The following is a 55,953-nucleotide window of genomic DNA, read 5'->3' as shown; positions in this document are numbered from 1 at the left end:
AGCCGCTCCACCTCGGCCCGCAGCCGCGTGAGAGCGGTGCGCGCGCCGTCGTCGTCGAAGAACGTCGCACCGTCGTCGAGGGGGGTGACGACCACTTGGGCGGTCATCCCCTCCTGGCCGGTGCCTGCCCGTTCGATCAGTTCCGCGGCCCGTCGGGAGTCCAGTCCCGGAGCGGTCATCGAGTCCGCGGTCCGCCCGCCGAAGGCGACAGCGGCGAGGACGGCGAGCGTGGCGGCGATCAGCCATGCCGCGATCACCCGCCAGGGATGGCGGGCGGCGCTTGCGCCAAGGCGCAACAGGGCTTTCGAGAGCATCGGGTCCTCCAACCACCTCGTCGGCCGTCCTTGTACGGCCGCCGATGCCGAGGCTCGTCGCCCCGGCGCTCCGCGGCATCGGCCCGAGGGCCGCGGATCCGTCGGCCCCGGGGCGGAGTGACGACCCGTCCTTTCGGCCGATGCGCGGCCCGCCGCGATCCCTAGGCTGAGAACCGTGCTCCGAGACGACCTGCGAACCCTGTGGACCGAACCCCGGCCGCCCGACGCGCCCGGCCGGGTGTGGCGGGACTGGCCGCTGCTCGCCGCGGGCCTTGCCGGTGTGGCGCTGGAGGCCACCCTGCGCGAGAACGTCGTGTGGCGGCCGGTGGCGGTGGTGTTCGCCGTATGGCTGTGCCTGCTGCCCCTGTGGCGCCGGACCCGCCCGCTGGCGATGGTGACGCTGGCGTTCGGCTCGGTGATCCTGCTTCAGGTGGCCTCGCTCGTCGCCGCACCGCGCGAGCCCGTCGGCCTCTACACCGGCGCGGTCGTGCTCGTGCTGGTGTACGCGCTGCCCCGGTGGGGATCGGGACGCGAGATCGTGCTGGGCGGCGCGGTGATCCTCGCGGCCGGCGCGCTGTGCTCCGTCACGGACGAGACCCCGGTCGTCGAAAATGTCGTGGGCTTCGCCTTCCTGCTGCTCCCCGGCGTGGTCGGGACTGCCGTGCGATTCTGGGTGACCGCTCGCGAGCGGCAGTTGGAGCAGGTGCGCTCCCGCGAGCGCGAGCAGCTCGCCCGGGAACTGCACGACACGGTGGCCCATCACGTGTCGGCCATGGTGATCATCGCCCAGGCGGGCCGGGTGCTCGCGGGCACCGACCCGTCCGCCGCCGTCGAGGCGCTGGAGGAGGTCGAGGAGGAAGGGGCGCGCACCCTGGAGGAAATGCGCGCCATGGTCGCCGCGCTGCGCGACCGCGGGGTCGGCGCCGAGCTGGCGCCCCCTGCCGGAGTCGCGGATCTGGAGCGCCTGGTGCGCACCCCGGGTGGTCGCCTCCGGGTCGACCTGGGGCTCGACGGCGAACTGGACGCGCTGCCCCCGGCCGTGGACGCGGCCGTCTACCGGATCGTGCAGGAGTCGGTGACCAACGCGCTGCGCCATGCGGTCGACGCGACCGAGCTCGTCGTCCGGGTCGCCGCGGAACGGCACACGGTACGGGTGAGCGTGCGCGACAACGGCCGGCGCACCGGCCGGGGCCGCGACGGATACGGACTTACCGGACTGCGCGAGCGTGCGACCCTGCTCGGCGGCATACTACGAGCCGGCCCGGGTACCGACCGGGGCTGGCATGTCGAAGCCGAACTGCCGAGAGCGAGGAGCGAGAGCGGTGTCCATTCGCGTCCTCGTCGCTGACGACCAGACGATCATCCGCACCGGGTTGCGGATCATGCTGAACGCCCAGCCCGGCATCGAGGTGGTCGGCGAGGCCGCCGATGGGCGGGAAGCCGTGCGTCTGGCCCGCGAACTACGCCCCGACGTCTGCCTGTTCGACATCCGCATGCCCGCACTCGACGGACTCGAGGCCACCCGACTGGTCGCCGGCCCGGGCGTCGCCGACCCGCTGGCCGTGGTCGTCATCACCACGTTCGACCTCGACGAGTACGTCTACGGCGCGCTGCGTGCCGGCGCCCGCGGATTCCTCCTCAAGGACACGGGACCGGACCTCCTGGCCCAGGCCGTACGGTCGGCGTCCGGCGGTGAGGCGCTCATCGCGCCCAGCGTCACCGTCCGCTTGCTCCAGGCATTCGCGGACCTGCCCGCCGGCCGGCCCGTGGCCCAGCCGGTCTCACCCGTCACCGCCCGCGAGGAGCAGGTGCTCCTCGCCGTCGCTCGCGGGCTGACCAACACCGAGATCGCCGATGCACTGCACATCAGCCTCAGCACGGTGAAGACGCATCTGGCCAGCCTGATGGCCAAACTCGGCGCCCGCAACCGTGTCGAGATCGCGATGTGGGCCTACGAAACGCGCCGTATCCTCCCCGGAACCTGAGCCGGGTGCCGGGTCATGCTCCATGAGTCCCCGCCCGACATCAGTGCACCGGTCGGCTCACGTCGGCTCCATGTGCCTCACCCGCCCCAGAGCGTGACGTACCAGGACGCCGGAACCGGGACGGTGAGACCCCCGATACGACGAGACTCCCGGCAGCTACCTCGCCAGTCTCCACCTGCACGCCTCGATGATCTGGATCAAAGACCCCACCAGGACCACCCGATGATCACGACTCGATACGCGCCCTACCGGGCGTTGCGCCGCCGCCGGCGTGCGCGCTCGAACTCGGCGACATCCGATATCCAGGGACCGTGCGGTCCGAGTGCGGTGCAGCCGCCGCGGACGAAGGCGTTCACCAGGTTCCGATAGCCGCTGAGCCCGTCGACCAGGCTGTACTCGACCCGGTACTCCGGATCCGACCCGCCCTTCCCCTCTCGCACGGTCGTGATGCGGGCGATGGAGTCCGCGTAGAAGTGGAGCTGGATCCCCTCACCCAACTCCTCGTCCTCGATGGTGAACACTTCGTTGTCCGCCGCGGAGCGATCGCCGACGAACTCCCAGAACTCCGCGGAAGCGCTGCGACGGCCGTCACTCAGCCACTTCTTCTCGGCGCCCTTGTCGTCGGTGAACGACAGGGCCGTCTTACGGGCGCCCCCACCGAGGCCGGCGCGGTCGTCGGCAGCCTCCGCGTCATCTTCCACGGGTGTGCTCCTGGAGCGGTCCGCGGTCTCCGAGCACATCAGGAAGCCCACCGTACGCACCGCGTCATCGACGAGTCCGGGGTGTGCGCGGCGGACGGCCGAGTCGACCGCCGTCGCCACCAGATTCCAGTCGCGCTTGTCCGTGGCGCGCCTTCCCCGTCGCGGATCGATGCCGATCCGCATCCCGGCACACGCCTGCTCCGCGGTGGCGATCACCCTCATCACCTCCGGTAGCAGCGCGGCGTCGACGGCATCGGGCATCCGCCTGGGAACCGTCGCGCCGTGCACGTACTGGCCCGTGTACCGCAGAATCGCAGCGTCGAGAGGGCCGAGGACCGCTCCGCGCTCGGCGCGACGGCGGTCCGCGTGATGCTCCTGGGCACGTCTTTCGTTCGGTGTCTCTGTCGCCGCGCGCATCGCCGCGCAGACCTGTCCGCGCTCGAGCAGGTCGATGTCGGCCCCGTGGGCGATGAGCCGGCTCCTGTCCCACCGGATGCGCCGGAAGAGCGCGTCGACGTCCGCGGGCGGAGAGAGGAGAACCGGGTCCAGGAGGGCGGCGGCAGCGTTCTCGTCGAGCCGGCCCGCGGTTCCGGCGGCGTCGCACAGCGGAAGGACCGCACTCCACAGCAGCAGGTGTCTGGGCAGATCCTCCCGGATCACCGCGAGATGGGCTTCCTTGACAGGGAAGGTGAACGTGCGAGGCTCGTGGTTGGCGTCGGCCCCGGCGCCGAGCATCAGCTTCAGCTCGCCGTCCTCGCTGATCACGTTCGGGATCCATCCGCTGCTGCGGGTGAACACGATGTCTCTCATGAGCTCAGGGCCTCTCCGGAACGGCACCCGCTGGACGTGGCCGCCTCGGGCGCGGGGCGACCACCACGGTGATGTCGCGACCCCACCCCGCACCTGTTCACGACCACCGTGCGCATTCCGCGGCAAGGCGTGCGTCGGTGCGCACCCAGACTTCGCCGCCGGCGGCCTCGGCCGGGGCATCGACTCGTTCGATCCCGAGGAACTCGATCAGGGCGAGCAGTTCGGCCCGTTCGGCTCGGTCGTCGTCGACATCATGCGAGTCGAAGAAGACGTAGTACTGGTCGCTCGGGTCCACGAAGCCCGAATCCGCCCAGATCCGAGCGACTTCCTCGATCGCCGCAGCTTCCGTCGTGAACGTCGCGGCGCGGGCAGTGCCGCGAGTCTCCGGTGACGCGTCGAGGTCAGCGAGGTCGGAGAACCACTGGCCGAAGTGGTCGAGGCCGGCATATCCGTTCTCGAAGAACAGCATCGCGCTCGGAAGGTAGCGATTGCCCCGGTCCACCCGGAGGTACTCCGACCGAGGTCGGTCCGCGCCCTTGACCCGGGCGATCACACCCTGGCCGGGCATGAGCACCAGACTCTGCCCCGCCGGCTCATCACCGATGGTGTAGGTACCGGAGTTCCGATCCCGGAAGAACGCGGAGAACGCCACGTAGGCTTCCTGAGGATCGCCCACGGAGACCTTCTGGTCGTTGCCGTCTCCGACGGCGAAGACGAACTGCTTGGGTCCGGAGTCGTACGGGCGGGCCATGGTCGTCCTTCGTTCATGTGGTGACTCCACCAGCCTAGGGGATGTCCGGTCGGTCACGGCCGTCGCATCCGGGGACTACATCCGGGCGACCCGATGCAACAACGTGTCGCCCGGCGTACCCCGCTCCGCCTGCCGTCACCGGTCCTCCCCGGGGGGCGTCCCGCTCGACATGTGCGGCACTCTGAGCCACGGATCATCCGTCGGCCCGCACCCGGTCTGACGGATCATCGGGGGGCTGTGGGCGGGTGCTGGGCGGCTGGAGGTCGTGGTGCCTCAACCGCGTCCGTATCTGGCTGCCATCGTGTGGAACACCTTCTTCGGTTCCCAGCGCCTCGCGTCGAGCATCCGGACGACGCCGTACGAGCCCAGGTCTTGCTCCCCGGGCCTGCTGTAGCCGGCGAAGGTGAACCACAGCGCGGCCACGCCTTCGTCCTCGAAGATGTCCAGCAGTTCGGTGAGGTAGCGCGCTTGCTCGTCTTCCTGGGGGATCGCGCCGTGCGGCACCTGCCACGCCATGCCGCCACGCTGTCCCGCGCCTTGGTAGGCGCAGGTTCCGAATTCGGTCGTCAGCGGAACGCAGGCGACTGGGTCCTGGAGACCTTCTTCGAGCGTCCGCTCTCACCGCTGTCCGCGGATCAGACGTGATCGCCTCGCGCCCCAGTACCCACTCTGCGGGGATCAAGCCGATAGAGCTCGTGATCTTCGACTGCGACGGGGTCCTGGTCGACACCGAACGCCTCGCCGTACGCCTGCAGATCGAGCTCGGAGCAGAGCTGGGCCGGCAGCTCACCTCTGACGAGGTGGTGAGGCGATTCATCGGGCGCTCCAAGGAGTCGATCATCGACCAGCTCACGGAGCGGCTCGGCGCGCAGACGGCCGGACTCTGGTGGAGCCGGCTCATCCGACGCCACCGGGATGCGGTGGATCTCGGCCTCGACCCGGTGGACGGCCTGCCCGAGGCGCTTGCCGCCCTCACCGTGCCGACCTGCGTCGCCTCCAGCGACTCGCACGAGAAGATGCGTCACACCCTGGGCCGCACCGGGCTCTACGACATGTTCGCCGGCCGGATCTTCAGCGCGAGCGAGGTGCCGCGCGGCAAGCCCGCGCCCGATCTCTTCCTGTACGCCGCCCACCGGATGGGGGTCGCCCCGGCGGCATGCGCGGTGGTCGAGGACAGCGGGCCCGGCGTCGCGGCCGCACGCGCGGCCGGGATGCGGGCCTTCGGCTATGCGGGAGGCCCGACACCTGCCGAGCGACTCGAAGGCCCGGCCACCGTCGTCTTCGACGATATGCGCGACCTGCCGGACCTGCTCGCCGCGCGGTGACGCCCGATCGGGTTCCCTGACCCCATGTCTCCAGTCCTTCTCGCGAACGGTCGGATACGCGGTCGGTTCATCGGGGCGACACCCAGGATCGCGCATGCCGCGCAGCCCACTCCAGTTCGTCGTGGACGGGGATCCCTGCGGACAGCGGTTCGGGCGCCGTGTCGGCGTGCATGCCCGGCTCCACGCCGAACTCCTTCCGTGGGCAGAAGCGGAGATCAGCCGCGGGCCGGGCCGCTTGGCCTCGACCAGCAGGTTGAGGCTGGGCAGGACCGCGTTCCGGTCGACGCTCGACAGCTACCGCTTCCGGACGGTGTAGGTCAGGTGCGCCACTCTGGGGGAGTGCTCCACGCGGACCTGCTCCAGGGCCACGCAGGCCGCGTCCACGCCCTCGAACAGGCGGATCCCGGAGCCGAACAGCACGGGTGAGAGCGCGATCGAGAACTCGTCGATCAGGCCGGCGTTCACGTACTCCAGGATCGTCGCGCCGCCGCCCGCGACGCGGACGTCGCGGTCACCGGCGGCCTCGCGGGCCAGGTCGAGCGCGGTCTCGATGCCGTCGTTGACGAAGTGGAAGGTGGTCCCGCCGGGCCGCTCCCAGGGGTCACGCTTCTCGTGCGTCACGACGAACACCGGCGTGTGGAACGGCGCCTCCTGCGGCCACATCTTCTCTCCGGCGTCGAACATGCGCTTACCCATCACGCTCGCGCCGGTGCGCTCGAACGTCTCCCGCACGATGTCGTTGTCGCGCCCTTCCTCGCCGCCCTCGCCGAGCTTCAGGTTCTCCCGGAAGAACCGCTGCGGGAAGATCCACTGCTGCAGTTCCATCCACTGCCGCCCCATCAACTCCTCGGAGGACTCGGGCGCGATGAACCCGTCCAACGACATCGACACGCTGAAGAACACTTTCCCGGCCATCAGTCCTCGCCTCCCTTCCGGACGATCTCCGTGACGTACGTCGCCAGGTTGCTCAGGGTCTGCCGGCCGCCCTCGATCGCGTGGTACTTCTCGACCGCCTCGTCGCGCAGCTCCTTGGTGGGGAACAGGGTGCGCATCTCGATCCGGGTCTCCGTGCCGTCGGGCGTGAACGTGATGACCGACTGGAAGGCGTTCGGGTCGGTGGGGGACTCACCGTGGAGCAACGCGATCCGCTCCGGCGGGGTGATCTCGGTCCAGGAGATCCACTCCTGGTAGTCCGTACCGTCCGGTCCGTGCATCACGAAGTCCCACTCCCCGCCGACGCGGAACGCGAAGGACCGCGTGCTCGTGGTGAACCCCTCCGGTCCCCACCACCGCGACAGGTGCCGCACTTCGGTGAACGCCTCGAACACCAGCTCCCGTGGGGCGCTGATGGCCCGGGAGATCACGATTTCGCGGTCGGTCGTCGCGGACTGCGCCGACGCCTTCCGTCCTGTCGATGCCATCGGTCACTCCTCCTGCTTTGCCTGCTTGAGGTCCTGCACGTACTCGTCCAGCCGGTCGAAGCTCTCGTTCCAGAACCGCTCGAACCCGCCGGTCCACTCGTGCACCGGTCGCAGCCCGCGGGCGTCAAGCCCGTACAGGCGCTGCTTGCCTGCCTTGCGGTCCCGCACCAGCCCGACCTCCCGGAGCACCCGCAGGTGTTTGGACGCCCCCGGCTGGGTCATCCCCAGCTCCTGGGCCAACTCGGTCACCGGCCGCTCACCTGTCCGCAGCAGCAGCAGGATCTCCCGGCGCTGCGGCTCGGCTATCGCGTTGAACACGTCCGACGTCGTCGCTGCTCGTGCCATGACAGCAATCATATGCCCATATCGGCATGCGTCAAAGTCGAGAGCAATCAGGCGGGTCTTTGCAGGTCCGGAGTGGGAGGACGCCGTCGCTCACGTCCGGGAGTTCGCCATACTCATGGACCGGCTGCACGGAGGCGATGATTGCCCGGCTGGATCGACAGAGCCGAGAACGCCGAACATCCGATGATTCGCGCCCTGGCCCGCAAACCTCCTCGAGGACCTGCACGACCTCGACGCCGCATCCAGGTCTGGCCCTTTCGACTCGGGCATCGTTGAAGGCCGTGGCGCCGCAGTACCGGCAGGTCGTGGACCAGCTCTGTTCTTTCGCCGGCGAGTGCGCCGAACTCTTCGCCAGAATGGAACCAGGCGCTGACCCTCCCGACCTGGCCGCTGCACGCCGACTACCTCGGACCCCTCGGTACAGTCTGGGCGATGACAGGAAACAAGGGCCGCTGGCCAAAGATCGACCAGGACGGTGGCATCGAGGACGTGACACTCCTCATCCTGGAATGGCTGGGTGAGCAGGGCGTGAACGCCATGATCAGAGTGGACGCCGAGAGAGCGGCCGACAACGCGCCGGCGTGGACGTTCGCTGCCAGTGGGGGTCCCTTGGCGCATGGCATGCGTGCTGATGGGACGAGTGTGCAGCAATGCATGTCCGCAGCCCTGTCCCAGCTCCGCGAGGCCGGGCTGTCGGTTCCCTTTTGATCTTCGCCTTCGCTCGCCTCGGGCTTCGCTCATGACGCTGGTCTCGGCGTCCCAGCGGTTCCTCCGAACGGGCTGAAGCCCACATCCCGAGGTGGATCGCAGCCCACCTTCTCTCGGCGGGTGCGTCGACCTGCGCAAGCTTGTCTTCGGCGCCGGCCAAGGTGACCCGGAGTCCTTCGACCCCACCGAGCCGGCCCTCGTGTTCGACTCCGGCGATGAGGGCGACGAGGTTGTCGCGGATCTCCTCCAACCGGCCGTGCCGGGTCCGGCCAGACGAGCGAGCAACGAATGCAAGCGTGTTCAGGAACGCAAGGGCTTGAAAAGCCACGAACGTAGGTGCCGATGGAGGACCTTGCTTCCTCGAAGTCCGGGAGGAAGGCGTCCACTCCTCCTTGCTGAGGGCTCGATACTCATCGCCGGGCAAGATGGCCCTGCGGCGGGTTGTGAAGTCGCGATGGACCTCGATGCCCTCGGCAGGGTAGATCCCCAACGGGAGTCGGGTATTGGAACTGTGCGAATGCCTCAGCCGTGGCGGACCCATGAGGCGAACTCGTCGGCGAGACCGGGCGGGTTGGCGGCATCGGTCTGCCGGGCGATCGCCTCGTAGTACTCCAGTTCGTGGACGATCACCGGCACGGTCCGGCCGACAGATCTTTCGACGACACCGGTCGTATGGAGGGTTCGGGCGAGCCGTAGAACACCCACGCATCATCGCCGCATCACTTCCGTTATGCCCGAGCGAGCCGCGACCCATCGGCGAGGGCCTGGACCGCCCAGTCCTACGAAGTCGTTGCCCGGCCTCACTTCTGATGTGGGCGTGCCATGTGACGACAGAGCCTGGAGGTTGCTGTGAGGAGCGACGTGAGGGCAGCCGGGACCCGCGTACGGCGCTCCCGCCATCCCGGAGCCGGAACGCACCGCCGGCGGTATGTCGGTGACCTTGGCGGCGGCCGTGGGGGCTCGGCTCATGCCCGTGGGCCCTATCCCGTCTTGCAGGGGGCGGGCGTCGGCGCAGCGGGGGCGGAGCGGGCCGTTCTGCGCTGGTAGAGATGTTGTTTCCGTCGGTCGCGGACATCGCGGTGCTGTCGGTCGACGTGAACAACGAGAGGTTGCTGAAGAAGGTCGGCAGAGTCCTCAAACCGGTGAACCGTACTCGTGCCCCAGCGACCACGAGCAGGGCACGAAACCCAGACACGTCGTGGGGTGAGACGACGCGCGGAACGGAGTTCAGGGGCCGACGTATTCGAACACGCCGCCGTACGGGTGCCGCAGTACCGCACGGCGGCCGTTCGGGGTGGGGTGGATGGGCATCACGATTTCGGCTCCTCCCGCCTCCGCCTCCTCTACTGCGGCGTCCAGGTCGGCGACGGTGAGCGTCGCCGTCACGCCCGCGACGCGCTGCACCGCCTCATCAGGCCCGGCAAAGAGGAGGAAGGGGCCGACGCTGGCCAGGGTGATCCCGGCGAAGGTGAACCGCGATGCGCTGCTTCCAGTCAACTTCTCGTAGAAGGGCACTGCCGCATCCAGATCCTCCACACGCTGTCGCACGATCGCTGAATCCATGGCCATGATCAACACCTTCACATCTTCATGCGCGCCGGCGAAGGTCGTAGACCCGCAAACCGCGGAGCGCCAGTCACGTTCGAGACGCCGTTCGACGCCGAACCTTGAACGACATGCCCACCGTCCAGGACCAGGCTGTCCGGCAGCTACTGCTCAGATGGCCGCGACGAGGTCGGGGAACCGGCCCTGGATCAGCGATCCACGCCGGGTCTACATCAGGATCGGCCGCCTGGTCCGGCCGGGGTTCAGATCAGGGCGCGGTGCCCGTCGTACTTCCCCCACGCACGGTTGGACGGTTCGCGTCTGCGGCCCTCGCGGCTACGCGTCCGTGGCGCCCCGTGCCGCCGCAGCATCGAGGGAGTCGATGTCCTCCATGAAGCTCAGCATCCGGGCGTTCACCAGGTCGGGGTGGTCGATCTGCGGGCCGTGGCCGGTCGCGGCGACGATCTCGGCGCGGGCGCCGGGGAGTAGGCGCGGTACGCGTTCCAGCTGCCGCTTGGGACGTACGAGCAGGCTGCGCTTGCCCATGATCAGGTAGAACGGCGTCCGGATGGAGCCCAGTTCCGCGTCCGACAGCGGCAGCGGGGCGGGGCGGCGGATCCGAAAGGCCTTCACACTGGCCTGGATCATCGCGCGGAGCTCAGGGACGACGATCACCGGCTGCTCCAGCCACTTGGCGAGGCGGGGGCGCCACGCCTTGGGGGCGTAGGTGGCGAAGAGGCTGGCGAAGATCCATACGAAGAAGCGCAGACCGACCTTCTCCAGACCGCCCGGGTCTAGGGCGGTGACCGAGGCGAGCCGCCCAGGCCGAAGGTGGGCCTGGTTGATGACCAGCCAGCCGCCGTACGACGAGCCGACGAGGTGGACCTTGTCGAGCCCCAGCGCATCGAGGGCCTCGTCCATCCACTGCGCCGCGCGCTCGGGCTGCCACATCGGTTCGCACTGGACGCTCCGGCCAGGGTCGCCGGGAGTGTCGAGGGCGTAGACGGGACGCTCGGCACTGAGGGCACGGGTGTTGGGGTACCACTGGGCGGAGCAGCCTCCCGAGCCGTGTATCAGGACCACCGGCGTGCGTGACGTGGCCGCCGGGTCGGCGGGGTCGTACCGGTAGACGTGCGTGGTGCCGAAGCTCGTCCGGACGTCCGTCTCGGAGCGGGCGGGCGCGCCCTTCGCGTAGAGGACGTCGCAGGTGGCGAAGTAGTGGTCGCGCAGCTCGTCGCTCACGTAGCGGCCGATGTCGCGGCGTACTCGGGTCGTGTTCTCGGGCACAGGGCACCTCCAGGAAGATCAGGTCTTCGTGATACGAACGTACCATATTGTTGGTACGGCGGTACCATGAAAATGTTCGGACCGAGCCGGACTGCGAGCCCATGAACCACCCCACCCACGGCCGGAGACAGCACTGATGCCAAAACGCGTGGACCACGAGGAACGGCGCACCCAGATCGCCGAAGCGCTCATCCAAGTCGCCGGGCGGCGAGGGCTGCACGCCGTCGGCATGCGCGACGTGGCCGCCGAGGCCGGCGTATCCCTCCGGCTGGTGCAGTACTACTTCGAGACCAAAGAGAAGCTGCTCTTCTACGGACTCCAGCACTTGACCGACCGCTTCACCGCCCGCGTGGGCGCCCGACTGGCCGCCGCCGGTCCGGATCCGGGCCAGCGTGTGACGATCGAGGCGCTGCTGCTGGCCTCCCTGCCGACCGACCAGGAGAGCCGGACCTTCCACCTCCTGTACAGCTCCTACTCGATCCTTTCCGTGACCGACGGAGCACTCGCCGCCCAGCCCTTCATCGACAACCCCGACGCGGCCGAGAACGCCCTCACCGGCCTGATCGAAGGAGCCCAGGCGGCCGGCCTGGCCGATCCCGGCGCCGACGCACGCACCGAGGCCATCAGCCTGCTCGCCATGACCGCGACCATGGGCACCAGCATCCTGGTGGGCCAACGGTCACCAGAGTCAGCCATCGCCGTACTCCGCCACCATCTCGACCGCATCTTCACCGCCGGCGGCCACACCACCCCGGACGGCGGACAACGGACCAGGTCCACGTCATGATCGGAACTGCGGCAGGTGCCCTGTGGGTGTGGTCACGGAGGGTGGGTCGGTGCCCGGCAGGGTGGCCGCCTGGCGCCGTGGCTGTCATGAGGGTTGAAGTACCGGGAAGAGTCGACGAGTTCGTCCGGGACGATGAAAGCCCTCGGCCCCGAGAATGAGCAACGGTATTGGCACGGCAGCAGGAGCGTCCAGGAACGGGCCGCCCAACTCACTCACGCTCCTGGGTGGCGAGAACGGGCCTTGAGCTGGATCGACGAGTACCGCAACTCGCACGGGCACGGTCCAAGCCGGCGGACGTTCTGGCACACGCCTTCCCTGTGGCCGGCCGAGGCCACGCTGTCCGTGAAGCAAGTGGTGATGTGTCAGCGCAGCAAGGCGGAACATCTCGACACGGGGCCCGCATTCCGTTCGGCCTGTCCCGACGGGAGATCTCGCGCTGGGGTGCGAACACCGTCAGTTGCCTGCACGCTGAGAGCGGAGCCCGCCCGGGAGCCCTTCGCACGTCGACCGGGCGGGCCGTACATGCCTCAGGTCTGGGGGGTGTCTGACAATCCCAGGCCACCGGCCGCGGAGGCTGTTCCGGGAGCGCCCGCTCAGGCAAACCCGCCGGTACCGCCACAGAACCGTCACCAGCCCTGTTCGCCACGACGCAACAGGAGCACCACCCGGAAGGGCTGCTTCCACCTTCTGCGTACGATGCGGGCGGTCAGCTTCGCACCTATGGATGGAAAGGCTCCGTGCCACCATGTCCGGCCCCCAGAGCCATGAGTCCTCGCCTCCCCCTTCCTCCGCACCCGGCTCCTGGTGGCAGACGGGCGCGGCACGGGTGGGAGCCATTGCCGCCGTCCCCCTGCTGGGGCTGGTGAACGACCGGCTCGGCGGGGTGGCGCTCCTCGTCGCGCTGATCCTCTTGTGGTGGCGCAACCCCTGGCCCAGGTCGGGCAGGGTCGTCGCCTCGGTCGCGGCGATGGCCCTCTTCGGGGCGGTGCTCCCCGAGCAGCCCGCCGATACCCCGGCCCAGGCGGCGAACGCCGGGGCCGCGAAGCCGCCCACGCGCCCGAGCCGCTTCCCCGCCGCCTCGCGGGCGACGCCGGAGGCCACGATGCCCACGGTGCCCGACTTCACGGGCGACTCCCTTGATGTGGCCTTCCCGAAGTCGCGGAGGAAGGGCTTCACAGTCATCTACCACGACGCCTCGGACCAGAAGCGGGAGGTGACGGCGCGTTCGCTGTGGAAGGTCTGCTTCCAGGTGCCTGGCGGATCGTCCGGGGAGCCGATCGTGGACTTCGGTGTCGTACGCCGGGAGGAACCGTGCCCCGAGGCGGAGGGCAAGACGGTGCCGTGGAAGAAGATGCCCGACGTCCTGGGGCTGACCTGGCGCGCCGCGGTGCCGAAGGTGACGGCTGCAGGCGTACCCGAGGACGATGTGCACGCTGAGGCCGCGTACCTCAACGACACGCTCCCTCGTGAGGGCGAGTACGACGACTGGCACGTGTGCCGCCAGGACCCGGCGAGCGGCGGCCCCCTCACCGACGAGGTGTATGTCGTGAGCCTCGCGCTCTCCTCGCCCGACCACGGCTGCCCTGCTTCGGACCGGGGCAGGGACGCCTACCTGCCGGACCGCGACGACGACGGCGACCCGGACCACCTCGACCCCTACCCCCGTGACCGGAACCGCACGAGGCTGTACCCGACCGGAATCCCCGGCGGTACGGGCGGCTCCGGCGACGGCTGGCACATCTGCCGCCACACACGCTGGTGCTGACGGTGCCTTGACGCGGCGGCATACCGGTCCGGCCCCTGCGTCCAGGCACGCAGTACCGCTTCGGCTTCTCGTCCAGGTCGCGGGTGCTCCACGACGGCGTCGACACCCCAGACGTCCCGGACGAGTGGAGCAGCCTCGCCCAGGGCGTTCCTTCCCGATCACGCGCTCTGCCCGAACGGCGAAGTGCACCCGTATATGATCATCACACTGCGCAGGGAGCTGCTTGCGACCTGCGCTTTTCTGACTTCTCTGGGGGAACATTGAAGATCAATCTGACGTCACGCAAGGCACGGAGACTCGTTGCCGGCCTGTCGATGGCCGCAGCCCTGACGGCCGCCCAGCTGGGATTCGCGGGCAGCGCCTCGGCCGCCGGCATCAGCGTGTGGTTCCGCAACGTCAAGACCGGACAGTGCCTCGACGCCGCGGGGACCGCTCCCGGCTCGTGGGTGATCCAGTACCGCTGTCACGAGGGTGCGAACCAGAACTGGTACTGGAGCAGCAACGCCAACGGCACGAAGGTCCTGAAGAACAGGGCGAGCGACCTGTGCCTGTCCATCGATGGTGCGAACGGCGGCTACGGCACGCCGCTCGTCATGTGGTACTGCGACAACAACTGGTCGCAGGACTGGGACTACTACCCCATGGGAACCGCTCCCTCCGGTGAGGGAATGGTCTACATCTACAACCCCCACGCCGAGGCACCCGAGAACAAGGTTCGCGTCGTCGACGCGCCCGGGGGAACCACCCAGCAGGGCGCCCGCATGGTCACCTGGCAGGAGAACGGCGGCTACAACCAGATGTGGACCGACCACTACCGGTAGACCCGGGGGCCACTGACCGGCCGCCATCACGGTCGGCCCCACGGCGCCCCTCGTTCTGGCCGCCGCGGTCGTGATCCTTCCGCATGAGGACCGGGGCCCCTCGGGAACATACGTCTTGGGCCCCGTGAACGCCACAGGGGCCCCATACGTGCCGTACGGGGCCCCCTGTGCACGTCACTTGCCGGCTACGAGGTCGGGTGGGCGTCGGGCCACCTCGAGAGCTTGAGCGCAGAGCCCAGGACATCCGGGCGATTCGTCGTCGGGGACGTGCCGCGTACGTCCTTCCCCACGACGATCCCCTAAGCCATGGTGTCGATCAGCGCGTACGCCTCCGACCCGAACGCCCCCGTCTTGTCGGCGTTCGCTGTCTCCGCAGCTCCCGCGCCGGCTCCATTACGGCCTGCATCTGTGCCCAGTACTTTCCGGCGCCCCGTCCACCTGCCCGCCACCTTCAGCCAGGAGGCGGAAGAGCGCTACCTCATGGGCGCCGGGGAGACGAGCAGCGAGACCGTAGCCCCACACATCGACTCGACCGCCCGCCTGGACCCCGAACTGGTCTGACCCCAGCCACACCCTCGATCGCCCTGCTGGCGGCCTGCCGGATGTGACAGCCCTGCGCTGTACGGGGTTCTGTGCGGCGGGCGGTGGGCCTGTCGGCAGCCGGCCGTCGCGAACCGCTGGACGGACGTCGTTGATTCTTCTTCGTTTATCGAGGAAATAGTTGACCGCGATCGAATATCGTCCCGGATGCCCGCCCGCCCCGCCCGGACGAAAATGGGATGGGACGGAGAAATCCTCTTGCTAAGGGAGGCAGGACAGTGGGTCTCAACACCGACCTGACCGAAGCTCAGAAGCGGGCGCTCAAGGAGAACGCGGACGACCTGGAGCAGTTTCAGCGTCAATTGGATGAGGTGCACAAAAGGGCCCGGTCCCGCCTGGAGAGCGCGGGGCTGGTGACCGGCCTGGACACCATCAACTGCCTGATCTGCGTCGCATGCGAGGGGTGGGAGAGCGGCGATGACGGTAAGTGCGCCAACTGCCCCCACGGACTCTTCTCGCACAACATCATCTAAGAGCTTCTTCCTGAAACTGGGCGGTCCCCTCTTGCCGATTCAAGGTCGGGCCGTGCCGGTGGCTGATGACAGGATCGACGGGTGCTGATCGAGGGATACGACGTAGGCCCGTTGGTGGCGGCGAGTCACTGCTGGCCCGCCCGGGCTCCTGGTCGAACTACCTTCTGTCGATGTGTAGCGCCGGGGGGTGCGCCGAGCGGCCGGTTCCGGAGTGGTTTTGGTGAGGATGACGCCGATGCCGATGCCCCGTCCGAGGTCCTCTTCGATCTGGGCCGCTTTGGTGTACGAGCAGGAAGATTTCCCGGACGGGGTGAAGGCGTTCTACGACGCGGGCAGGCTTGCATGTCGCGCTGGATGCCGTCGCCGGTCCAAAGGTCTTCCTGGCCGGCCTCCCGCTGGCAGGGAGCGATCCAGCGCGGGGCCACCAATTCCTCATGGACCACGCCGCAGAGCATGGGAACTGCGTGCTCTACACCCCTGACGAGTCGCCAGTCGAAACACCCTGCTGAGGCTGATCACCTCGCTGCCGGATCCGCCCACCGCTACTCCCCGCGTGCTCGGCGTCGACGAATACGCTCAGCGCAAGGGCCGGATCCTAACCGTACTCGTCGACGTCGAGACACCCCGGCCCGTGGACCTCCTGCCGGACCGGGAAGCGGACACCCTCGCGGCCTGGCTGTCCGAGCGACCCGGGATCGAGATCATCTGCCGGGACCGGGCCCACTTCTACGCCGAGGGCGCCACCCGCGGCGCCCCGCAAGCCCTCCAGGTCGCCGACCGGTGGCACCTCTGGCACAACCTCGGCGAAGCCGCCGAGAAGTGCGTCTACCGGCACCGTGCCGCCTGCCTGCGACCTGCACCTGCGTCACCGACCAGGTGTCGGAGTCGCCCGCGTCCTCGCCGTGGCCAACGGGCCACCGGTTCGCCGAACGCACTCGCGCCAAGCACGCCACCGTCCACGCCCTGCTGGCCGCCGGTCACAGCAAGCGGTCCATCGCCCGGCAGCTCGGCACGGGCCTCAACACCGTCCTCCGCTTCTCCCGCGCCACCGAGCCGGAGTAACTGTTCACCGGACAGTGGCAAAGCCGCCCCACCAAGCTCGACGCCTACAAGCCCCACCTCGACCAGCGATGGCAGGAAGGCTGCACCAACGCCTGGAAACTGTGGGAGGAGATCAGGGCACAGGGGCTACCCGGACGGCTACGGCAACGTCCGCCCCTACGTCAGCCGAACCTACGCGGCAAGGCCCAGCTGGTCGGCCTCCGCCCGCCAACCGCCCGCGCCGTCACCCGCTGGATCCTCACCCACCCCGACGCCCTGGCCGAGAGCGACCGGCTCCAGCTCAAGGCCGTGCTGGCCCACTGCCCTGAACTGGACGCACTTGCCGGGCACGTGCGCTCCTTCGCGCACATGCTCACCCAGCTGCATGGCCACCAACTGCCGGCATGGATCGAAGCGGCAACCGCCGCCGACCTGCCCAGCCTCCAGCGATTCGCCCGGAACCTGGAACGCGACATCGACGCCGTCACCGCAGGGCGCTCGCAGCCGTGGAACTCCGGAGTCGTCGAAGACCATGTCAACCGGATCAAGATGCTGAAGCGCCAGATGTTCGGCCGAGCAGGCTTCGAACTCCTCCGCAAGCGCGTCCTGCTCTACTCCTGAGCTTGCCGTTCAGCCTTCGGCGTCCGGCGAAGGTGGTTCGTTCTCGGCGGCGGGGGTGACTTGGGCGGTCCATGACCAAGGCTTCTGGGGCGGATCCCAGCTCACCTTCACGTCGGTGCCGTGGAAGTCGCGCGCGAGTTCCGTCACCATCACCCCTGCCGCGGCCCGCGCGTCTTGCGGGTCGGTATTGATCGGCACGTCCAGCCGCCCGCAGAGATTTCCGCTTTCGGTGAGGACGCTGGTGCGCCACCCCTCCGGCGTCGCAAACAGGAAGATCCCCTCCGGAACGCCCCAGGCGGGTCGCTTCCTCTTCTCCTTCTTGCGTCTCACCATGCCGCCTATCCAACATCGTCGAGTTCGTGGCGACGAGTCTGGGTGGAGGATCAACCGCCGCAGCACGGTTTGGTGCCGGCCTTGCGCGGCAAACTGAAGTCCTTCAGGACAGATCGTCGATGAGCCAGAAGCCCTCTGGAAACTCCTCCAGAAACTCACGGCGAGCGGGGTTGGTCTCGGCAGCTGCCATCTCCCCGAGCAGGGCGGTCAGCTCCTGCTGCTGATCACTCGACAGCGTGCTGACCACGTGCACGACACCCTCCGTCACCTTGACCGCGTCGTCCTGATCCATCTGCTCGTCTTCGCTGCCGTCGATGAACCACAGGACATCGACCAACGCCTCGGCCAAGGCGCGAGTCAGGGACGGATACGAAGACGTCACGATGGTCTCCCAGCAGATCAACGGCATAGTTCGGCCATCCCACCACACGCCACTAGCATCACTTTCCGTGGGCTTCCACGGAAGGTGGACCAGAGCCGCTTCTCACTGGTATCCCTGCACTCTCCGCGGACGAAAGATGCCGGAACCCATCAGTATGTGCTCTCACTTGAAACGGACGCAGCCTGGTGGTTTTGTTGACGAGTAGTGGCTCTGGCCCAACTTCTGTGTTGCGCTCTCGCCTCGCTCGCAGAAAGCGAGGCCTCACTGTCGGCCAGTCGAGTCATTTGCCAGGTCTTGCGTACACAGACGGCTGCCACAGCAAGCGTGGCGATCGCCAAGAAGACGATCAGGATGGGGCTCTTACACCTGCTCGCGGCTACGACCATGAAGGCGAAGACAGCCCAGTCCGGCCATGTCCGCCTTGTCAACGCACCAATGCGACTCACGATCCCTCCCGGCGCGACAGAAGACCACGCAGCGCAAGGCGTCACTCAACGTGTGCACATCACGGAAGCTGAGCGAGGGTGTGGAGGCTGGGGAGGTCGTCCTGTCGGACGGCGTCGAGCCAGACGGGCCCTTGTTTGCCTTGACGCTCCACGAGGTATCAGCCGCGCCGCCAGCAGCGGTTCGATGATCCGTTCGGTGCGCCGTCGGTCGGGTGCTATGAACACAGAGTGACTGTGCTTGTGTTCTCAGGCTGCGGAGGTGAGCTGGGCCTGCCTCTACTCCGACATGCGTTCCGCGTCGCCCGGAACCCAGGGAAAGGGGACGTCGGGCCATCTTGTGGCGGCCCAGGCGTCGAGGTCGACTGCGAGAACGGCGTCGATGAAGACCAGCGGCGGTCGGTAGCCGTGGGCGGTGACATAGTGCGTGATCAGGAACGGAGCGGGACAGGAGATGCCGGGCTCGCCTGGGATCCGTACCTCCCCGTTCCCTTCCGGAGCCTTTTCCGCAGGACACAGGTCGCACTCGTGTACCCCGAGGCAGACGTTCATCCGCTGGACCTCCTGGAGAGCCTTCAGCTTCTCCACGAACGCCGTGGGGACCGTCCATGTCGAGTGTGGCTTGCCGGCTTCCAGCCAGCCGACGTTCAGCAGGCGGGTGTACGTCCGGCGATACCAGAGACCGTAGAAGCCCGACTCCCTCGTACTCGCTGAGATCTTCGTAGAACACCCGCACATCATCGCCGCACTGCTTCGTTGACGCCCACGCGATTGCGCGGCCCGCCGGACACGGCCTAAGGGCTGTCCCGTAATCCCCGGCGGGCGCACGACGTCGGCTACGGCACCTCGCGGCGTTGTCGGATCGCCCGAATACGCCCAGTATGAGGACGACCCTCCGCCTGGCGATGCACCGCATCCGACGCCGTGCGCCGACCCACCGCGGATTACGGGACAGCCCTTAGGAGAAGGGGGCCTACACGGCTTCCTCGAATCCGTGCGGGACCCGCTGAACTCCTGGGTCACCACCGAGGACGATGCCACCGTTCTCTGCGAGGAGAACAATCTCCTCGGTCGAGAAGGCGCTGCCCCGGTAGGGCGGACATGCCGAGACGCTTCTCGAAGTGTCGTACGTTCGGCGCGAACGCCTTCGCGGCCTCCTCAACCGAGATCGTCAGCGACGTCTCGTCCCCGGTGACACGCGATGGCCGGAAGACCGCCATCTCGCCGTACATCCCGAGGAACTCCACGAACTCGTCGGTGACGGCCTCGAAACCCGCCTCCTGCTGGACCAGGGCGGGCCGCCTCGACGTCCACGGGACTGCACTCGACGCGCGGGGTACCGGTGAACGCCCTGCCGCAGGACTCCTTCCTCGTCCTGCTCTGCTCGTCATCCGGGTCGTGTACGGCTGCAGCCATCAACGGGGCGAACAGTTCCTCCGGCGGACTTGCGCGTCAAAGCAGGGGATTACGCACGGCACGAGCGAGGCGGCGGGCCTGGTCGTTCCGCTTCACCCGACGACTTCGATGCCCAGCGCCCGGCCGCCTCTGTCGCGCACGTCAAGAGTGAACGCGGTTCTATGCCGCTCTGTTCGTCTTCGGGCACGGCAATATTCTGGACTGGCCTCGCCGGCAGGCACAGCATCGATGGCCGCCGCCCCCTGCACGGTAGGGCCTCGGTCGGCCTCCTCTCTGAGGGGGGAACGTTCATGCAGCAGCTCCGCCCGGCCCGCGAGGAGGTCGAGTAGCGCAATGCGGCCCAGCGGGGTTACCGCTGCGCATCGGCTTGTGCGCGGGCGCGTTCGATGTCGGGGACGTGGCTCTCGGCCCATTCCCGGACGGCACGTAGGGGTGCCAGCAGTGACCGACCGAGGTCGGTAAGGGCGTACTCGACATGCGGGGGATTCGCGGGAATCTCCGTGCGAGAGATGAGACCGTCGTACTCCATCGCGCGAAGCGTCTCGGTGAGCGCCTTCGGTGTGATCCCCCGGATGTGCGCCTTGAGCTCGGTGAATCGCTTCGGCCCGTTGTCCAGCGCGTTGACGATGAACACCGTCCAGCGCGCCCCGATCCGATGCAGAACGGTGCGACTGGGGCAGGTCGCGGCCATGACGTTGTAGGCGTTACCCATGCACGACTCCCGGTATCGTTGTAGATACCAGTATAGAATCTATACCTTCGGGTCGTGTCTATTCCCGATTACGCGGTCCGTCCCTCGATAGCTCGGCACGGCCGTTTCGTCGCAGCGATTGTCATCGACTCGATCGGAACCGGCGTCTTCGTCCCTGTTTCGATGCTGTATTTTCTGGCCACAACATCACTGACGCTGGTGCAGGTGGGCGCGGCGCTGACGACGGCCGGGCTGCTGGCGCTCCCGGCGGGCCCTCTGGTCGGAGGACTCGTCGACCGGTACGGCGCCAAGCCGGTACTGCAAGCGGCAAACCTGGCCCAGGCGCTCGGCTTCGCCGGGTATCTCCTCGCGGACCAGACATGGCAGATAACTATTTGCGCCTGGCTTAACAGTGCCGGGCGGGCGGTGTCCTCCAGCTGCTACGGCGTGACCGTCACGGCGCTGGCCGCGCCCGGTCAAAGCGAGCGTTGGTTCAGTCTTCTGGGATCTGTGCGCAATCTCGGCTACGCACTCGGCGGCCTCCTCTGCGCCGTGGCCGTCAGCTTCGGTGCTCACGGCGTCTATGCCGCGATCGTGGTCGTCAACGCCCTGTCCTATGTCACCGCCTTCGTTCTGACGCGGGCCGTGCCCAACAGCCGTCCCGAGGCGGGCCAGGACGCTGCTGGAGGCTGGGGGCGCGTGCTCCGGGACCGGCGGTACCTCTCACTGGTCGTGCATCAACTGTGCTTCGCGATCTCCTTGTTCGCCCTCAACATCGCGATACCGGTCTACGCCGTGGACGTGCTGGGACTGCCTGGCTGGACTGCCGGCGCGATCTTCGTGCTCAACACCCTGATGGTCGGCTTCGGCCAAGACATCGTCGTCGGTCGGCTCATCGGGCGGGTCCGCAGCCGCGTCCTCGTCGCCGGACACGCCGGCTTTGCGGCCGGCTACCTCCTGTTCCTCGCCGCCGACCATGTGGCTGCGCTCGCCCTCGCGGTCGGCGTCATGTTGCTCGGAGCAGGCAGCTACACCTTCGGTGAAATCCTCGGCGGCCCCATCACATCGACTGTCGCCGCGGAGAGTGCCCCAGACATTCTCCGCGGCCGGTATCTGGCCCTCAATCAGCTCGCCGTGACTGTGGCAGGAGCGGTCGCTCCGGCGGCGCTTTCCGGGTTGCTGTCCATCGGGGCAGCCGCGATCTGGCTGACCCTGGTCGGCGTCAGCATCCTTGGAGCCACACTCGCCGCCACGATCGGCAGAGTGGTGCCAGCGGCACAGTGCCGCATCGGAGGCGTCCGGTGATCTGAGTCAGAGATCCGTCGGCGGTATGCGGCGACTCTGTCGAGGATCTCGTCGGCGGTCTTCGTCCAGACGAAGGGCCTGGGTTGGTTGTTCCAGTCGGCGAGCCAGGTGCGGATGTCGCGTTCCAGGGCCTGGACGGAGCGGTGGACGCCGCCCTTGAGCTTCTTCTGCGTGAGCTCGGCGAACCACCGCTCGACCAGGTTCAGCCAGGACGCGCATGTCGGTGTGAAGTGCAGGTGGAACACCGGGTGGGCCAGCAGCCACCGCTTGATGTCAGGCGTCTTGTGGGTCGCGTCGTTGTCCAGGATCAGATGCACATGCAGCTCGGAAGGGACTTGTCTGTCGAGCTTGGTCAGGAACTTCTTGAACTCCGCTGCCCGGTGGCGGCGGTGCAGGGAGTCGATGACTTTGCCAGTGGCGACCTCCAACGCCGCGAACAAGGTGGTGGTGCCGGCGCGGACGTAGTCGTGGCTGCGGCGTTCGGGAACGCCGGGCTTCATCGGCAGAACGGGCTGGGACCGGTCCAACGCTTGGATCTGCGACTTTTCGTCCACGCAGAGGACATGAGCCTTCTCTGGCGGGTCGAGATAGAGGCCGACGACGTCGCGGACCTTGTCGATGAACAGCGGATCCGTCGACAGCAGAGGGGTGGCCGATCTGCTTGGTGTGTCCCAGCGTCAGGTCGAGCGGTATGTGGCGGGCCAGGCCAAGAAGCCGCGCCCGGATCTCGCCGCGCGTCTGGAGCGCGAGGTGAACAAGCGGTGGCAGCCGCAGGAACGCTGCCGGCTGCCGTTTGCTCGTCGTGCCGGCACGGTACTGCGGGCTCACCGCCCATCCGGCGCATCCGGCGTATCCGGGGACGTAGGCGCCCCTAACCGTCCGGATAAACGGATGGTCGAGGCCGATCGCGACGCGGCAGGATGCTCCGCATGACCTTGCCCACCCCCGAGTTGCACACCGCCCGCCTGCGACTGCGGCCGTTCACCGACGCCGACGCGGCGTCGCTCTACGCGCTGCACAGCAGCGGCCACGTGCTGCGTTACTGGGACTCCCCGCCGTGGACCGAACCGGCCCGCGCCCAGCGCTTCATCGAGACCTGCCGGACGATCCAGGAGGAAGGCACGGGAGCGCGGGTGGCCGTCGACCGCGTCTCCGACGGCGTCTTCATCGGCTGGTGCGGCCTGACCAGCTGGAACCCGGACTTCCGCAGCGCGTCTTTGGGCTACGTCTTCGACGCCGCCGCGTGGGGCCACGGCTACGCCACGGAGACCGCGCACGCCGTCCTGCGGTGGGCGTTCGACACCCTGGACCTGAACCGCGTCCAGGCCGAGACCGACACCCGCAACGTGGCGTCCGCCCGGGTCCTGGAGAAGCTCGGCTTCGTCCGCGAAGGCACCCTCCGCGAGGACTGCGTCGTCGACGGCGACGTCTCCGACTCCTGGGTCTTCGGCCTCCTCCGGCGCGAGTGGCACCCGACGGCCGAGCCGACGGCCGTCCGCTAGGAGCTGTCGTCAAAGTGACCTCAGGGAGACCCCGTGCACAGCCGGTGCCGTAGGACGCTAGGCGAGGCACCCCGGCGAGGGGAGGCGCTTTGATATTCCCGCTGCTGTGGCCACTGCCTGCGCCGATAGTCTCTCCGGAAACAGCCCAGACGAATTGCGAGAAGCCAGTGATCCGAGACCTGTACAACGTCCGGGTGCAGCCCGCAGAAGGCGGACTCACGCCGCTGACGGAGGAGGAAGAGCACCGCGCTCGGGCGGTGTTGTTCAGCGATCTCGGCAACGTCATCGCCGAACGAGGCTGGGTCCGGTTCCCCGCATACTCGCCGGAGGAACGCCGCCGACTGGTCGATGTAGCGCACCGTCTCAGTGCGCATTGGGGGCAGCAGGTGTTCGTCGAGGCCGAAGACCAGTGCGCCATGAAGCTCTATCTCGCCGGGCAGGGATCGCAGCCGGCGAATCCGCTACTGCCGGAGGCGGGGGGCGCGACATATGCGATATCGGTGAGTGGATCACTGTTGGGTGATCTGTCGCCACGAACTGTCGGACTCCGAGTGAGAGTTCGTCCGTCCCCTGTTGCCTCGGTCGGAACGAGGGAGGAAGCGGCTGGATGACCGGACGGTCCTTAACGGGATTGTCTGGTAGTTCCGGACGGGCACTGCTTGGCGGGATGTGCCGGAGAGGTTCGGTTCCTGGGCCACGCTGCACACCCGCTTCCGCCGATGGGCCAAGAACGGCACCTTCGAGCGGATGCTCCGGGCAGCGCAGGCGCGGGCGGACGCCGCCGGTGAGATCGACTGGTTGGTGTCGGTCGACTCCACCATCGTTCGCGCCCACCAGCACGCTGCGGGAGTCCGAAAAGGGGTGCTCCGTAGTGGTCTTGGACGTTCCCGCGGCGGTCTTCATCTCGCTTGCGACGCCTTGGGCCGCCCGCTCGCGTTCACCGTCACGGGCGGCAACACCAACGATTGCACCCAGTTCACCGATGTGATGGCATCGATACGGGTGCCTCGCATAGGTCCGGGACGGCCAAGAGTGCGGCCCGCACACGTCTTGGGTGACAAGGGCTACAGCTCCAGAGCCATCCGCACCTGGCTGCGGCAGCGCGGCATCGGCCACACCATCCCCGAGCGGGCCGACCAGGCCCGCCACCGGGTCCGGCGCGGCAGCCTTGGCGGTCGCCCGCCAGCCTTCGACAAGGAGCTCTACAAGCGGCGCAACGTGGTGGAACGCTGCTTCAACCGCCTCAAGCAGTGGCGAGGCATTGCAACCCGTCACGACAAGACCGCCGAGTCCTACCAGGCAGTCGTCTCCCTCGCATCGCTCCTGATGTGGGCGTGACGTTTGACGACACGCCCTAGGACCGAGACCTGCCCGCCGTTCGGTCCGCAACCCCCACCGAGGTCACCGTGGGCCGCTCTGGCGAGCTCAACGTCTTCGCTTGTCCCACCGATCCCGACCATCGGCACCGCTGGAGCATCCAGTAGCTCGTCGGGTCTGCCTTGGGCGGCAACTGCCTCATCGGCGTGCGCGCGTGCTGTCGCTTCTCGTGAACGTCGAACACGACGCGGCCCGGGTGCCTCCCGAAGCACTGGACAACTGCTGTCGAAACCGGTGAACAAAGCCATGCAGTCATGGCGCTGAGGGCTGTCACTGTCTTGGGTGGCGGCCCTTGTTGTGTCTGCGGTTCCGTACGGATGGCCGGGTTCTTGCCCGGTGGGGTGGGCAGCACCGGCTGCGTGTGGGTGGTACGCCGTCTGTCACCCGCCGGGGGATTGATCTCGTGTGGGTGACAGGCGTATCCCTCGTGTGGGGGACGCGTTGATGCTCCTATTGATCGTCAAGCCATGGAGGCGGTTGGTGCGCCGTAGGGTGGCCCGATGCGGTACTTGGCGGAGTCGTTCATCCTTGGGTCCTTGCGGCGGGGCCGTCCGGTCGAGCCGTTTCTCGGGCCGTGCGGCTCGTCAGAGCGTCCGGGAGTGCGCTATGTAGAGGTTCGCCCGGCGAAGACGTCCTACGAGGTCTATCTCCATACGGTCGAGGACGTCGGCAGCGCGAGCTTCCTGGACCTGGGTGAGTTTCCGCCGTTGGATCCCGATGACGAGGACGACGAGTTCGGTCGGCTCCTGGGCATGGCTGAGGACCCGCTGACCGCGCTGATCGCTGCCGAACAGCGCTCCGGAGCCGATCGCGGTCGGTGGGTCAACGAGAACGTCGTCCAGGATGAGTACGGCGACTTCGTTCGCGCGGGACGGCCGCAGGGGGCTTCCCCTGACGGTCATCCGTGGTCTGCCGTGCCGGACGATCTATAAACCCGGGTGGGTGATCAGGCGGCCCGGAGCCAGTCCCGGTAGGCGAGAGCGAGGTCATCGTCTCGGCGGATCCCGCGTTCGAGGGCGGAGACGGTGGCCGGCCAGACGGCGAAGTGGCTCGCTGCGGCAGTAAGGGTGATGTTCTTGGACTGCCGCAGAGGTCGCAGGTCGGTGATGGCGGGAACGGCGACCGGTGTGGTCAAACACCGGAACATCTCCCGGGCGATGGCTCGCTTCAAGAGCCGGATGATCTCCTTCTTCGTGCGACCGGCGGCCGTTTGCCGTGCCACGTATTCGCGGGTGCGGGAGTCTGCGGACATGCGGACCAGTGCGATGCGATAGACGGCGGCGTTGGCTGCTCGGTCGCCGCCTCGTGAGAGGCGGTGCCGGTTGGTTTTGCCGCTGGAGGCGGGGACTGGCGCGGCCCCGCAGAGCGCGGCGAAGGAGGCCTCGGTCCGCATGCGTTCGGGGTTGCCTCCTGCCGTGATCAGCAGTTGGGCCGCGGTGTCGGGGCCGACTCCGTAGGTGGCCCGCAGGCCGGGGTTGTGGACGGTGACCTCGTTGTCCAGGGCTTTGGTCAGGGTCGTGTGCTCGGCGGTCAGCGCTTTGACGCGTCGGGCGAGGATCTTGAGCGCGGCCAGGACCGCGACGTGGACCGCGTCTCCGGCCGGCCGCAGCCGGGCCAGGGCGTCGGTCCGGTCCGTCCCCTTGAGTTGTCCGTACTTGGCGCGGATGCTCTCGGGTGCGGCGAAGAGGATGTGGGTGATCTGGTTCAGGGCTGCGGTCCGTGCCTTGACGGCGGAGCGAGCGGCGTTGTGCAGGGCGCGTATGCTGGCGACGGTGTCGTCCTTGGGTGAGCTGGAGGCCCGGCCGGACAGGGCGGCGCGGGCGGCGGCGTAGGCGTCGATGGGATCGGACTTGCCCATGCGGCGTCGTTCGGCTCGGTCGGGCCGGTTGACCTCGACGACCGGGTGACCGCGCGACCGGGCGGCGCGGGTGAAGCCAGCGCCGTATGAGGAGGTGCCTTCCACGCCGATCGCGATCACGTGGCCGTGGGCATCGAGGAAGGCCAGGGCCGCGGCATAGCCGGCGGCCGTGGTGACGAACTCCGCGTCCGCGAGGCGACCGCCGTTGTCGCTGATGACAGTGACGTGGAGAGTGTCGGCGTGGGAGTCGACCCCGCCGAACACAGCCTGGCCCGCGGTGTCCGATCCGTCTTCTGATGTCATGCTGCTGATGCCTTCCCAACCGGAGGTAGGCGCCGGCCGGGTGGCGCAGACAGGACATTGAGGGGGCTTCTGACCAAGCTCCTATCAGGTCATGTTCCGCCCGGCCGGCGCCATGAGAACAGGTTCCGGCGGCCGGACAGAACAACGGGAGGACAACCCAGCAGGGCGTCAGTCAGTGCCCGAGCCACGACCACCGGAACCTGAGTACCAGCATCAATGTCAGTGCTGGTCCCTACCGTCCCGCTCGTGACGAACCACCGCCCTGGGGTGGTGCCTCCTTCAGGCGTGCCCTTTCGAATGAGTCTTTCCTCTGGTCTGCACAATCCCCGGACTCCACTGCGTCGGTTCCTGGACCGGGAACTGTCCGCCGACCCCACACCGCTACGGGAGAGCTTCCGCGCCCAACACCGAACAGGCCACGTCCTCATGGCGATGTTCGGTGAGGTGACCAGCGGCTTGAGGGACACCACGCGGTCGTGGGCGGGCAGCGGGTGAACGGTGGTCGGATCAGGTGGCAAGTTCGGGGTCCTGGTTGCGGGTTGCCGCACACGTCCGGGCGTTGCCGGGGTATGGCCCGGATCGGCCGGACGCGGTGGGCTGTCAGACGTTCTCGGGGCCGGGCGGGTGACCCACTCGACGAACTGAACGATCACACCGTTGGGGTCGGTGACCTGGAAGAGGCGTTCGCCCCAGGGCTCCTCGCGTAGCGGCATGGTGATCTTGACTCCCTCGGCGCGCAGTCGCCTCTCCTCGTGCTCGATGCCGGTGGTGGTGAAGGCGAGGATCAGGCCGGAGGCGTGCTGGTCACGCTGGTCGGCCGGCAGCACTTCGGTGCCGCGTGCCAGCAGCACGATGTCCATGGCGGCGTCGTCGCGCGACAGCGAGGCGAATCCATCCGCGGCGGCCTGCTCGCCGTAGCCGAGGTGGGCGGTGAGGAACCGCTGGGATGCTGCGACGTCGTCGACGGTGAGCGAGACGGTGGACGCGGTGATCTGCAAGGTGGTTCTCCTCAGTGGTCTGCGGGAGGCGGAGGTGCGGGTGTCGAGTGGGTGAAGGTCAGTAGCCGCAGCCGCGCGGCAGATCGCGGGCCTTCGGGGGGACCCGTCGGGCGGGTGCGGGCAGAACGCGGGGCAGAGCCGGGGCGCGGTTGTCGCGCTCGGAGACTGGGCCGATCTTCACGGGTGCGATCGACAGGGCGACAGGGCGACAGGGCGGCATTCGAGCATGGGCACAGCCGTTCCTCGCTCTAGAGCAAACTTACGACGGACGTAAATTTAGACCTGTGCGCTTGAGGGTGTCAACATAAAAATGCTACGAGGGTAAGATTGCCCCATGACTACTGACGCCACCTCATCCGCACCACCTACCGGCCTGCGGGAATCCAAGAAACAGGAGACCCGGCAGCTCATCTCCGATGTCGCCACCGGCTTGTTCCTCGCCCAGGGTTTCGAGCAGACCACCATCGCCGACATCGCCGCCGCCGCGCGGGTGGCGAAGAAGACAGTGACCAACTACTTCCCACGCAAGGAGGACCTGGCCCTGGACCACCAGGACGCCTTCACCGTCTCCCTGGCCTCTACGGTGGCCGACCGCCAGGCCGGCGAGTCAGCCCTGTCGGCCCTGCGCCGCGCCTTCACCGAAGCGGTCGTAGCCGCCGACCCGGTCGCCGGGTTCTCCGGCCCTGACTTCGCCCGCATGATCGCCGACAGCCCTACCCTCTCCGCACGCCTACGCGACCTGCACGACCTGCGAGAGGCCGCCTTGGCCGATGCCTTGGCCGACGCCGCCGGAGCACCCCGCGGCCACATCACCCCCCGCACCGCCGCTGCCCTGCTCGGCGCCGTGCACCGCACCCTGTTCCAACGCATCCAGGAACTCACCCTCATCGGCCAGGACAACGCCCGGATCTCCGCCACTGTCATCGCTGAAGCGGACAGCGCCTTCAACCTGTTGGAGCCTTCGCTCGCCGACTACGCCGCAACGTGAGCAGAGGCCGCGGGAGCTCGCTGCGGAGGGGGCCCGGTGCGGACAGAAGTGCGACAGGAGGATGGGATGGCTTTCAGCGTCCTGCCCAGGCCGTGTCCGGGGCAGGCCGGCCATGGCCTGGTCCGGCATGGAGACTGCTGAGCCGGTGACCGGCGACTACCCGACCGGATCCTGCTGGCCGCTACTGGCCGAGACTGAGGAATGGGAGACGATCAAGTACCTGCTGCTTCTGGAGTCCCTCGACGCCTCCCCGCGGACTTCGCGCGGCGCCTCCCCGCGGAGTAGGTCGCTGCCGGCGCTACGCGGTCCCGGCGCCGGGCAGGGTCCTGGGTTCCGGCTCCTCGATGCCGAACTGGGCGAGGCTGCCCCAGGGGTGCAGATGTCGCACATCTCCATACTAGGGAACTCCCGCAACGCGATCAGCACCTAGGTGTATTGATCACGGACGTTGTTGACGCGGTTGGGTCTTGAGCATGGCGAAGGCCCCCGTGTGTGGTGGAGGTGTCGAATCTTCACCACACGGAGGCCTTCGTGTCCCACCGTAATGCCCGGCTGACGGTCTTCGGGAGACGACTGCTGGTCGAACGTGTCGTATCGGGCCGTCCGGTCGCTCATGTCGCGGCCGAGATGGGCATCTCCCGGGCCACGGCCCACAAATGGATCCGCCGTTGGCGAGCCGAGGGACAGGCCGGGCTGCACGACCGTTCCAGCCGCCCGCACTCGACACCGCACCGGACCCCGCCGGCGATCGAGGCCCGGGTCTGCGACCTGCGCCGGGACCGCAAACTCGGACCCGCCCGGATCGGCCCGATCCTGGGCCTGCCCGCCTCGACCGTCCACCGCATCCTCACCCGCCACCACCTGCACCGGCTCACATGGCTGGACCGGCCGACCGGCACGGTGATCCGCCGATACGAACGCGACCGGCCAGGCGAACTGATCCACGTGGACGTGAAGAAACTCGGCCGGATCCCCGACGGCGGCGGCCACAAGACCAACGGCCGCGAGGTCGGCCGGCCGATCCGCGGCATGGGCTTCGACTACGTGCACTCCGCCGTCGACGACCACTCCCGCCTCGCCTACAGCGAGATCCACAGCGACGAGAAGGTCGCGACCTGCGCAGGCTTCCTGACCCGCGCGGCCGCGTTCTTCCACAGCCACGGCATCGACCACATCGAGCGGGTCCTGACCGACAACGCCTGGGCCTATCACAAGGGCCTGGCCTGGAAAAACGCCCTTGCCGAGCTCGGTGCGACCGGAAAGCTGACCCGTGCCTACCGGCCGCAGACCAACGGCAAGGTCGAACGCTTCAACCGCACCCTGCTCGACGAATGGGCCTACCTGCGGCGCTACCACTCAAACAACGAGCGGACCGAAGCCCTGGCAGACTTCCTGCACACCTACAACCACCACCGCTGCCACACCGCCCTGGACGGACACCCGCCCATCAGCCGTGTGAACAACCCTGCGAGTCAATACAGCTAGGGTGTCGGTGCGGGATGCGAAGGCGGAGACAGAGACCGGGCGCAGAAGCCGATGCGTGGCAGGCCCCAACGGCCTCGCCCTGGCCCGCCGCGTCCACGCCGAGCTCGTTGGAGTGCGCACATCGCGGCCCCGTACGGTGAAGCGGTGGTCGAACGAACACGGCGCTTCGCGCAAGGCAGTGCCCACACCACCACGGGGGAGCAGATGACGAGGAACAACCCGCATGAGGCCGTCGCCAGGCGTGGTGACGCACCGGCCAAGCCGGTCGTTCTGTTCAGCGACGAGAGGTCTGCGGTGATGAGTCCCCTGCCGGGCCCGGGGCGGCGCCTGCAGCGGCCACTGGACACCCTTCTCTGGCAGGCACCACCCGCTCTGGAGGACGAGCACGACCCGAGCTGACCGTGCCCGATGGGCCGTCCGCATCGCTGCGGCGGACCTCGCGGACGGCCCGGCATGCCGGATCCGTTGCCGCAGGCCGGACCCCGTAGGTTTTGCGACGGTCCGCCGGTGTCTCCCCTACGCGTCCGGGGCGGCGCGGCGCTGCAGGTGCCCGTTCTCGACCTGCTGGGTCGTGCCGTCGGCGTACTGGACGGTGCAGCGCTCTCCCGGCGGCGCACCGCACTTGGGACAGGTGCCCACGGGCTTGCGCGGCCCCGGGGGCCGCTTCTTCGGCGGCGGGGTCGCGTAGGCGTTCTTCGAGGAAGCGGGCCGCGGAGGACGCTCGGGCCGTGCCTTGGGATCGCACCGGCCGTGCACCGGCTTGTTGCGGGCGCGGCCGCGCTCCCAGCTGTAGAGGACCCGGCCCTTGATCGCGTAGCCGCAGATGGCACACACCGCCGGGCCCTTGCTGCGCCGGGCGGGGACCGTGGCTTTCGCCTGCTTCGCGGGCTCGGTCACCACCGTGCCGTCCGCCCGTGTCACGGTGACCTCGGAAGCCGGAGTGACGTCGTAGGACTGCAGGTTGGGCTTGGCGGTGTAGGTCTGGCCCTTCCGCCCGCCCCGGCGGGCACCACCTCGTGTCATGGCGCAGAGCGTAGGGCACCACCCTCCCCACCCGAAGGTTCCTCCGCCAACGGCCGGACCGCGCAGATACGTGCCCGGGCGGCGCACGCCGAAGCCCGCGCGCCGGGGCGAAGCCCCGTACCAGGGCGCCCGGAGCGCGAAGCTGCCCGCCCCGGCCCGCGCAGCCCGCTGAAAACCCTGCGTTGTCGGTACCCGGGAGCACAATGAGGAGAAGTCACCCTTCTGGAGCAACTGGAGCAGGATGGACCGACGCCTTATCCAGACTGCGGTCTTCGGCAGCCCCGACTCTGACGAGCCGGCACTGTGCCCCGAAACTCCCGACGAGCTGGAAGCCTTCCGCCGTGAGCACACCGGCGTCACCATCTGGTGCGGGACCCAGTTCGAAGGCGGCTGCGGCCGGCAGCCGACGACCCGCCTGTGCGCCGCCAAAATCTGCCACTTCGCCCACTATGGAAGCGGCGGCACGGGCGGCCCCTGCGGCCGCAAGGACCGCGGCAAGGACGACGCCAACCACCTCTTCGCCAAAGCCCACCTGACATCGTGGCTGCGCACCCAGGGCATCGAGGCCGAGTTCACCTTCCCTGAACCCCTGGGATCCGCCGTCATCGTCCATCTTCCCGACGGACGGACGATCCTCGTCCACCTCGACCGGAACCAGCCCGTCACCTGGGACCCCGGCACGTGGGAGACCATCCTGGGCCCCCGCGTCCGCGACGCCCACGCCCTCATCCAGCGCGGCCACCTCCACCGGGTGCGCTTCGTCGACCGCCCCGGCGGCGGCCGCACCCTGCAGTTCGGCACCGAACTCCCCGGCCGGGGCACAGACCACTGGGACGCCCTGGACGACATCGCCCTGACCCCCCACGGCCTCGCCTCCAAGACCAGGCCCGCCGCCGACACCCCGGCCCCCGCACCGCAGCCCATGCAGGCTCCGGCCGGCCGGGAGGTCGTCACCATCACCCGCACCGCCGCTAGCGACCCCCGGCGCACCGACCACGTCCACGAACTGCTGCGCCACCTCGACATCGACCACGACAGCCCCAGGAAGATCAAGGAGGTCATCGAGGCGATCCCGGGCCTTTTTGGAGACGGACCTGCATCCGGACGACGCCAACCGGCTGCGTGTCGCCCTGCCCAGGTGCCTGCGGCGGCTGGAGACCCACGCGCAGCGCCGGCAGAAGGTGGTGCAGCAGCTGCGGGAGAAGCCGACGGAGGCCCTGTACTACGTGGCCGTGGGGCTGCTGGAGGACGACCGCGATGTCTCGCAGGAGGAGAAGGACGTCGTCGCCGCCCTCACCGTGCGCATGGAAGAAGCACGTGCCGCGAAGGAAGCCGCCCGGCGAGCCGCGATTGAGCGCGCACGGGAGGAAAGGCGCCGTGTCGAGCAAGAGCAGCGTGACGCGTGGTTCGAAGAGCTGGCTGCCAGCCGGGAAGCCATGGAACAGCAGACGGCCGCCAAGAGGGTCGTCATTGCCGAGCGAGTGGCCCAAGCCAGGGAACAACGGCCCCAGCAGGACCGGCAAGCGCGAGCCGATAAAGTCGCACAGCTTGCCCCGGCCGTCCGTGGAGCTTTGAAGAAGGCCGCCCGCGAGCATCGCGTCACCACCTGGCCCGAACTCCGCGACAAGACCGGCCTGCGCGAGCTCGGCCGCCTCGACCACAGCGACAAGGTCGAGCTCCTCGCCCTGGTGGAGGCTGGCACCACCCCCGAAGCCCCCTGCTGTCCGCCCTCCTCGTCGCCGACGACGACAGCGACTCCCTCAACCTCCACCGCGACATCTCACGGCTCCTGGGCCGCCCCCTGCCCTCCAGCGACACCGACCTCATCGACCAACTCGCCCACGACCGCATCCAGCTTCACAACCAGCACTGAAGAACGGCCGCCGCGCGCCGGGACCGTTGCCGCCAACGCCGCAGCCTGGTAACCGCAGGACCGGTTATCAGGCGTGGCCGGGCGCCGCCCGGCGAACGTACGACCAGGGCTTGCCCGGTCGGGAATGATCGGGGAATGACCGACGACGCATCCGCCGCCCCGGCATCGCCCGGCCCTGACGATCTCGCTGGGCTGTCCGCACCAAGCCGGCGCACCGTGGACGGAAGAGCTTCTACGCCCTGCAGCGCTTCCGCGTACGCGGCTGGTGGTACGTCCCGCTCGGCATCGCTATCCGGGCGCTGATGAACCACAGCAGCGTAGGCCGTAGCCATGGTCCTGATCCTGCGCACCACCTTGGACAAGGGCGAGGAAGCCTCCTCGGACGCCCGGGGCTCCCACCTGGTCCGCCTCTTCTCCGCCGGGGTGGCCGTCGGGTCGGCTCTGGTTACCTCAGCTCAGGGGGCGTTTCTGCCGGCGTCGGTGAGGCCGCTGGCTTGGCTCGCTGCGGGTGGACCGTCTCGTGCTGGGCCAGCATCGCCACGCACTCGGCGATCTTCCGGGTGCGCGTCTCGGCCCGCTTGGCGGCATTGACGCGGTTGATGAGGGCGAAGCGGTTGGTATTGGTGAGCACCTCGAACATCGCCTGCGCCGCCGGGGCGGCGGCGATCGCAGCTCGCAGGTCGGCCGGCACCTTCGCTTCCGATGACGGCGCATAGGCGGCCGTCCACCGGCCGTCGGCTTTCGCGGCGTCCACCGCGGCGCGGCCGGCAGGCAGCATGAGGCCGGCCGCCTCCAACCGGGCCACGTTGGCGACGTTGCGCTGGGACCAGACGCTGCGGGACCGGCGTGGGGTGAGCCGCCTCCAAGAGCTCTCGTCGTCGCGCTTGCGGGCCTGCCCGTCGATCCAGCCGAAGCACAGTGCCTCGTCGACCGCCTGTTGCCAGGTCAGGGTGGTAACGGAGCCGTCCTTCCTGGTCAGGGCGAGCCACACGCCAGGAGAGGTGGGGTGGTTGTTCAGCAACCACGCGCGCAGCGCCGCGCTGTCGGCAACGATCAATTCATCCAGCTCGGTTCCCGTCACCACCGCAGGTTAGTGCCGCAACTTTGCGCGACGACCTATCGCGGTGACTCGTCGAGCCCGCCGTGGCGGTGTCGACCCGGCTCGCCCTTACCGAAGCCACCGTGGAGAACGGCTGCCTGCACATCGCCCCTGGCACCCACGGACTCGGCGACCGGGCGGATGAAGTGGAGGCCGAGGACGGAGAGCGACGCTCAACGCCAGCGACGTGGCGCGCATCGGTCTGAACGTGCGCTTCCTCATTTCCGGCGCAGTCCGTACCTGCGGTTCCGCTCCCAGCAGCTGGCTTTGTTGATGAGTTACGGATTCTGGCACAGATCGTGGGGGAGCTGCCGCGGAGGGTGACGGCGCTGTTCGATTGAGAGGTTCCAAACCCTGGTTGCTTGACCTGAACGCTCACCTCGTACCCTCCGCACATGACTGATGATCCGTTCCAGTGCCGTTGTGTCCTCTGCCATGACTACGGCGACCGGGACGAAGCGGACCGTATGGATCTGACGGTCATCGAGCACGTGCAGCAGCACGGATGGCGCGTCGTGATGGTTCCCGAAGACGAGATCGGCCCTGGATTCGCCTACACGATCGGCCTCGCGCACACGCACGGCGGACCTGAACTGGCCATGTTCGGGCTCGATGTCCACGCCATGCACCGCATGCTCAACACCCTCGGAGAGAAGTCCGCCGCGGGTGAAGCGCTGGCGGCCGGCCAGAGCCATCCTGATGTCGTCGCCGGTCATCGAGTCGCGCTCAGGCAGGTCGATCGCGGCTGGTACCGGACCTTCTTCGGGCAGGCCATCGGGTTCTACCGGCGGCCGCCTCTGCCCGTGCTGCAAGTCGCGTGGCCTGATGCCGAGGGCCATTTCCACTGGGAGGAGCAGGCTGACGAGAGGCATCGCGAGTCACAGCCTCAGTTGTGGCTGCCTCCGAGTGTCCATCCTGCCGGAATCTGGACGACCGAACTCTGAGCTCGAGGGGCTGGGGAGCCGGCGAGCCGGCACGTGAGCAATGCAGCACTGAAGCAAGAGCATCTTGAGTAGGACTTCGAATCCGGCGCGGCCGTAGAGCGCGCAGCGGCGGCCGGCCTTCTCCCCGAAACGCCCCCACTGCAGCCAGGACACGAAGCCCCCATTTGCCCGTCTCGGTGGAACTGGTTCAGGCGGGACCAGGGCTGCGGTGAAGCTGCGGCGCGCGAGGTCTGTTCCCCGCACGCGCGGGTGCGCTCCACGGGCACCAAGAGGTGTAGCTGCGGCTTGCCTACTCCCCGCATGTGGGGGTGCGGTGGTCCTACTCCAAGCTCAGCGCGCGCTGCGGATTCCACTGTTCCGCACACGCCCGGGTGCCGTCGCCTCCCTCCGAACCCCGGGCGGTCGCACTACCGGGTCCGCGATGGCAGCATCTGGAGGAGCCGCCGCCGCGCCCCGGCCGAAATCGGTCCGAACCAGGACCGTGACCGTCGGCCGCTTCGCGGCCTGTGACAGGGAAGAGCAGCAGCTGGGACGCATGCCGGTCTCCAGCGCCATCTGAGGTTCTGGCGTCCGTCGAGCAGCCCAGGGGGGGCTTTTGCGCCGAACTTCGGGATCCGCAGTCCCCCTGGCAGCCTGCGCGGCATGATCGCGGGAGTTGCTGAGGGCGTGTCACCGAGTGGTGCCGGGGTGGGGGAGTGTACGAGTGACCGTGAACGGCTTCCGGTTCAATCCGCCGCCGAACTGGCCGTTGACTCAAGGCTGGGTGCCCCCGGACGGCTGGCAGCCCGACCCTTCGTGGCCGCCGCCCCCGCCGGGCTGGCAGATGTGGCTGGCTGATTCTCCCGAAGCCGCCTCGGTGACCGGCGCCGTCCCTCACCAGTACGTGCCTGAGTCCGAGGCTCCCGTCAGCCGCAAGAGGGGATGGTTCGGCCGACGGCGACACCCTGAAACGAGCGAGCTCGAAGAGCTGAGAGCGTGGATTGCGCAGGCCCACGGCGCGGACGCCGCCCAAGTCGCGGGCCTGGTGGAGCGCACACGCCAGGAAGCGGCCATGCTGCTGACCCAAGCAGAGGCAGAGGCTGCGGCGATCGTGGAGGAAGCCCGCCAGGTCGTCAAAGACATCAAAAGCGACGCCAAGCAGGCCGCCAAAGACACGGACAACGTCCGCAGGGAAGCCGAACGACACCGCGGTGAGATCTACCAGGCCGAAAGCCGCCTGACCGAGCTGCGCGCGCAGATCGTCACCACCGACGAGACCGTCCTGCTGCAACAGGCCGGCATCTACGCCTACCGCCACCAGCTCCACGACGCCATCGCCTACCGCAGCCGCCTGGACTCCCTCAAGGCCGAGATCAAGGACCTCGCACGCAACAACCAGGCCGTTCTGGCGGCCACGGACTGGACCGTCAACGGCTCCGTACGCGAGGGCCGCAAGATGATCCGGGACTTCTCCAAACTGATGCTCCGCGCCTACAACGCCGAAGCCGACTACGCGGTCCGCAGCATGCGTCCCCACCGCCTCACCTCACTCGTCGACCGTCTCTACAAGAGCCGGGAGACCATCGCCAGGCTCGGCGCCACCATGCATATCCGCATCTCCGACAGCTACCACGACGCCCGGGTACGCGAACTGCAGTTGACCGCCGACTTCCTGCAGAAGAAGGATGAGGAGAAGGAAGCACAGCGCGAGGCGAGAGCCCGTGAACGCGAGGAGGCAGCCGCCCAGCGCGAGCTGGACCGCGAACGGGAGAAGCTCCAGAAGGAACTCAATCACTACGAAGCCGCTCTCGAACGCCTGCGCGCCCAGGGCGACCACCAAGCCGTACGCGACATGGAAGCCAAACTCGCCGAGATCCAAAACGCCCTCCAGGACGTCGACGCACGCGCCGCGAACGTCCGCACCGGATACGTCTACGTCGTCTCCAACATCGGCGCTTTCGGCGACAGCATCGTCAAGATCGGCATGACCCGCCGCCTCGAACCCCTCGACCGCGTCTACGAGCTCAGCGGCGCAGCAGTCCCCTTCCGCTTCGACGTCCACGCCCTCATCTTCAGCAAGGACGCCGTCGGCCTGGAGACCCGGCTCCACCAGGAGTTCGCCGACCGCCGCGTCAACCGCGTCAACAGCAGAAAAGAATTCTTCTACGTCACCCCCACCGAGGTACGCACCGCACTGGAACGCTTCGCGGGCGAGCACCTGGTGGAGTTCACCGAGACCCCGCAAGCACTCGAATGGCGTGCCAGCAAGACAAGCTGACGCGTCACAGCGACATCACGGCTGCCAGACCAGGCGAGCCTCGGCTGCCTGACGGAGGCGGGGAGACGGTCGCGATGCTCACAGGGGCCTGCGGCGTGTACTCGCGGCGCAGGTCCACGACCGTCACGGACGCCGACCCGGACGGTGACGGCGCTCCGCAGCGCTATCGGCATCGGTGGGTCGTCTCCGAGCACCGGCGCAACCAGGCACTCGGCCCCGACTGGGTGCTGCACCGCAGGACATGGGTGCCCTCCCACGCAAGACATGCTCAAGTGGAGGCTTCCTCGGCGAGGAAACAGCGCTCAGCCGGCCAGACAACGACATCCACCTTGGACGGCCCGTCAGCCAGCGTCCCGGGCCCCGACCGCATTGGCACGGCAGCGAGTGGTTGGGCCTGCACCTCAAGTTTCACTCTGGTACGCCGCCGTGGCCGGCGGAGTCGCAGAATCCAGGCCCACACCCGCGCGGTGCCCTGTCGCCGGAGGGGTCTTTGGTCTCGTCGGCCACGGTGCGGCCGGCAGCCCATCGGAACATCGCGGAATGTCCAGGGCGAAGAACATGCTTCAAGAACAGATAACTGCGATCGCTGCGCCACTCGGACGCCACCGGCGGAACCTCGACTTACCCATTCGGCAACAATGAGGACTCACCGGCGATATTCTGCAGATGCCGCCGAGACGGCATGACGTCAATCGCCAAGCGGCAACGGTGAAAAGGCTCAGTGGTTTTCGGCCACGCCTTCTTGGGGGTCCGCCTTGGCATGGTGGCTTTTTTCTGCCCTTATTATTCCTACTCCCCTTCGGGGTATTTTTTGCGGCGCATCGTGACAGGATCAAGCCCAAGGCGCCTGCTGACGATTATGTGATTGATGGCGCGCAGCTTGATTCCGATCTCCTTGTCGCGGCCAATCGCAGCAGCAACCTCACCTAGTCTGCTGTAGACGAAATCCAATTCCTCTTGAAGCGACTCCGGGTTCCGAAATCGATCGGGGTCAACACTATCGAGGTAGTGCCGCCAGACATACGGCCCCATCGGCGGGGTCCCTCCAGGAGGTGTCAGTGAAATGAACCATTTTCCTCGATCGCGCGAAACATGCACTTCGCAATCTGTTCGCTTGAACTTGAGGAGAACGTCGTCGAACTCCTCATATGGCCCACCAGATCGCACGAAGTCATTTCCTTCGAGCCAATCCGATATAGCTTCAAGCCATTCTTCACTCATTTGGTGAATCTCCCTCATGGTATCAAGGTGTCTCGGGCGTCGTTGAGTTCGTACCCGCGCTGGAGCGGGTAGTGCACCTCCCACTCGTAGGCTGACTCTGGCCTAGCTTCGTCAACTGGGGTTGCTAGCTTGAATGAATCGCCGTTGCGGATTCCTCGATCCGATTTCTTATTAGCCTTCACTTGCTGAGCGGCAGTAGTGCGCGCCCTGCGTCCTGGAGGGATCTCGAAGTATTGTCCCCCTCCCCGCAACCACCGAACCCGCCCAAGCAACGCACGGCCCTTCAGGGCAGCCGCCTCGACTGCCAAACCACTCAGACGCTGTAGGAGGTCAGGCAGAGTCACGCTTTCCAGGCGGCGTTCCAGTCTCGTACTCACGCTTGGCGGCATCCAGAAGCCGAGCCCAGGACCGCACCATGGGCCGACGCTTCAACAGAGCCCGCCTCTCCCGCTCCGTCATCCCGCCCCAGACTCCGTGCTCGATCCGGCCATCCAAAGCATGCGCCAGACACTCGGCCCTCACAGGACATCCGGAACACAGCGCCTTCGCCCGGCTCTGCGCCGCCCCCTCGACGAACAGGTCATCCGCTTGCGCCGTCCGGCACAAGGCCGACACCATCCAGCGCTCGCTCATACGCACCCACCCCGCCCCGGTCCCGCACCGCCCCTACAGTCGGCAGCGCTGACAGAGCAGGGACGCTACGGAGGCACGTGCCACGGGTCTACAGCTCACTCCGCAGTTCCCGCTTTCGGGTGAAACCCACAGACAGCCCCCAGCCAGAGCCCTTGAGCATCCGGCCAACAAGGTGCGCCCCTACCCCCGCACCTGCCGATGACGTTGATCGTCACGAGTCACGAGTCACGAGACTGAGGGACGGCCTGCTCACCGTGCTGCCCCGGGAACCGGTGCAGCACCGCTCCCCGCGCTGTCGCGCGCGTGGAGAGAGCCCCACTGCCCAGCCCGGATTCGCCCCCACCGTGGCGACAAGCTCTCGGCGCTGCAAACGACTCGAGGGACCCGGCCGCCCCCCAAGGCGTGGGCATACTGCTAGCCATGACGGCCCCGGTCCGTACCCGCGTGTACGTGATGACCATCGCGGTGCAGGTGCGCGTGGTGGGTAGCGGAGCCTGCATCGGCTTCCTCCTAGACGGCTGGGGCGGCTGGGCGGGTGCAGTGGTGGGTGCGAGTGCCGCTGGCCCGGGCGCGGGATTCGGAATGCTTGTCCGCCCCCGGCCCGCGGTGACTTCCATCCAGGCAGTCAGGAGCGACGGCTTGCGGAAGTGGTCGCCGACGTGGCCCTCCTGAGCATCGCGACGTACGAGGCTGCGGTCTTCCCTCACCCCCGATGGGGTGAGCGATGAGGAGCAGGAGGCCCGTCGCACCATCGCGTATCGGCTCTCCGCCTACGATGGCCTGCCCCACGGATTCCCGTTCGACCGAAGGACTGAGCCGTGCCCGACCGACCTGAGATTGTCTGCATCTGCGGCTCTACCCGGTTCGTGGACGAGATGCGTGCGGCGAACCGTGATCTGACCTTCGCAGGTGTCATCGTCGTTGCGCCAGGCGAAGCAGACGCGTTGATCACCAACGAGCAGAAGACTGCACTGGACGCCCTCCACCTGCGCAAGATCGACCTGGCTGACCGAGTTCTGGTCGTCAACCCCGGCGGGTATATCGGCGAGTCCACGAGCAGGGAGATCGCATATGCTCGCGCCACCGGCAAGCCGATCTCGTTCACCGATCCCGTCTGACCAGTAGACGCTTCATGGTGAGCGCGGGGCTTTCAACGAGGGCTCGCCACGCTGGCAGCGACCCTCTAACGCCTGGCCGACCAGGGGCTGCTCCGTATAGACGATGCCGTCCTGGCCGCGAACCACTTCTCCGGCCTGCTGCTGTGGATTTGGGTGAACAAGGCCATGTCCACCTCGTCGCGATCAATCGAGGTCATTGTGTACCAACGTCTCCTCGAGTGCGGCGCCTGCCTCCCATGACTCCCCAGGGCCTTGAAGTGCGGGTCTCCGCGACAGAGACGTTCGGAGTGGGGAAGCCGCGCCAACGACATGTGTGGCCAAGGTGCGTTGAAAGTGTCGGGGGAGGGGCCTTCACGCAGGGGGTAGGCGTGGATGGCGCCGGCAGGGGGTTGTTCGGGGGTTGCGGCGAACGCCGCGGGACAGCGCGCCGCTTTCGGCTTCGAGGGCCATGTGGATGGAGACGCGGCGAGCCTGCCCGCGTGGCCAGTCCAGAATGCTGTCGTGGCCGAAGATGAGCAGAGCAGCATAGAACCGCGTTCATTCCTGACATGCGCGACCGAGGTGGCGCGACTGCTGGGCATCGAAGCCGTCACCATGGAGCCGAACGACCGGCCTGCCCGCCACCTCGCTCATGCGGTGCGCAAGCCCTTGCTCGAACGCGCGAGTCTGCCCGAGGAACTGTTCGCCCCGCTGATGGCTGCAGCCGTCTACGACCCGGATCCCAGCTTCTGCCGCTGGTTCGTCGAGCCAGCGGTCTACGCGTTCGGACGCCGCCGGGTGCTGGCAGCGCTGGTCGACTACCTACGGGTCGGCACGGAGGCCGAGCGGGCGGGTGCCGTGCGGGCCTGGTACTGCGCCCATGTCCCCTTGCACGCAGACCGTTCCCCCGCGTACGGGCCCGACGGGGTACGTGATCTCGCTCTGGACGAAGCACAGGACATCAAGGTCGCCTGGCTGGAGGCTTCCATGCAGGTGTTCGCCGAAGCCACCGACCAGCAGATGCGCCACCGTGTCCTGCTGGGCATGCCTACCTCCCGCGCGGCATACCCGCTATCGCTACACAAACTACTTGAAAACACGCTCGTATCCGCCCGAGCCCACGCCGACCTACACATTGGGCGCTGGGCCGCAGCAGCAGACCACGACGGGGCCTGAGGACGACTTTCACCCCCTCCTTGCAGTTACGGGACAGCCCTTAGGACGTGTCTGAGATGTTCGGTCAGTGTCTCGTTCCGCGTACGCTCGGATCATGGTGCAAAGCCGGGCGGAAGACGTGGACAGCTATCTCGCCGAGGTGCCTGAGGAACGCAAAGTGGTTCTGACCCGGCTGCGTGAACTGTGCCGTGAAGAGCTGCAGGGGTTCACCGAGGTGATGGCCTACGGGATGCCCGTCTATGAGCGGAATGGCATCGGGGAGATCGCCTTCGCGAGCCAGAAGCAGTACATCTCCTTCTACCTACTGCGCAGCGATGTCCGCGAGGCGTTCGCTGAGCGGCTGGCGGGCCATGACATGGGCAAGGGCTGTCTACGCTTCCGTAGACCGGAGAAGATGGACTTCGTGCTCCTCCGGGATCTGCTGCGGGCCACGGTGGCCGGGCCGGGCAGGATCTGCTGACTCCTGCGACGCGCGACGTCCTGCGCATCCTCGGCCATGACCGCAACCCGCACGGCCCGGACTGGGACGGCGCCACCGGTGACGCCATTTTCGCCGGGCCCCGCGGAGACAGGACCGTCAAGGCTGCCCTGCACACCGCCGGCTGGACAACGAACCGGGCCAGTCCGGTTCTACTACGTGAAACGCCCTCCCGACGGCTCGACGATCACCTACATCGAGGGAGACCTCTATCGAGGCGATCGCCGCACGACCAGCAGCTGACCACCCCTGCGCGGCCCCCCCGGCCTCCGAGGACTTCCGCCTCGTGTCCAGCACCCTTCTCCCAGCGCCCTGAGACCGCAGCAAGCGGCCCGGTGCGCCCGCGTCCCCGCCCCGACGATGGGCGACCCGGGTTCTAAGGTCTGGCCGTGGAGCACTATTGAAGCTGAACGTGTGATGTCGGCCAGCCATGTGTGATCAGGGGCGTCCTGGTCCCAGCTGCGACTCGGTCCATGACTACGCCGTCTACGTCGAACCCAACGTCTGGGTCCGCACTACCTCTGACGGGTCAGCATCCTCGGTCGTAGAGCGTCCGCAGCCACGGTTCCCTGACGGCGGGCATCCGTGCGAGCGTGTACCGGAACGCCTTCCGGGACGGCTGGAACGGGTACCACGGGTGCGGCGGCAGCGGATCGTCCCGCTCCACGCCTGCCGGCAGCCCGCCGACCACCGGCAGCCGGCTCCGGTGTGGCGGGAAGGCGAGCTCGGCCCAGAGCGCGGCATCCATAGGTACCGGCACCGCCCCAGCACGCGGCTGCCACATGTCTCCGGTCTGCGGATGGACCGGCACCAGCACCAGGTCAGTGGCTGGCTCGCCGAACCCCGGTCCCGCCAGGTCGAGCCGCTTCGCACCTTCCCCGGCGGGCAGCAGAGCGCCGAGTGCCCGGCCGAAGAGTTCAGCGACCGGCCCGGGCGCCACCTCGACCGGCGCGCCCTCGGCGGCCACCACCACCTGGGCGAGAGCCACGCCCGCCGGGATGTCCCGGTACTCGCTCAGCCGGTGCCACAGCGCGCCGGTGGCCAACAGCTCCGTCCAGTCCATGACCGGCCGCTCCGGCGGGCCGGCCAACCGTACTACCGACTGCGGGATGAGCCGGACGACCTGCCAGCACCCGCAGTCGTCGATCCTCGTTCCGACCGGCAGATCACAGCCCAGGCAGGCAAGGTTCGGCCCGTCCCTCCCGTCGATCCCCATGCAGTAGCCACCGGCCCGCTCGAGGATCAGCCTGGTGCCGCGCATGTCGCCGGGCGCGAGGAGGACTGTGTCCGAGGGTCCCTTGGACAACGCGCCGAACGGCGCGAAGCGCCGCCGCGCCGCTGCCTCGCGCGCCCCGACCTCGTCCCACTGCTGCCACGGCGGCCCGTACGGCGCGGGATCGACGGCGTAGCATCCGGCCTCCAGCAGCGGCGGGTGCAGTGTCTCCCAGTGGGCGTCGGCCAGGTGGATCGGCAACGCCACCTCCGACACCGCCGCCGTCAGTACCGCACCGCAACCCGCGCACCCGAACACCGCCAAGCTGTCCCCTCCCACCGTCGAAGCCCCCTTCATCCCACCAAGCGGACTGACCGGGCAGCAAGGGATTTTCAGACCACGGTGAACGCCTCCACCCATGGGGCAGAGCAGGATCGGCGTTCCCGGCGCATCCTCAGAAAGCCGGCCGCAGAACGTGATTGGAACCTGTCAGTCAGCCGTCCATGACCAGACCAGTGTTGGGGAGAGAGCCGCAGATTAAGCCCCGGCAGTACTGGACCTGCTTGAGCCGACGCTTCAAGGCGCGCGTGAACTGCCTCATGTCAGCTCCGGCAAGGTTGCCCTGCGCCTGTCCGCCGCCAAGAACACCCGCTCGAACTGCAGCACAGGCGAGGCGGAGGACCTCTTCGGCCCGAGCCCGGACCAGAAGCGGGCCAAGAACGTGTGCAACGGCTGCGCCGTGCGGATCGACTGCCTGGCGGAAGCGTTGGACCACCGGATCGAGTTCGGGGTCTGGGGCGGCATGACCGAACGCGAACGACGAGCGCTCCTTCGCCGCAAGCCCCATGTCATCTCCTGGCGCCACGTTCTCACCAAGACTGCCGACCCTGTTCGACCGGCCGCACGCGAGGACGGAGCGCGGGTCACCCCAGCGCGCGCGTGAACGGCTACGCCTGAAGCCCGAGGAACGCGCGGTGACGGCACGCCAGGTTCCTTACCTGGAGGACCGGCGGGTCACTCGCCCGCGCTGCCCGGCATGCGGCCACTTCCCAGGGCTCGTAGGTTTTGGTTTGCCCGACTCGGCAGGACGGCACGGCGGTCACGCGTCCCTTCGCGCGTGCGCGGACCGCCCCCTTCGAGCTCTCCGCGGGGATGGCCACCCAGCAGCGGCGCGGTATGGATATCTCGAAGGCGGTGGCGATACGGGCGAGGGTTTCGCCGCGGCGCAGGTGCACGTGGGCGACAAGCGCACGGCGGTGCGGGGAGTTTGCACCGCTGGTCACCCTCGCGGGTGACGACGAGCATCGTGACCCACTCGACCAGGGAACAGGACCAACGAAGTCTCCGGCGTCAGTGTGATGAGTGAGATCACCACACCAACGACGAAGGTTTCACCATGTCACCACCAACCCCGCTGGCCAGCCCTTGCACCCTCACAGGAACAGGATGAAAGAGGCTCAGTGACCCGTTCCGAAAATGTCATTCAGCGTTGACGGCCAATCAGCGTGGGCAAGTTCTGCCGCGATGAGCAGGTCCCGCCAATCGGTCTCCATGAGCTCAATCGCATCGATAAGTTTGCCCACATTTCCGTCCGCCAGGATTATGACGGCGGCAGTAATCTTTTCCTCCGCTGCTTCATGGAAGACCTTTTCCTCGGCCTCCTTGAGAAGGGAAGAAACAGAATTCGCTTCAACTCCGTACTGATCTTCAATCCTAGCGGCAATGCGACTCGTGATCACCTGGCATCCTCCCACCAGTAGACGACGGCTTGGTTGTATCTTTTCAACGAATCAGACAGGCTCGGTAGGTTATCTCCGGGGAGGAAGTAGGTAGTCTCCGATCCGAGTGTGACCTGCCGCACTAAACTGCCTTAGTTTTCTGGCGAAAACGGTGGGAAGACCCTTTTCGGTCAGGTTTCCCTTCGTTGGCGAGGCCCGCCGACGGCAGCCCCTACTCCGCACCCCCTACGTCTCCGACGCCGACGCCGCCCGCATCGCCGAAGCCACCTCGCACCTGACTGCCGATCCCGCCTTCCTCCTGGACGCCCTCCTCGACACCGCTGGCCGTACGGCACCCGACGACACCCCTTGTCCGCTCACCAAGCAGTCCCGAACACCCGGTACCCGAGAGGAGGTTGAGCTCGTGGCGGAGGAACGGTTCACCCGGCGCACCGTGACCGTGGTCATGGCGGTCATCGCAGCCCTGGCCTTCGTCTTCTCCTTCGGCAACGTCTGGGCACTCGCCTTGCGCCTCGGTGTTCCGCACCCGATCGCCCGCTGATCGCCCCCATGGTGGACCTGTCCGTCGTCGGACTCCTGGTCGCCCTGCGGTTCCTGGCCCTGCGCGGCGTGTCCAAGGCGGAGTTGCGGACCGGCACCCGGCTATTGCACCTGTGCGGACTACTCACCCTCGCCCTGAACACCGCCCGAGTGGCACACATCCGTGACAGCCTGAACCCGGTCGGCCTGCTGCCGCGCATCCTGCGCTCGACACGGCTGCTCACCCTCGCTGACCAGCTCGACATCAAACAGCTCACCGCTGCACTCAGGATGACCTACGCCGGAGCCGCCCACTACGCGTAGCGGTACGCGCCCTCCAGAGCGGGCACTGCGCCTCCTGCAGTGGCTGGATCCCGAGTCGGGCGCCCCGTGCTCTACGCCCAGTTCGCGTAGTGCGTGGAGCTGCTTCTGGCTGAGTTTCTCGCGTATCGCTCGGGTGTTCGATGCCCATATGCCCAGTCGGAGGGTGATCGGCTCCGTCTCGCCGTCGATGGTGATCTGCTCGGTGTGGCCGCGGGGGACGGGCCGACTGGCGCCTTCCCGTTCGACGTACTGTGTGAGGGCGATGAGGCCCCGTTGGAACGCCTGCTGGGCCTTGCTCAGACCCTTGGCCGCTCCTGTGGCTACTGGGGCGGGAGACGGCGCCTGGGCGGGTTGCACGCCCAGCTTGGCCAGCCGCTCCCGCTGCTCGGTTGAGAGCTGCGCCCAGGTGCCTGGGTCTTTCTGCCGCTGCAGCCATCGTCCGATGTCGTCTCTGTCCATGAGGACGCCGGGCTGGATGTCGGGTAGCACTCCACCGTCCTCGTCGGCGGCGAGGTCGGCGAGCACTTTGTAGTGGCGTTGCCAGTCGAGGGGCCAGGGGCAGTTCCAGTCCTTGTCGATCGCGGTGAGCTGCTGCGCGCGTGCGGCGGCTTGTTCGGGGTCTTTGCCGAGGCCGTCTTTGCGGCGGGGTTGGCGAGGAGTTGTCCGATGGCGAGCTGCTCGCGGTCTCCCGTGCCTTCGCCCCAGAGGGCGTCTTGGCGGGGTGCGAGGTGCCCGGTGGCTCGCCGGTAGGAGCGGAGTGCGGCGAGCTTCGTCTCCCATGCTTCGTCGCCGGGTTCCCCAGACCATGCCGGCCTCGTCGAGAAGCTGTTCGCGATCCGCATCCGCACAGCTGCTCGGCGTGGCCACACAGCCGGGGGCCTTGACGCCTCCGTTGAAATCCTCCGGCAGGCCGGTGAAGAGCTTGTGCGTACCGGTTTCATCCACTCCGTGGACAGGTCGTCCGTGTTCACGGAGTTCCTGAACTCCTCAGCGACAGAAGTGCTGGTCTGTGTAGGCGGACTCCGGCCCGTTCCCTCGCAGTCGCCGGCAGATGCCTTCGAGTCCTCACAGCGCCTGGGCCGGCACCGCTGGGTCGTGGAGAGAACCGTGTCCTGGCTGGCCGGCTGCCGAAGGCTCCACCGCCGCTACGAACGCAAGGCCGAACACTTCCTCGCCCTCGTCGGCATAGCAGCGACCCTGATCGGTTACCGCCGGCTGAACGCCCTGCTCACGGCCTGAGCCGGTCCTGCTGCACGTCGAAGCAGACCAGCCCCATACTCTCGGCCACTGCCGCCGCATAGGCCGACGCCTCTTCAGCCATGCTGAATCGCATGGGGAAGTAGATCAGTGGCCCGCTGGCTTCGTTGATCAGCGGGCCGGTCGACCAGGGCGAGGTGTCCTCGTCGTCCTCGGTGAGGTCGCACCACCGCTCAAGCAGCACGGCGACGTACGCCGCGATGCGTTCGGACGGAGACTCTTCCGTCTCGCTGTCGATGTATCGGTCGTAGAGGTCACTGAAGACCCGGCCAGCGGTCTTGTCATCCGCCGGCCTCTCGCCTTCCCAGACAGCAAGGTCGTAGCTCATGACCGGAGACTCTCATGCCGCTCCGAAAGCCATAAGAAACGACGTCTAAGACCGCACTGAGCATCCTCTTGATCGGGAGAACCGATCGGCGTTAACGTCATCCTTACTTTGTGTTACGAGAAGAGCACCACCTGCACGTGCAATGGGGTCTGGTGCTCTCCGGGGGGTGTCGTGCCAGAACGCATTGCGATGGCGGCCGGTCTGCCGCCGATCAGCTTCGTAGCTCATCAGATCCGTACGGGCGGGATGGGCGGTGCCCGGGACGACTTTGAAGAAATGATCATTGAGCTTGCGAACGCCACGATGCCCGGTGTCCGCACCATCGCAGCCAACCCCGGTGACTGGGGCATCGACGCGTTCGCCGGCGACCTGGGTGGCTCCATCACGGTCTGGCAGTCCAAGTACTTCCATCCCGTCACCGCGGCTACACACCAGCGGACGATCAGGGAGTCCTTCCAGTCGGTGATCAAGCAGGCGGCCGAGCACGGTCACACGGTGAAGATGTGGATCCTGTGCATTCCTTCCAGCATGGATGGGCCGACCACGAAGTGGTGGGACAAGTGGAGGAAGACCCAGGAACGTGACCACAACCTGGTCATCGACTTGTGGGACGCGACGCAGCTGACGGTCAGACTGCGGACTCCAGAAGCTGATCATGTGCGCCGCGCTTACTACGAACCATTCACGGCCGCGCCTCCCGACCACGAGGAAGCCCGGACCGTCCTGGAAGTAGACGAGGACAAGGCAGTTGCCTTTGAATCTGCGCTCTTCGTCAGACAGATGAGGGAGGCCGGCCATCTAGAGCTCGATGGCGCCAAGCGCCAGTTCTTCAACGCGGACCTGGTCGCACGCGAGATCGCCCATAAGGGCGTGCCCTCGGAGGTCAACGCCCTGGTGTCCACGGACGCGACCCTCCACGGCGTGTGGGAAACCCGCTTCAACGAGTGCTGCGCTGACGACAGCCTGCGCAAGTTGCACAGCCTGGTCTGGGCCGACGTCCGGACAGAGCACCCCCAGCTGCCCAAACAGCTGAGGCTTGAAGTAGCGCACGCCTGGGGACTGGTCCACCGGCTCGTGGACAACCGTAAGGCCGGCTGGGTCAAACACTGGCGCACCGTTGCCGCCGCTCACTGCGAAACCGATCCACACAGTCAGCAGCCCCCGCATGAGCCTCCGACCGACGATGAGGAGTCGCCGTGGACACCGACCGCCCGGTAGTCATGCCGGAGGACGAGGTCCAGTTCCGGCTGGCGCAGCTCCTTCTTCTCATGAAGGCCATGGCCGACCAGAAGCCGTACGGCGCGAACCTGGAACGCATCGCTTACTACGACTTCCTCTCCGCGAACCCCTTCCTGGTGGTGGAGCCGGACAGCCGGGAGGCGTCCCTGCTACGTCTTGCGGGCTTCGACCCGCGGGTGCTCTCCTACGCGTCCTCGGGTCAGCGATTCACCAGCCGCCGAGAACGCATTCAGCATGACTTGAGCCTGCTGGTGGCCTACGGATGCTGCAGCGCCGTGAATGAGCAGGGCGGACTCGTCTACCGCATCACCTCTGCCGGACGTGATTTGAGCGCTCACCTCACCACGACCTACGCCAGATCCTTCACCACCGCAGCCGAAATGGTTGTCGGAAAGCTACGTCGCTTCAGTGACGCCCGCCTGCGCAAGGAGACCGCGGGCTGGCTGCGTGTCGACGGCAACAACCGGCCCGCCGCAGCTCTCGCCAGCGTTCTTGGAACCGTAGACAACGGCAGGACAGTACTTCAGCCACTTGACCGGCTCTTCGCGGAGGACGACCGATGACCGAAGCACATGGCATCCGCGTACGACGCCTGCGCCTGGTGGGTATCGGTCGCAACTACGACATCGACTTCACCGCAGAGGGCCGCGTCCAAGATCTCTCTGTCATCTCGGGAGCCTTTAGCTCCGGCAAGACAGCCGTCCTGGAGTTCGTCGCCTACGGTCTCGGCGCCAAGAACCACCCCAGACACCCCGAAGTCCTCCGCAAGGTCCGCTCGGCCCTGCTGGAAGTCGAGCTCTCCGGCGACAGCCACATCATCGAACGCGCCGTAGGCGAGCCCTCCACCGTGGCCTTCGTCCGCCGCGGACGACTGGACCAGCCCTCCTTCTCCACCATCGAAAAGAAGGTCATCGCCCCGGCCGGCGACCCCCAAAGCCTGTCCTCTCTCCTGCTGAGCCACTGCAAGCTGGAAGGAGTAGAACTACGGGAAGCGCCAACCAACGCAGAATCACGCACCGACCCCCTCAGCATCCGCGACCTGATGTGGCTGACCTTCCTGCCCAACGAACGGGTCGCTGACAAGAACTTCCTCTTCGAGAACAGCCCCCCGCGCAAGCACAAGCTGCGCCAGGTCGTCGACGTCGTCTTCGGCGTCCACGACGACCGCGCCGTAGAACTCGGATCACGCATCAAACAGCTCGAGGGACGCCTCAACCGTTCGCGGGCCGAGCTAGCCGCAGCCACCGCCTTCGTCGCCGAACAAGACGGTGAAACAGCCACCGACCCGCAGACCCGCCTGGTCGCCGAGCGCCAGCTGACGGCGATCACCGCACAGCTTGAGGAACTCGACCGGCAGGCCCACGCCGCCACCAGCTTCGCCGAAGAACTGAGCCAGACCCACCGACGCGCTGCAGAGGAAGCCCGCACAGCCTCCGCCGTTCTGCGCGACCGGGAAACACAGCTTGCACGCATGCTTCCCCTGCGCGCCCAATACGCCGACGACCTCCTCAAACTCGGCATGCTGGCTCAAGCGCGGCAGCTGTTCGACCCGCTCCGCGTCCGCACGTGTCCCGCCTGCCTGAACCCGTTGTCTGCCCCGCCCCACGTCCTCGACGGGCACTGCAGCATGTGTGACCACGACCTGCCGGAGACGCCTGATCTGACCCTCGGCGCCGCGGCCGTCAACAGCATCAGCGCACAAGCCGAGCAGCTGGACGTCGCGGCCGAGATCCGTTCGACGAAGGCCCGGCTCAAAGAGATCACTACGTACATCGAGGAACTCGACGCCTCGCTCTCCTCTGCCAGGCAGCGGGCGCAGACTGCCAGCTTGGAAGAGCAACGTGCGGCGAAAGCCCTTGACGAAGCCACCTCACCCACCGTCTCCACCTTCCTCGTGGCCCGAGACGAGCTGCATCGACGCAAGGAGGTAGCCACCCGCAAGATTGATCAGTTGAACACCGCGTTCAAACTCCAAGAAGGTTTGGCCAAGCGGGCCGGAGTCGTGAACCGCCAAGAGGCGAACCTGAGCCAGTTTCGTGAGGAACTTGCGCAACTGGGTGATGCCACGCAGGACCGAAATGAGCTACTCCGACAGATCAGCACGCGGTTTGGCCGTCTCCTTGTTGAGTGGCACTACCCCAAACTCAGCCAGGCCCACATGGCGAACGACCTGACTCCCTTTGTGCGTGGTGAGCCTTACCAGGTGGCATCTTCAGGAGCCAGGACACTCATCACCCTCGCCTGGCAACTGGCTGTCTTCGAAACTGCCTTCGAGAGCGGGGCATCGCACCCTGGATTCCTCATGATCGACAGCCCTCAGAAGAACCTCGGACACGGCACCGGCCGCGACACCCTCATCGCGGACGCTGTCAGCACCGACGACTTCTACCGACACCTCACACAGTGGCTGGCACGTCATGGCAACGGGGCGCAGGTCATCGTCGCCGACAACAGCCCACCCGAGCTGATTGAGGACCGCGTGATCGTCCGTTTCAGCCGGGACGAGACAGAGCCGCCTTACGGCTTGATCGATGACGAGACGGGCTGAGAACAAGACCGTCCGAAGCAGGTCCTACCCGGAGACCGGACAGGACCTGAAGTCCGGGGTCATGCCCATCCCACCCCCAGTTCCCGCAGTGCGTCGATCTGTTCGATGGTGAGTTTGTCGCGTCTGGCGCGTGTGTTGGAGATCCATACACCGAGCTTCACCGGCACCGGATCCGTCTCGCCCCCGACTTCGATCTCGACGACCGCACCGCGCGGGACCGGCCTGCCTGCGCCTTCTCGTTCCACCCACTGCACGAGCGCGGTCAGTCCGCGTTGGAAGGCTTGCTGCGCTTTGCTCGGGCCCTTCGTCGCACCCATAGCCGCCGGAGCGGGAGACGGCGGCTCAAGCGGTTTGATGCCCAGCGCGGTCAGCCGTTCCTGCTGCTCGGTCGACAGGAGTTTCCAGGTGCCGGGCTTGCGCTGCTGCTTGAGCCATTGTCCGAGGTCGTCGCCGTCGAGGAAGACGCCGGGTTGGATGTCGGGCAGCACGCCGTCGGGTTCGTCGGTGGCGAGGTCGGCGAGGACGCGGTAGTGGCGTTGCCAGTTGAGTGGCCAGGGGCAGTTCCAGTCGGGGTCGATCACCGCGAGCTGCTGCGCGCGTGCGGTGGCTCGTTCGGGGTCTTTGCCGAGGCCGCTTTTGCGGCGGAGGTTGGCGAGGAGTTGTCCGATGGCGAGCTGCTCGCTGTCGCTCTCGCCTTCGCCCCAGAGGGTGTCCTGCCGGGGTGCGAGGTGCCCGGTGGCTCGTCGGTAGGACCGCAGTGCGGCGAGTTTGGTTTCCCAGGCTTCCTCACCCGGTTCCCAGACCATGCCGGCGTCGTCGAGGAGCTTGGTGCGATGGTCGTCGAGTTCTCCGGCCCGTCGCGCCTTGCGCTGCTGGTGCAGCCAGCGCCCGAGGGGGAACGCCTTCGTCACCCCGACTTTGGTCTCGATGTCGTAGGGGACGGCGTGCAGTCCGGTGATGTGGTGGTCCTGCCGCCAGCGGAGGAGTGCTTGGTACCCCTCGAGCCACACCAGCGACTCCGGCCGGTACACCCGCGTGCGGAGGAAGGCCGCGATCGTCGCCGGGTCCCGGGGAGAGGAGAAGCGGAGGAGGGCGGACTCGGCCGCGCCTGCAGCGCCGTACTGCTCCTCACCACGTTCCTCACCCTCACCTTCACTCCCGCCGTCCCAGCCGGTCATGCGCCCTTCCTCGTCGCGCCGGATGTGCACGGTGCGCTGTCCGTGGGTGTGGGCGCGGGAGGCGAGCTGCTCGACGAGTCGTTCATCATGACTGCGCAGGCCCTGGAGGACCGCTACAAGGGGGCGGAACGAGGCGGAGGCGACCAGGTCGGTGGGGTCCTCGCCGGGTTCCAGGAACACCGGCACGATGATGCGGGCGATCTTCGTGGAGCCGTCCCTGTTGGGCCGGAGCGCGCGGCCGATGTTCTGGACGATCTCGACCTGGGATCCGCGGGTGTCGGCGAAGCAGACGGCTTCGACACCGCGTTCGCCAGTGATGTCGACGCCTTCGCCCAAAACCCGTACCGAGGCGAGGAACGCCCGATGCACCCGCCGGTTGTCGGAATCGATGCCGTTGGCGAACTGGCGCAGGACCTCGCGTCGCTCGCTGACGAGGTGGTCTCCGCACAGCCATGCCGACCAGACCCGGTCCGGGGGGACGTGCCGGCCGGGTTCGAGGCCGTAGAGCGCGGCGTCGATCGATGAGGCGGGCATGGTCTCCGCCGCGGCGAAAGCCTTCACGGACGGCTCGCCGGCATACAGCTCGGCTGCAGTCTTCGGCAGCTGCTCGGCAAAGGCCGCCGCCTCTTCCACCTTCTGGTGGAACGTCATGACCGTACGCAGGTTGTGTGCGGCGGCGTGTTCCACAAGCGCGGCCTGCAGCAGGGCGAGGCGCCGGCCTCGTAGTGCTTCCTCGGACAGGCTGAGGATGGGGTCGGGATCGCGGATCTCCAGGACGTCGATCTCGAACGCGGCCAGGATCCCGCGTTCGATCGCCTCCGAAAGCCCGAGCTCCGCGCCCGGCAACCAGGCGCCGAACGTCCCGTCCGGGTCGTCGGCCATCGACGCGATCTCCACCTCGCGCCCCTGCGCACCCTTGAGCGGGTGAGGGGAGGCGAGGATCCGCGGGGTGGCAGTGAGGTAGAACCGGTAGTCGGCGGGGATGCGCGTGTTGTCGTGGATCGCGGCCCACGGCCTGCCAAGATCTCCCGCCGTACCATGGGCTTCGTCCACGACCGCTAGGTCGAAGCCCGTCATCTTCTGCCCGTAGAGCCGCTCCCCGCCCGCCAGAGCAGCCTCCAGCGGCCCGCGCACCGTTCCTCCGCCCCACAGGCCTTCCGGGTCATCCCGGTCCACCAGGGAGGCGTATGTGGCCAGCACGACCACCGGCCCGTTCCCGGCCCACAGGGCCAGCTGGATCGGGTTGGTCGTCGTACGGACGCCGAGCTGCTCCAGGACGTCGTCGTTGTCCAGCGAGCACACGGCGACCATGGGGGAGCGGTGCCCGACCTGCCGCCATGCCTGGGCGGTCTGAACGAGGAGGTCCAGGGTCGGCACGGTGACGAGGATCCGCCCGTGGGGGAAGCATTCCAGCGCGCACGCGGCAGCGGTGATCGTCTTACCCGACCCGGTTGCGGACACGATCGTCCCCCGCACACCCTGCGCCGGCACTGGAGATCTTGCAGGGAATCCGATCCATTCACGAAATGCTGTCTTTTGGGTCACCTGGTGTTCCCTGAGTGGGATCAACGACATCTTCTTACCTTCTCCGACTACCTGCTTCGGGTGGCTCGGCGCGGTTCGTGGGCCGCAGAGAGACAGGCTCACACAGACGATGACAAGGACAAGGGGACAGGCGCTCCGGCATCAGATCGAACTGGCAGTCCTCAGCCCTACACCACAAGACGGCCGACCCGGTGCGATCCCGTCCAGCCCGCCGGCTCGCACCCGACGTTGCCCATGGAACAAGCGCAAGAGGCATGACAGTGGACGGTGGGTCATAGGATCACCGGCATGATCCACCCGACCTCAGGACCTCCCACCTGGAAGCACGCGATCTTCGCTCTCGTGCTGACAGCACTGATACCCGTCTGCTGGTACGCCCTGCAGCCGGTCTATCCAGACTGTGTGTACTTCGGGAACTTTTCCTACGAGGAAGCAATTGAATCCGGTCAGTGCGATCCCCCTCGCATGCGCTGGAAAAACTGGCTGGACTAAGAATCATCCTCTCAGCCTGTCCCATCTTTCTGCCAACTTTACATGCTGCATCAATCCAGGATTCGCTTCCCGACCCGGACACCACAGGTAGCCTTCGGCCATGACTGCACAGTGGTACGTCCTCATCGAAGAGGACACCCGGGCGACAAAACGCGTCGACGGCATAGACCTGAAACTGCACCACTGGAAGCTGGTAGGCACCCACCCCATCCACGGCACCGAAGCACAAGCCCACGCAACGGCCGAAGACGCCGCCCTCCACTACACACCCGCACTCCTGGCCCGACACGCCCGCCCAGGAGGCGAACCAGCCCGACGCGCTTTCCTCACCCCAGACGGAGCCTGGCTGGTCCACCTCAAACAACGGCACCGCGAATGCCACATACGAGTGACCACAGCCCGCCTCGTCCACGCCCTGGACGAGAAGCCAGCCCCGACGAAAACCCTGAAGGACAAACTCCGCGGCGCACTCGAAGGCCCCCACCCCCCAACAAGCCCTGGAGGCCACGAAAGCAGGCCTGACACGCCACCCACACCGCTGCGCCCTTCAAGTGTCCGCACCGGCACGTCTCCCCATGGATGCAGGGGATGCGGGTACACGGGCCGGCATGACACCGACGTCGAAGTACCCGACCTCTATCCGGGCCGTACGGCAACTGCGCCAGGTCCGTACCCACTACACGGCAGGCGTCCTGCTCTGGGCCTCAGCCGTGACCTGGACCGCAATCACGCACCCCGGGAGCCGACAGATGTGGGTTTGTCTGCTCCTCCTCACCGTGTTCACCACCCTGCTGGGCACGACATCCCTGTGGCTTCACCGCCTGCGCCGGCAGGCCGCAAGGGTCCACATGCCGGCGCATCATGCTGCCCCGCGTCACGCGAGTGCCTGACCCCAGCCATGCCCACACAGATCCTGCGCCCGACCGGCCTGTGCTCTCGGCATCGGATCGGTGAGGTTGCGGCTACCCGGCTCCGGTCTGGCTTGTGATGGCGGGCTGGGGGCATACGGGACAGCACCCCTTATGTGTGAGGAGCTTGTTCATGCTTGGTATAGCGGCAGCGGTCCTGTTTTTCATCGCGTTTCTGATCAACGCGGCAGACATCGCCACCAACGATGTGTTCTCTTCCACCAACGTGATGTTGCTCGGCCTGCTTGCCCTGGCCCTCCACGTGGCGGGTATCGGGGCCGGCCGGGTCTCGAGACGCCGCTGACCCCCTGTGCCGGGTGATGCCCTGTCACCACCCGGCACAGGCAAGCCCACACCGCTACCATCCCCTCGCTGTCAGCCTGGCCCGCGTCAGCGGGCCACAGGGACTGAAGGCGAAGCCGGAAGTCCCAGTGGTGGGGGAGCGCAGCGGACCCACCACCCCACCGGCCCGGAGCGAAGC

Annotated in this window: 55 protein-coding genes and 9 pseudogenes (1 of these 64 only partly in view); 37 read left to right on the top strand and 27 right to left on the bottom strand. The window is 67.5% G+C overall.

Annotated features, from left to right (window positions below):
* A protein-coding gene (locus ACGFZF_RS17725; protein ID WP_393555043.1) for an MMPL family transporter crosses the window boundary here: on the bottom strand, positions 1-314 show its beginning. 1,957 nt of this gene lie to the left of the window's left edge; the window shows 314 of its 2,271 coding nt (coding positions 1-314); it begins with the start codon at positions 312-314; the stop codon falls past the left edge of the window.
* A gap of 175 nt (positions 315-489) precedes the next feature.
* Here ACGFZF_RS17725 and ACGFZF_RS17720 point away from each other — a divergent pair, with 175 nt between their 5' ends.
* Together ACGFZF_RS17720 and ACGFZF_RS17715 are read left to right on the top strand one after the other, a co-directional pair.
* A complete protein-coding gene (locus tag ACGFZF_RS17720) occupies positions 490-1,662 on the top strand; it encodes a sensor histidine kinase (protein WP_393555041.1) in 1,173 nt (390 codons plus the stop codon).
* Entirely contained in the window at positions 1,637-2,299 is a 663-nt protein-coding gene (locus ACGFZF_RS17715) for a response regulator (protein WP_389011300.1), read from the top strand. Before ACGFZF_RS17720 ends, ACGFZF_RS17715 begins: the two co-directional genes overlap by 26 nt.
* Before the next feature lie 245 nt (positions 2,300-2,544).
* Here the strand turns inward: ACGFZF_RS17715 and ACGFZF_RS17710 are convergent, their stop codons facing one another.
* The 3 genes from ACGFZF_RS17710 to ACGFZF_RS17700 form a co-directional block, all read right to left on the bottom strand.
* Positions 2,545-3,810 (bottom strand): DUF6357 family protein, encoded by a 1,266-nt coding sequence (locus tag ACGFZF_RS17710; RefSeq protein WP_393555038.1) that lies wholly within the window; start codon positions 3,808-3,810, stop codon positions 2,545-2,547.
* A gap of 97 nt (positions 3,811-3,907) precedes the next feature.
* Positions 3,908-4,561, bottom strand: coding sequence for a DUF6357 family protein (locus tag ACGFZF_RS17705; RefSeq protein WP_393555036.1), 654 nt, complete (start codon positions 4,559-4,561; stop codon positions 3,908-3,910).
* A gap of 273 nt (positions 4,562-4,834) precedes the next feature.
* Positions 4,835-5,077, bottom strand: a complete 243-nt coding sequence (locus ACGFZF_RS17700; protein WP_393555034.1) for a hypothetical protein — start codon at positions 5,075-5,077, stop codon at positions 4,835-4,837.
* Between the two features lie 125 nt (positions 5,078-5,202).
* On the opposite strand from ACGFZF_RS17700, the gene ACGFZF_RS17695 reads away from it, so the two are divergent.
* A complete protein-coding gene (locus tag ACGFZF_RS17695; RefSeq protein WP_393555032.1) occupies positions 5,203-5,886 on the top strand; it encodes an HAD family hydrolase in 684 nt (227 codons plus the stop codon).
* A gap of 94 nt (positions 5,887-5,980) precedes the next feature.
* Entirely contained in the window at positions 5,981-6,202 is a 222-nt protein-coding gene (locus tag ACGFZF_RS17690; protein ID WP_393555030.1) for a hypothetical protein, read from the top strand.
* On the opposite strand, the gene ACGFZF_RS17685 is transcribed toward ACGFZF_RS17690, so the two are convergent.
* The 3 genes from ACGFZF_RS17685 to ACGFZF_RS17675 are packed head-to-tail and all read right to left on the bottom strand — an operon-like array spanning position 6,181 to position 7,652.
* On the bottom strand, positions 6,181-6,801 hold the full coding sequence (locus ACGFZF_RS17685) for a dihydrofolate reductase family protein (RefSeq protein ID WP_393555028.1): 621 nt from the start codon (positions 6,799-6,801) through the stop codon (positions 6,181-6,183). The genes ACGFZF_RS17690 and ACGFZF_RS17685 overlap by 22 nt on opposite strands.
* Positions 6,801-7,307, bottom strand: a complete 507-nt coding sequence (locus ACGFZF_RS17680; RefSeq protein WP_393555026.1) for an SRPBCC family protein — start codon at positions 7,305-7,307, stop codon at positions 6,801-6,803. Before ACGFZF_RS17680 ends, ACGFZF_RS17685 begins: the two co-directional genes overlap by 1 nt.
* Before the next feature lie 3 nt (positions 7,308-7,310).
* Complete coding sequence (locus tag ACGFZF_RS17675; protein WP_393555024.1) at positions 7,311-7,652, bottom strand: ArsR/SmtB family transcription factor; 342 nt, start codon at positions 7,650-7,652, stop codon at positions 7,311-7,313.
* Positions 7,653-8,084: 432 nt separating this feature from the next.
* Here ACGFZF_RS17675 and ACGFZF_RS17670 point away from each other — a divergent pair, with 432 nt between their 5' ends.
* The gene (locus ACGFZF_RS17670; RefSeq protein WP_393555022.1) at positions 8,085-8,360 is read left to right on the top strand and encodes a hypothetical protein; all 276 of its coding nucleotides are present in this window, start codon (positions 8,085-8,087) and stop codon (positions 8,358-8,360) included.
* A gap of 1,227 nt (positions 8,361-9,587) precedes the next feature.
* Here ACGFZF_RS17670 and ACGFZF_RS17665 read toward each other — a convergent pair.
* Positions 9,588-9,929 (bottom strand): VOC family protein, encoded by a 342-nt coding sequence (locus ACGFZF_RS17665; RefSeq protein ID WP_393555020.1) that lies wholly within the window; start codon positions 9,927-9,929, stop codon positions 9,588-9,590.
* Between the two features lie 312 nt (positions 9,930-10,241).
* The gene (locus ACGFZF_RS17660; protein WP_393555018.1) at positions 10,242-11,192 is read right to left on the bottom strand and encodes an alpha/beta fold hydrolase; all 951 of its coding nucleotides are present in this window, start codon (positions 11,190-11,192) and stop codon (positions 10,242-10,244) included.
* Between the two features lie 136 nt (positions 11,193-11,328).
* Here ACGFZF_RS17660 and ACGFZF_RS17655 point away from each other — a divergent pair, with 136 nt between their 5' ends.
* The 8 genes and pseudogenes from ACGFZF_RS17655 (at position 11,329) to ACGFZF_RS17620 (ending at position 17,300) form a co-directional block, all read left to right on the top strand.
* Positions 11,329-11,979, top strand: a complete 651-nt coding sequence (locus ACGFZF_RS17655; RefSeq protein WP_393555016.1) for a TetR/AcrR family transcriptional regulator — start codon at positions 11,329-11,331, stop codon at positions 11,977-11,979.
* A gap of 745 nt (positions 11,980-12,724) precedes the next feature.
* Positions 12,725-13,744 (top strand): hypothetical protein, encoded by a 1,020-nt coding sequence (locus ACGFZF_RS17650; protein ID WP_393555014.1) that lies wholly within the window; start codon positions 12,725-12,727, stop codon positions 13,742-13,744.
* Between the two features lie 314 nt (positions 13,745-14,058).
* Positions 14,059-14,565, top strand: coding sequence for an RICIN domain-containing protein (locus tag ACGFZF_RS17645; RefSeq protein WP_393555012.1), 507 nt, complete (start codon positions 14,059-14,061; stop codon positions 14,563-14,565).
* 408 nt (positions 14,566-14,973) lie between these two features.
* Entirely contained in the window at positions 14,974-15,126 is a 153-nt protein-coding gene (locus ACGFZF_RS17640; RefSeq protein ID WP_393555010.1) for a hypothetical protein, read from the top strand.
* Positions 15,127-15,383: 257 nt separating this feature from the next.
* A complete protein-coding gene (locus ACGFZF_RS17635; protein WP_393555008.1) occupies positions 15,384-15,638 on the top strand; it encodes a hypothetical protein in 255 nt (84 codons plus the stop codon).
* A gap of 553 nt (positions 15,639-16,191) precedes the next feature.
* Positions 16,192-16,416 (top strand): annotated as a pseudogene (locus ACGFZF_RS17630) (transposase); the annotation flags it as partial.
* Between the two features lie 98 nt (positions 16,417-16,514).
* A complete protein-coding gene (locus tag ACGFZF_RS17625) occupies positions 16,515-16,700 on the top strand; it encodes a helix-turn-helix domain-containing protein (RefSeq protein ID WP_393555006.1) in 186 nt (61 codons plus the stop codon).
* A gap of 288 nt (positions 16,701-16,988) precedes the next feature.
* Positions 16,989-17,300, top strand: a complete 312-nt coding sequence (locus tag ACGFZF_RS17620) for a transposase (RefSeq protein ID WP_393555004.1) — start codon at positions 16,989-16,991, stop codon at positions 17,298-17,300.
* Positions 17,301-17,309: 9 nt separating this feature from the next.
* Here the strand turns inward: ACGFZF_RS17620 and ACGFZF_RS17615 are convergent, their stop codons facing one another.
* The 4 genes from ACGFZF_RS17615 to ACGFZF_RS17600 form a co-directional block, all read right to left on the bottom strand.
* Positions 17,310-17,633, bottom strand: a complete 324-nt coding sequence (locus tag ACGFZF_RS17615) for a hypothetical protein (protein WP_393555002.1) — start codon at positions 17,631-17,633, stop codon at positions 17,310-17,312.
* A 103-nt stretch (positions 17,634-17,736) separates the two neighbouring features.
* Entirely contained in the window at positions 17,737-18,015 is a 279-nt protein-coding gene (locus ACGFZF_RS17610; RefSeq protein WP_393555000.1) for a hypothetical protein, read from the bottom strand.
* A gap of 722 nt (positions 18,016-18,737) precedes the next feature.
* On the bottom strand, positions 18,738-19,199 hold the full coding sequence (locus ACGFZF_RS17605; protein WP_393554998.1) for a hypothetical protein: 462 nt from the start codon (positions 19,197-19,199) through the stop codon (positions 18,738-18,740).
* Between the two features lie 1,024 nt (positions 19,200-20,223).
* Positions 20,224-20,586: a winged helix-turn-helix transcriptional regulator gene (locus ACGFZF_RS17600; protein WP_393554996.1), complete on the bottom strand. Its 363-nt coding sequence runs from the start codon at positions 20,584-20,586 to the stop codon at positions 20,224-20,226.
* 162 nt (positions 20,587-20,748) lie between these two features.
* On the opposite strand from ACGFZF_RS17600, the gene ACGFZF_RS17595 reads away from it, so the two are divergent.
* Entirely contained in the window at positions 20,749-21,870 is a 1,122-nt protein-coding gene (locus ACGFZF_RS17595; RefSeq protein WP_393555613.1) for an MFS transporter, read from the top strand.
* Here the strand turns inward: ACGFZF_RS17595 and ACGFZF_RS17590 are convergent.
* A pseudogene (locus tag ACGFZF_RS17590) lies at positions 21,867-22,511 on the bottom strand (IS630 family transposase); the annotation flags it as partial. The gene ACGFZF_RS17595 and the pseudogene ACGFZF_RS17590 overlap by 4 nt on opposite strands.
* On the opposite strand from ACGFZF_RS17590, the pseudogene ACGFZF_RS17585 reads away from it, so the two are divergent.
* The 4 genes and pseudogenes from ACGFZF_RS17585 to ACGFZF_RS17570 form a co-directional block, all read left to right on the top strand.
* A pseudogene (locus ACGFZF_RS17585) lies at positions 22,510-22,651 on the top strand (XRE family transcriptional regulator); the annotation flags it as partial. The pseudogenes ACGFZF_RS17590 and ACGFZF_RS17585 sit on opposite strands and share 2 nt — an antisense overlap.
* 148 nt (positions 22,652-22,799) lie before the next feature.
* The gene (locus tag ACGFZF_RS17580) at positions 22,800-23,372 is read left to right on the top strand and encodes a GNAT family N-acetyltransferase (RefSeq protein WP_393554994.1); all 573 of its coding nucleotides are present in this window, start codon (positions 22,800-22,802) and stop codon (positions 23,370-23,372) included.
* A 570-nt stretch (positions 23,373-23,942) separates the two neighbouring features.
* Positions 23,943-24,710: pseudogene (locus tag ACGFZF_RS17575) on the top strand (IS5 family transposase).
* A 638-nt stretch (positions 24,711-25,348) separates the two neighbouring features.
* Positions 25,349-25,681: a hypothetical protein gene (locus ACGFZF_RS17570; RefSeq protein ID WP_393554992.1), complete on the top strand. Its 333-nt coding sequence runs from the start codon at positions 25,349-25,351 to the stop codon at positions 25,679-25,681.
* 14 nt (positions 25,682-25,695) lie between these two features.
* Here ACGFZF_RS17570 and ACGFZF_RS17565 read toward each other — a convergent pair whose 3' ends face one another.
* Positions 25,696-26,910: an IS110 family transposase gene (locus tag ACGFZF_RS17565; protein WP_393554990.1), complete on the bottom strand. Its 1,215-nt coding sequence runs from the start codon at positions 26,908-26,910 to the stop codon at positions 25,696-25,698.
* A 623-nt stretch (positions 26,911-27,533) separates the two neighbouring features.
* Positions 27,534-27,908 (bottom strand): annotated as a pseudogene (locus tag ACGFZF_RS17560) (VOC family protein); the annotation flags it as partial.
* Between the two features lie 334 nt (positions 27,909-28,242).
* Here ACGFZF_RS17560 and ACGFZF_RS17555 point away from each other — a divergent pair.
* The 4 genes from ACGFZF_RS17555 (at position 28,243) to ACGFZF_RS17540 (ending at position 30,780) form a co-directional block, all read left to right on the top strand.
* Positions 28,243-28,896, top strand: a complete 654-nt coding sequence (locus ACGFZF_RS17555) for a TetR/AcrR family transcriptional regulator (RefSeq protein ID WP_393554988.1) — start codon at positions 28,243-28,245, stop codon at positions 28,894-28,896.
* A gap of 127 nt (positions 28,897-29,023) precedes the next feature.
* Positions 29,024-29,326 (top strand): hypothetical protein, encoded by a 303-nt coding sequence (locus tag ACGFZF_RS17550; RefSeq protein WP_393554986.1) that lies wholly within the window; start codon positions 29,024-29,026, stop codon positions 29,324-29,326.
* 101 nt (positions 29,327-29,427) lie between these two features.
* Complete coding sequence (locus tag ACGFZF_RS17545; protein WP_393554984.1) at positions 29,428-30,381, top strand: IS481 family transposase; 954 nt, start codon at positions 29,428-29,430, stop codon at positions 30,379-30,381.
* A gap of 144 nt (positions 30,382-30,525) precedes the next feature.
* A complete protein-coding gene (locus tag ACGFZF_RS17540) occupies positions 30,526-30,780 on the top strand; it encodes a hypothetical protein (RefSeq protein ID WP_393554983.1) in 255 nt (84 codons plus the stop codon).
* Positions 30,781-30,897: 117 nt separating this feature from the next.
* On the opposite strand, the gene ACGFZF_RS17535 is transcribed toward ACGFZF_RS17540, so the two are convergent.
* Together ACGFZF_RS17535 and ACGFZF_RS17530 are read right to left on the bottom strand one after the other, a co-directional pair.
* Positions 30,898-31,404, bottom strand: a complete 507-nt coding sequence (locus ACGFZF_RS17535) for a hypothetical protein (protein ID WP_393554981.1) — start codon at positions 31,402-31,404, stop codon at positions 30,898-30,900.
* A 214-nt stretch (positions 31,405-31,618) separates the two neighbouring features.
* Positions 31,619-32,437, bottom strand: coding sequence for a hypothetical protein (locus ACGFZF_RS17530; RefSeq protein ID WP_393554979.1), 819 nt, complete (start codon positions 32,435-32,437; stop codon positions 31,619-31,621).
* Between the two features lie 49 nt (positions 32,438-32,486).
* On the opposite strand from ACGFZF_RS17530, the gene ACGFZF_RS17525 reads away from it, so the two are divergent.
* Positions 32,487-33,329, top strand: a complete 843-nt coding sequence (locus tag ACGFZF_RS17525; RefSeq protein WP_393554977.1) for a hypothetical protein — start codon at positions 32,487-32,489, stop codon at positions 33,327-33,329.
* A gap of 393 nt (positions 33,330-33,722) precedes the next feature.
* Here ACGFZF_RS17525 and ACGFZF_RS17520 read toward each other — a convergent pair whose 3' ends face one another.
* Entirely contained in the window at positions 33,723-34,361 is a 639-nt protein-coding gene (locus ACGFZF_RS17520) for a YdeI family protein (protein ID WP_393554975.1), read from the bottom strand.
* A gap of 59 nt (positions 34,362-34,420) precedes the next feature.
* Here ACGFZF_RS17520 and ACGFZF_RS17515 point away from each other — a divergent pair, with 59 nt between their 5' ends.
* From ACGFZF_RS17515 to ACGFZF_RS17505, 3 genes are all read left to right on the top strand, one after another.
* The gene (locus ACGFZF_RS17515) at positions 34,421-34,582 is read left to right on the top strand and encodes a phytanoyl-CoA dioxygenase family protein (protein ID WP_393554973.1); all 162 of its coding nucleotides are present in this window, start codon (positions 34,421-34,423) and stop codon (positions 34,580-34,582) included.
* A 189-nt stretch (positions 34,583-34,771) separates the two neighbouring features.
* A complete protein-coding gene (locus tag ACGFZF_RS17510) occupies positions 34,772-35,320 on the top strand; it encodes a DUF4262 domain-containing protein (protein ID WP_393554971.1) in 549 nt (182 codons plus the stop codon).
* 1,051 nt (positions 35,321-36,371) lie between these two features.
* Entirely contained in the window at positions 36,372-37,577 is a 1,206-nt protein-coding gene (locus tag ACGFZF_RS17505; protein WP_393554969.1) for a DUF4041 domain-containing protein, read from the top strand.
* Positions 37,578-38,366: 789 nt separating this feature from the next.
* Here ACGFZF_RS17505 and ACGFZF_RS17500 read toward each other — a convergent pair.
* Positions 38,367-38,798: a hypothetical protein gene (locus ACGFZF_RS17500; RefSeq protein WP_393554967.1), complete on the bottom strand. Its 432-nt coding sequence runs from the start codon at positions 38,796-38,798 to the stop codon at positions 38,367-38,369.
* Between the two features lie 330 nt (positions 38,799-39,128).
* Positions 39,129-39,431, bottom strand: a complete 303-nt coding sequence (locus ACGFZF_RS17495; RefSeq protein ID WP_393554965.1) for a WhiB family transcriptional regulator — start codon at positions 39,429-39,431, stop codon at positions 39,129-39,131.
* A gap of 818 nt (positions 39,432-40,249) precedes the next feature.
* Here ACGFZF_RS17495 and ACGFZF_RS17490 point away from each other — a divergent pair.
* From ACGFZF_RS17490 to ACGFZF_RS17475, 4 genes are all read left to right on the top strand, one after another.
* Positions 40,250-40,549, top strand: a complete 300-nt coding sequence (locus tag ACGFZF_RS17490) for a hypothetical protein (RefSeq protein WP_393554963.1) — start codon at positions 40,250-40,252, stop codon at positions 40,547-40,549.
* A 72-nt stretch (positions 40,550-40,621) separates the two neighbouring features.
* The gene (locus ACGFZF_RS17485; protein WP_393555611.1) at positions 40,622-40,789 is read left to right on the top strand and encodes a TetR/AcrR family transcriptional regulator C-terminal domain-containing protein; all 168 of its coding nucleotides are present in this window, start codon (positions 40,622-40,624) and stop codon (positions 40,787-40,789) included.
* A gap of 261 nt (positions 40,790-41,050) precedes the next feature.
* Entirely contained in the window at positions 41,051-41,704 is a 654-nt protein-coding gene (locus tag ACGFZF_RS17480) for a hypothetical protein (protein WP_393554961.1), read from the top strand.
* A gap of 94 nt (positions 41,705-41,798) precedes the next feature.
* Entirely contained in the window at positions 41,799-42,164 is a 366-nt protein-coding gene (locus ACGFZF_RS17475; RefSeq protein ID WP_393554959.1) for an iron chaperone, read from the top strand.
* 547 nt (positions 42,165-42,711) lie between these two features.
* On the opposite strand, the gene ACGFZF_RS17470 is transcribed toward ACGFZF_RS17475, so the two are convergent.
* The gene (locus ACGFZF_RS17470) at positions 42,712-43,719 is read right to left on the bottom strand and encodes a hypothetical protein (protein ID WP_393554957.1); all 1,008 of its coding nucleotides are present in this window, start codon (positions 43,717-43,719) and stop codon (positions 42,712-42,714) included.
* A gap of 304 nt (positions 43,720-44,023) precedes the next feature.
* Between ACGFZF_RS17470 and ACGFZF_RS17465 the strand changes: the two genes are divergently transcribed.
* Positions 44,024-44,338 (top strand): WhiB family transcriptional regulator, encoded by a 315-nt coding sequence (locus ACGFZF_RS17465; protein WP_393555609.1) that lies wholly within the window; start codon positions 44,024-44,026, stop codon positions 44,336-44,338.
* Between the two features lie 232 nt (positions 44,339-44,570).
* On the opposite strand, the pseudogene ACGFZF_RS17460 reads toward ACGFZF_RS17465, so the two are convergent.
* Positions 44,571-44,700: pseudogene (locus tag ACGFZF_RS17460) on the bottom strand (IS5/IS1182 family transposase); the annotation flags it as partial.
* Positions 44,701-44,852: 152 nt separating this feature from the next.
* Positions 44,853-45,134: a hypothetical protein gene (locus ACGFZF_RS17455; RefSeq protein WP_393554955.1), complete on the bottom strand. Its 282-nt coding sequence runs from the start codon at positions 45,132-45,134 to the stop codon at positions 44,853-44,855.
* 403 nt (positions 45,135-45,537) lie between these two features.
* Between ACGFZF_RS17455 and ACGFZF_RS17450 the strand changes: the two are divergent.
* Positions 45,538-45,821 (top strand): annotated as a pseudogene (locus tag ACGFZF_RS17450) (DUF2637 domain-containing protein); the annotation flags it as partial.
* Here the strand turns inward: ACGFZF_RS17450 and ACGFZF_RS17445 are convergent.
* Positions 45,795-46,811 (bottom strand): annotated as a pseudogene (locus ACGFZF_RS17445) (helicase associated domain-containing protein); the annotation flags it as partial. The pseudogenes ACGFZF_RS17450 and ACGFZF_RS17445 overlap by 27 nt on opposite strands.
* Positions 46,812-47,036: 225 nt before the next feature.
* Here ACGFZF_RS17445 and ACGFZF_RS17440 point away from each other — a divergent pair.
* Positions 47,037-47,216: pseudogene (locus ACGFZF_RS17440) on the top strand (transposase); the annotation flags it as partial.
* On the opposite strand, the gene ACGFZF_RS17435 reads toward ACGFZF_RS17440, so the two are convergent.
* Positions 47,206-47,562 (bottom strand): hypothetical protein, encoded by a 357-nt coding sequence (locus ACGFZF_RS17435; RefSeq protein WP_393554954.1) that lies wholly within the window; start codon positions 47,560-47,562, stop codon positions 47,206-47,208. The pseudogene ACGFZF_RS17440 and the gene ACGFZF_RS17435 sit on opposite strands and share 11 nt — an antisense overlap.
* A gap of 171 nt (positions 47,563-47,733) precedes the next feature.
* Here ACGFZF_RS17435 and ACGFZF_RS17430 point away from each other — a divergent pair, with 171 nt between their 5' ends.
* The 3 genes from ACGFZF_RS17430 to ACGFZF_RS17420 are packed head-to-tail and all read left to right on the top strand — an operon-like array spanning position 47,734 to position 51,349.
* Positions 47,734-48,780: a serine/threonine protein kinase gene (locus ACGFZF_RS17430; protein ID WP_393554952.1), complete on the top strand. Its 1,047-nt coding sequence runs from the start codon at positions 47,734-47,736 to the stop codon at positions 48,778-48,780.
* Positions 48,759-49,364, top strand: a complete 606-nt coding sequence (locus ACGFZF_RS17425; protein ID WP_393554950.1) for an ABC-three component system middle component 2 — start codon at positions 48,759-48,761, stop codon at positions 49,362-49,364. Before ACGFZF_RS17430 ends, ACGFZF_RS17425 begins: the two co-directional genes overlap by 22 nt.
* Positions 49,361-51,349, top strand: a complete 1,989-nt coding sequence (locus ACGFZF_RS17420; protein ID WP_393554948.1) for a DNA recombination protein RecN — start codon at positions 49,361-49,363, stop codon at positions 51,347-51,349. Before ACGFZF_RS17425 ends, ACGFZF_RS17420 begins: the two co-directional genes overlap by 4 nt.
* Before the next feature lie 59 nt (positions 51,350-51,408).
* Here the strand turns inward: ACGFZF_RS17420 and ACGFZF_RS17415 are convergent, their stop codons facing one another.
* Positions 51,409-54,102 (bottom strand): Helicase associated domain protein, encoded by a 2,694-nt coding sequence (locus ACGFZF_RS17415; RefSeq protein ID WP_393555607.1) that lies wholly within the window; start codon positions 54,100-54,102, stop codon positions 51,409-51,411.
* A gap of 1,503 nt (positions 54,103-55,605) precedes the next feature.
* On the opposite strand from ACGFZF_RS17415, the gene ACGFZF_RS17410 reads away from it, so the two are divergent.
* Positions 55,606-55,776, top strand: a complete 171-nt coding sequence (locus tag ACGFZF_RS17410; RefSeq protein WP_356609584.1) for a hypothetical protein — start codon at positions 55,606-55,608, stop codon at positions 55,774-55,776.
* Positions 55,777-55,953 lie beyond the last annotated feature (177 nt).

It is taken from the genome of Streptomyces sp. NPDC048338 (assembly GCF_043201055.1).
In the GTDB taxonomy this organism is placed as follows: Bacteria; Actinomycetota; Actinomycetes; order Streptomycetales; family Streptomycetaceae; genus Streptomyces.
This window is presented reverse-complemented; position numbering and strand designations above follow the sequence as displayed.

Bases quoted from the DNA above. Each gene is read 5' to 3' on its own strand.
- ACGFZF_RS17710 (WP_393555038.1), bottom strand. From the start codon at position 3,810: ATGAGAGACATCGTGTTCACCCGCAGCAGCGGATGGATCCCGAACGTG.
- ACGFZF_RS17705 (WP_393555036.1), bottom strand. From the start codon at position 4,561: ATGGCCCGCCCGTACGACTCCGGACCCAAGCAGTTCGTCTTCGCCGTC.
- ACGFZF_RS17700 (WP_393555034.1), bottom strand. From the start codon at position 5,077: ATGGCGTGGCAGGTGCCGCACGGCGCGATCCCCCAGGAAGACGAGCAA.
- ACGFZF_RS17690 (WP_393555030.1), top strand. From the start codon at position 5,981: ATGCCGCGCAGCCCACTCCAGTTCGTCGTGGACGGGGATCCCTGCGGA.
- ACGFZF_RS17685 (WP_393555028.1), bottom strand. From the start codon at position 6,801: ATGGCCGGGAAAGTGTTCTTCAGCGTGTCGATGTCGTTGGACGGGTTC.
- ACGFZF_RS17680 (WP_393555026.1), bottom strand. From the start codon at position 7,307: ATGGCATCGACAGGACGGAAGGCGTCGGCGCAGTCCGCGACGACCGAC.
- ACGFZF_RS17675 (WP_393555024.1), bottom strand. From the start codon at position 7,652: ATGGCACGAGCAGCGACGACGTCGGACGTGTTCAACGCGATAGCCGAG.
- ACGFZF_RS17670 (WP_393555022.1), top strand. From the start codon at position 8,085: ATGACAGGAAACAAGGGCCGCTGGCCAAAGATCGACCAGGACGGTGGC.
- ACGFZF_RS17665 (WP_393555020.1), bottom strand. From the start codon at position 9,929: ATGGCCATGGATTCAGCGATCGTGCGACAGCGTGTGGAGGATCTGGAT.
- ACGFZF_RS17655 (WP_393555016.1), top strand. From the start codon at position 11,329: ATGCCAAAACGCGTGGACCACGAGGAACGGCGCACCCAGATCGCCGAA.
- ACGFZF_RS17650 (WP_393555014.1), top strand. From the start codon at position 12,725: ATGTCCGGCCCCCAGAGCCATGAGTCCTCGCCTCCCCCTTCCTCCGCA.
- ACGFZF_RS17645 (WP_393555012.1), top strand. From the start codon at position 14,059: ATGGCCGCAGCCCTGACGGCCGCCCAGCTGGGATTCGCGGGCAGCGCC.
- ACGFZF_RS17615 (WP_393555002.1), bottom strand. From the start codon at position 17,633: ATGGTGAGACGCAAGAAGGAGAAGAGGAAGCGACCCGCCTGGGGCGTT.
- ACGFZF_RS17605 (WP_393554998.1), bottom strand. From the start codon at position 19,199: ATGATGTGCGGGTGTTCTACGAAGATCTCAGCGAGTACGAGGGAGTCG.
- ACGFZF_RS17600 (WP_393554996.1), bottom strand. From the start codon at position 20,586: ATGGGTAACGCCTACAACGTCATGGCCGCGACCTGCCCCAGTCGCACC.
- ACGFZF_RS17595 (WP_393555613.1), top strand. From the start codon at position 20,749: ATGCTGTATTTTCTGGCCACAACATCACTGACGCTGGTGCAGGTGGGC.
- ACGFZF_RS17580 (WP_393554994.1), top strand. From the start codon at position 22,800: ATGACCTTGCCCACCCCCGAGTTGCACACCGCCCGCCTGCGACTGCGG.
- ACGFZF_RS17565 (WP_393554990.1), bottom strand. From the start codon at position 26,910: ATGACATCAGAAGACGGATCGGACACCGCGGGCCAGGCTGTGTTCGGC.
- ACGFZF_RS17555 (WP_393554988.1), top strand. From the start codon at position 28,243: ATGACTACTGACGCCACCTCATCCGCACCACCTACCGGCCTGCGGGAA.
- ACGFZF_RS17550 (WP_393554986.1), top strand. From the start codon at position 29,024: ATGGAGACTGCTGAGCCGGTGACCGGCGACTACCCGACCGGATCCTGC.
- ACGFZF_RS17535 (WP_393554981.1), bottom strand. From the start codon at position 31,404: ATGACACGAGGTGGTGCCCGCCGGGGCGGGCGGAAGGGCCAGACCTAC.
- ACGFZF_RS17510 (WP_393554971.1), top strand. From the start codon at position 34,772: ATGACTGATGATCCGTTCCAGTGCCGTTGTGTCCTCTGCCATGACTAC.
- ACGFZF_RS17505 (WP_393554969.1), top strand. From the start codon at position 36,372: ATGCTGCTGACCCAAGCAGAGGCAGAGGCTGCGGCGATCGTGGAGGAA.
- ACGFZF_RS17500 (WP_393554967.1), bottom strand. From the start codon at position 38,798: ATGAGTGAAGAATGGCTTGAAGCTATATCGGATTGGCTCGAAGGAAAT.
- ACGFZF_RS17495 (WP_393554965.1), bottom strand. From the start codon at position 39,431: ATGAGCGAGCGCTGGATGGTGTCGGCCTTGTGCCGGACGGCGCAAGCG.
- ACGFZF_RS17475 (WP_393554959.1), top strand. From the start codon at position 41,799: ATGGTGCAAAGCCGGGCGGAAGACGTGGACAGCTATCTCGCCGAGGTG.
- ACGFZF_RS17435 (WP_393554954.1), bottom strand. From the start codon at position 47,562: ATGAGCTACGACCTTGCTGTCTGGGAAGGCGAGAGGCCGGCGGATGAC.
- ACGFZF_RS17420 (WP_393554948.1), top strand. From the start codon at position 49,361: ATGACCGAAGCACATGGCATCCGCGTACGACGCCTGCGCCTGGTGGGT.
- ACGFZF_RS17415 (WP_393555607.1), bottom strand. From the start codon at position 54,102: ATGTCGTTGATCCCACTCAGGGAACACCAGGTGACCCAAAAGACAGCA.
- ACGFZF_RS17410 (WP_356609584.1), top strand. From the start codon at position 55,606: ATGCTTGGTATAGCGGCAGCGGTCCTGTTTTTCATCGCGTTTCTGATC.